This window comes from Roseicella frigidaeris (genome assembly GCF_003258945.1).
In the GTDB taxonomy this organism is placed as follows: domain Bacteria; phylum Pseudomonadota; class Alphaproteobacteria; order Acetobacterales; family Acetobacteraceae; genus Paracraurococcus; species Paracraurococcus frigidaeris.
On the sequence record NZ_QLIX01000028.1, the window covers coordinates 1 to 53489 of the forward strand.

Here is a 53489-nt window from a genome sequence, read left to right on the forward strand (position 1 = left end):
CCCTCGCAGGCCTGCACGTCATCGCCTTCGTCAGCCTCATGCTCGCCAAAGCCACAGCCGCCTTCGACTTGGTCCGTAACACCGTCTAGGCCGCCCATGCGCCGTCGCCGCCTTCCCGCCCTCGCCGCCGCCTGCCTCGCGCCCGCCCTGCGGCCCGTCGCGGCCCAGGCGGCGACAGGGACGGGGGCAGGGGCGGTGGACGAGCGCGTGCTGCGGATCGTCGCGCCCATCGAGATCGGCGGCCTCGATCCGGCGCGGTCCGGCTTCATCTTCACCCGCATGGGCGTGGTCGAGACCTTGCTGGCGGCGGATGCCGAGGGCCGGCCGGTGCCTGCCCTGGCGGAGCGCTGGTCGGTCGATGCCGCCGGCCTCGAATGGCGCTTCACGCTGCGCCCCGGCCTGCGGTTCCACGACGGGTCCGCCGTGACGCCGGGGGCGGCCGTGGCCAGCCTGCGGCGCGCCCTCGCCGATGCGACGGCCCTGGCGCGCGCGCCCGTCGCGACGCTGGACGTCGCCGGCCGCGATGTGGTGATCCGGCTCGCCCGACCCTTCTCGATCCTTCCGGCCGTCCTGGCGAATTACGGCAGCGGGATCCTGGCGCCCGCCTCCTATGACGCCGCCGGCCATGTCCAGGCGGTGATCGGCACCGGCCCTTACCGTGTCCTCTCCATCACGGCGCCGATGCGGCTCGAGGTCGAGCGCTTCGATCTCTGGTGGGGGCCGCGCCCGGAGATCAGCCGCGCCATCTATCTGGTCGCGGGACAGGGCGAGGCGCGCGCCGCCATGGCGGAGAGCGGCCAGGCCGACCTGGTCTTCGGCCTGCATCCGGCGACCATGGCGCGGTTGCGGCGAAACCCGGCGCTGGAGGTGCGGGCCGTCGCCATCCCGCGCAGCCGGATCCTGAAGCTGAACCTGGCCTCGCCCTTCTTCGACAGCCTGGCGGAGCGCCAGGCCCTCGACCTCGCCATCGACCGCCAGGGCATCGCCACGGCGCTGCTGCGCAATCCCTCCCTGGCCGCGACGCAGCTCCTGCCGCCGATGACGGGCGACTGGCACCTGGCCGACCTGCCGCCAGCGGAGCGCGACCTGCCGCGCGCCCGGGCGCTGCTGGCCTCGGCGGGCTGGACCCCGGGGCCGGACGGCATCCTGCGAGACCGGCAGGGCCGTCGTTTCCGGGTGGTGCTCACCACCTATTCGACCTGGCCCGAGCTGCCGGCCATCGCCACCGCCCTGCAGGCGCAGTTCCGCGAGATCGGCGTGGATGTCGATGTCTCGATCGGCAACACCTCCGACATCCCGCGCCTGCATCGCGACGTGACGCTCGAGCTCGGCCTGATGTCGCGGAACTACGCCCTGGTGCCGGATCCTCTGGGGACCATCCTCACCGATTTCGCGCCGCAGGGCAGCGATTGGGGGGCGATGCACTGGACGGACCCGCAATTGGCTGCGGCGCTCGCGCGGCTGGAGGGCGCCACGGCGCCGGAGGAGCGCCGGGCGCTGACGCAACGCGCGAGCGCCATCCTGCACGAGCAGCGGCCGGTGATCCCCATCGCCTGGTCCGAGCTCGCCGTCGCCATCGGCCGCCGCGTCGGGCATGTCGCCATCGACCCGTTCGAGACCAGCTACCGCCTACAGGACATGCGCTGGAGGGAGCCGTAGCGTGGGCGGGAACGCATGGCGCGTCCTGCGGCCGCTGCTGTCGCGCCTCGGTCAGGCGGGTCTCGTGGCGCTGCTGGTCGGTTGCATCGGCTTCGCGCTGATGCACGCCCTGCCGGGGGACCAGGCCTTCCGCCTCGCCGCCGAGCGCTATGGCCCCGACATAGTGGATGCCCGCGCCGCAGCCGCGATGCGGGCGGAACTCGGGCTGGACCGGCCCCTGGCCCTGCAACTGCTCGAATGGCTCGGCCGTGTCGTCCGGCTGGACCTGGGCCGCTCCCTGGTGACCGGCGAGCCGGTGATCCAGGAGTTGCGCGTCCAACTTGGCTATACGGCGCTGCTCGCCGGCATGGCCCTGCCGCTCTCGGCCCTGATCGGCCTGCCGCTCGGCATCGCCGCCGGGCTGTGGCGGGGCCGCTGGCCGGACCATGCCGTGCTCAGCCTGGCGGTGCTGCTGCGCGCGGTGCCGGCCTATGCGCTGGGCCTGGCGCTGATGGTCCTGCTGTCGGTCCGGCTGCGCTGGCTGCCGCCCGGCGGCTTCGAGGGCTGGGCCGAGCTCGTGCTGCCCTCGCTCACCCTCGCCCTCGGCCTCGCGGCGGTGTCGAGCCGCGTCGCGCGGGAGTCGGTCGCGGCCGTCGCCGCCTCGCCCGTCCTGGCCTTCGCCCGATGGAAGGGCCTGTCGGAGCGGGATGCGGTGCGGCGGCACGGCCTGCGCAACGCCGCCATTCCCGTCCTCGCCGTGCTCGGCCTGCAGCTGATCGGGCTCGTCGAGGGCATCCTCATCGTCGAGACCCTGTTCGGCTGGCCCGGCATCGGCCACGCCCTGGTGCATGCCATCTTCGCGCGCGACGTCCCCCTCGTGCAGGGCACCGCCCTGATCATGGGGCTCGGCGTCGTGCTGCTCAACGCGGCGGTCGATCTCGCCTGCCTGCTGATCGACCCGCGGCGCGGCAGGCAGGCAGCGTGAGCGGCCTTGCCTTTGGCCGACGCGTCGCGGCGCTTCCCTGCGCCCGCCTGGCCGGCGCCGGTCTCCTGCTGCTCCTGCTGGGTTTCGGCCTGGTCGGGCCGTGGCTGATCGAGGCCGATCCCGCGCGGCAGGACCTCATGGCGTCGCTCGCCCCGCCGGGGGCGCGCTTCCTGCTCGGCGCCGACCATCTCGGCCGCAGCATGCTGGCGCGCCTTGCCCATGCGGTGCGGCTGTCCTTCCTGCTGAGCGGGCTGACCGTCGCCGCTGCCGGCCTGCTCGGCACCGCGCTGGGGCTTCTCGCCGCCTGGGAGGGCGGCTGGCTGGACCGCGGGCTGAGCCTGCTCTCGGATACCGTGCTGGCCCTGCCCGGGCTGCTGCTCGTGCTGCTGGTGATCGCCTTCGCGCCGGGACAGATCCTGCCGCTCGCCGGTGGCATTGCCCTCGCCCTGTGGGTGGAGTTCTTCCGGGTGACGCGCGCCCAGGCGCGCAGCCTGCTGGCGCGGCCGCATGTGGAGGCGGCCCGGCTGCTCGGCTTCGGCCGGGCCTATATCCTGGGGCACCTCATCCTGCCGGAGCTGGCGCCCATCCTGTTCACCCTCGCGGGGTTCGGGATCGGCGGGGTGATCCTCACCGTCGCCACGCTCAGCTTCATCAGCATCGGCCTGAAGCCGCCGACGGCCGAGCTCGGCGGCATGACCAGCGAGATGCTGCCCTATCTCGCCGAGGCGCCGTTCCAGGCCCTGCTGCCCAGCCTCTTCGTCGCCCTGGCCGTCCTGGCCTGCCATCTGCTCGCCGGGGGCCGCCCGCGATGAGCGGCCATGTCCGGCTCCGCGACCTGACGGTGCAGGCCGCCGACGGTACGCCGCTCGTCGCGGGGCTGTCGCTTGCGGCGGGCCCTGGTACGCCCCTGGTGCTGCTCGGCGAGACCGGGTCGGGCAAGTCGCTGGTGCTGCAGGCCATCATGGGCGCCCTGCCGCCGCATCTGCGGCGCACGGGCGAGGTGGTGCTGGATGGGCAGCCGCTGCCGGAGGGGCGGGCGCGGCGCGGGCTCTGGGGCCGCCGGATCGCGCTGCTGCCGCAGGAGCCCTGGCTGGCGCTCGACCCGACCATGCGGGCGTTGGCGCAGGTCGCCGAGGTCTACCGCCTGGTGCGGGGGATGCCGGCGCCGCGCTCCCGCGCCGAGGCGGAGCAGCGCCTGCGGGATCTCGGGATCGAGGAGGCCGCCCGCCTCTATCCCTTCCAGCTCTCCGGCGGCATGGCCCAGCGCCTTGCCCTGGCCGTGCTGCGGGCCACGGACGCGCCGCTGCTGCTGGCGGACGAGCCGACCAAGGGGCTCGATGCGGCGCGGCGGGACGAGGCGGCGCTGCGCCTGCGCGACGAGGCCGGGCGGGGGCGGACCGTCATCGCCGTGACGCATGACATCGGCGTCGCCCGCATCCTGGGCGGCCATCTCGCCGTCATGCTGGAGGGCCGCATCCTCGAGCAGGGGCCGTCGGAGAGGCTGCTGCGCGACCCCGCGCAGGATTACACGCGCCGGCTGATCGCGGCGGAGCCGTCCCAATGGCCGACCCAGTGGCGGGCGCCCTCCATCGCCCCGCCCCGCCCGGCGGGCGAGGCCGTCGTCGAAGGGCGCCGCCTCGGCAAGCGCTTCCAGGACCGCGCCGTGCTGCGGGAGGTGGATATCGCGGTCGGGCGCGGCGAGGTGGTGGCCGTCCTCGGCCCGAGCGGCTGCGGCAAGACGACGCTTGGCGACCTGCTGCTCGGCTTGCTCCCCCCGAGCCAGGGCGAGGTGCGGCGCGCCGCCGGCCTCGCCCCCTGGCGCTTCCAGAAGCTGTACCAGGACCCGCCGAGCGCCTTCGCCCCGCATCAGAGCATGCGCGATGCCCTGCGCCATCTCGGGCGGCGGCATGGCCTGGCGCCCACCCTCTTCGAAGGGTTGCGCGACCGCCTGCGCCTGCCGCCGGCGCTGCTCGACCGGCGCCCGGCGGAGCTGTCCGGCGGCGAGCTGCAGCGCTTCGCCCTGCTGCGCGCCCTGGCGCTCGATCCGGTTTTCCTTTTCGCGGACGAGCCGACATCGCGCCTCGATCCCATCACCCAGCAGGAGGTTGCGCTGCTGTTGCGCGGGCTGGTCTCCGAACGCAATCTGGGCCTGCTCCTCGTCACGCATGACGCGATGCTGGCCCAGCGGATGGCCGATCGCGTCTTCACCATCGAGGCGGCGAGGCTTCTTCCGGCAGGCCGCGCGGGCTGAGGCGCGGCCGACCGGTCCTGGAGCAGATCCCGATCGGATGAGTCCACCAGAACGGCATCCCGGCGACGACGTCGACCTCGCCGTGCAATGCGAGACGTGGGGCTGCGCCTGGCCGCCTTGCCCGCCGACGCGAGGGCGGTGCCACGGCTACCACGCGGACCCTGACCCCGCGGGCGTCCGCCGAACAGGCCCAACACGTTCGACGAGTTGCGTCGCCCCCGGGCGGGCGTAGGGGGCAGGACCGCCGCTCAGTGATACCGGACCTATGCAGCCGGCCGAAGGGCCGCGGTCGGGTGGCCGGTGCGGGTCATGCCCAGCCGGGACTATTGCTGCCAGGCGAGTTGCGTCTCGCGCCGGTGCCGGCCTGGCCCGCCTTCGCCCAGCACCCAGGCGGCACGACGGCGCATGATCCAGGCGAAGATGATCGGCAGGGTGAGGCCGAAGACGAGATTCAGCGGCACCATCCAGATGCTGGCCCGCAAGACCGCCTCGGGGCGATGCGTCGCCGCGGCGACGAGGGTGGTGATGCCGCCGAAGACCAGCACATGCAGCGGGAAGATGACACGGCTTTCGAGCGACAGCGCGCGCAGCGAGCGGCTCGCCGGCAGGAGAACCGACACCCCGATGAGGCCGGCCGTGCCGAGCGCGGCGCCGAGCAGGTAGAGCAGCGGGTCGCCGAAGCGCATCGCGTTGATGTTGACGAAGCCGTTCACCCCGGCGATGGCGGCGGTGAGCAGCAACCCGGACAGCGACAGGAATGCCAGGACCAAGCGGCCAACGGGCGTCCGTTGGGCGGACAGCAGCGTGCGGCGCGGGCCGAACAGGAGGCCGGCGAGGAAGAACATCGAGGCGACCGCGGCGCTGTCGGCGCTCCAGGGCAGCCGGACGGGCAGGGGCCCCATGACGATCATGGCACAGGCCAGGAGCGTCGCCAGCGCCAGGGCCCAGACGCGGCCCACCAATCGCATCAGGAGCAGCGAGCTGCAGGCGGTGAGGAAGAGCGCCGGGAAGAACCAGAGCACGCTGTTGGCGGGAATCCAGTCGGCAACGCCATAGGCGATGCCGCCCGCCATGTGCAGCAGGCTCCGCCACTGCGGCAGTCCGCCATGATGCAGCAACGCCGCCGCCTGCACATAGGCGAGCGTCAACAAGCCGAAGAAGGCGAAGGGGATCAGCAGGCTGTGGGCGAAGCGATGCAGCTGTCGCGGCCAGGGTTCGCCCGAGGCGGCGAGGGCGGTCACCCCGGCCAGGAAGAAGAAGAGCGGCATGTGGAAAGCGTAGAGGACGTCACGTGCATAGCCGGGAGAGAGCGCATGTCCCAGCACCACGAGGACGATGCCCATGCCCCGCGCATTGTCGAGCCAAGCGATCCGCTCCGCTGATGCCCTGTGGCGCGAGCCCGTCCGTTCGCCCGACCAGGCCGGGTCAGCGGTGTTCGGTGCGGCACGTGAGCTGCGAAGGGTGGCGCTCTCGGACTCTGCCATTCAGTCAACTCCGGGACGATGCAGTGATCACAGGGAACGAGTGATGCTCTGATGCGGGCTCTTTCGATGCAGCAGTGCAGCGACCGCGCGATGTGAGCGAACGACACGCTCGATCAGCGCGGTTTGAATGCGCAAGAGATGCCAGACCATATCACGGAGTCAATCACAGGCAGCGAGCACGGCGAAAGGCAGCAGTGGAGTGGCACGCAGACAAGACGCGTCGTCGCTGTGCTGGCCACCAGCTTTGCGGATGCCGCGTGGCGCCAGGAACGATCGCGACACGGCACGCCGCGACATCGGACGGAGTGCAGGGCATCGTCGATGGCAATGCCGTGCTGGGATCGGCAGCGAAGTGTGCAGAATGTCCTAATGCAGTATTGCAGCCATGACAGCGGAGATGCAGCGTGGCGTTTGCCTGCACAGGCTTCGGCTTGCACGATCGGGGCAATGATGCTTTATGGGGTCGCAGGATGTTCTGACGGACATCTCGTCGATCTGGGCGTGCGTGTCCGGTTGCGCTTTTCGACTAGGATTGCGGCCTCGTTCGCGCGGCCGATCATCGTGATTCATGCGTGCTGGGGAGGTGTCTCGCGTTGAACGGTCTCAATTCGGGCGCTGCACTGCGTCGTTCTGCACGCTTCATGGCGAGCAATGCGGCAAAGTCGTGGCACGGCCGAGTCGTGACGCGCGGGATCATGCTTGGCCTGACCTCGCTGGCAGCGGCCTGTGCGCAGCAGGCTCCGATGCCGGATGCCGCCCTCATCGTGTCGAACATCGCCACCTCGCAGCCCGTGGCGGAGATGCAGCGCGAGGTTGAGCCGCAACCGGTCGTCGCACGGTCGCCGGCCATGCGTCCCGTCGGCAGGCCGCAACTCGGTAAGGCGTCCTATTACGGCCCGGAATTCACGGGCCGCACCATGGCCAATGGCAGGCGCTTCGATCCAGGCTCCACCAGTGTTGCGCATCGCACATTGCCCCTCGGCACGAAGGTGCTTGTCAGGAACCTGGACAATGGCCGGGTGACGACGGCGACGGTCGAGGATCGCGGCCCCTTCATCCAGGGGCGGATCATCGATGTCAGCCCGCGGCTCGCGGAACGCCTCGGGATGCTGCGGGTGGGGGTGGTGCCGGTCGAGGTGCTGCCCGTCGAGGTGGCAGAGGCGCCGTAGCGGCACCCTGTCCGGTCGGGCAACCAGTCGGGGCGATGACTGTCGGGCCCGGATGGGGCGGTATGCCTTCCGGCTGGAGCAGATCCCGATCGGGTGGACGCACCTGATCGGCTGAAGATGCTCTGAAAGCAGGAGCCTAGGGCGTCGAGCCGGGGATAGGGGCTTTATCGCCTGCCCATGACGGCGGGGCCCTGCTTGGCAGCGGGGGACTTCCCCGCCCATCGAGGGCCATTAATCAAATGGCCACTCTTTGAAGTGCAGAATTCCTGTAATTCGCGTTTGGTATTCCTGGCATGGCCAGAGGCCGCCAGGCCGGCCGTGCTGTGGTGGCAGCGCGCAATTATGGGTATCTCGCCGAATGGGTGGCGGCAGCCCAGGCAGGGGGAAAGCAGGGTGCGATGGGGGGAAAGGACGGCCTCGAGGTGGGCCCGGCCGGCGCGCAGCGCCAGGCCCAGGCATGACGCCGCTCCCGCCTGACCGGATGGCCGGCATGCCCCTTCAGAACGCGCTGGACCTCTCGCGGGAGCCGGCCTTGCACAGCTTCATCACCGGCATCGGTGAGCGCGCCAGCCTCGATGAGCTGGCACGGTTGCGCATCGGCACGGCCCTGCGCCTCCGCCGGGCGTCGAAGCCGATCCGCGGCTGCGCGGTCGAGATCCGGTCTCCGGCCGGCAGCCCGCTGGGATGGCTGCCCCGGGAGGATGAGGCGGCGCTCGAAGCGCTGGGGATCGACCCCGACACGGCAACGGTCCGGGTGGCCGCCATCGTTCCCGCCTTCCAGCGGCCGCGGGTGCGCATCCAGATCCTCCTGCCCGATCCGGTCGCCGAGGTCGCGCCCGCGGCCTGATCCCCGGCGGGCCGGGGGCGACCATCCCTTGGGCGATAGGGCGCCCGGCCGGTCCCGACCCGGCTGTGCCCGGCCAGGCCGCCGCGCTATCAGGGCCTCTCCATGGCGTGAGGAGAGGGATGATGGCGATCCGGCGGCTGGCCGAGGAGGAGCGGCTCTCCGGGGCGGTGGTGCAGGGCGGCCTTGTCTGGCTGGCCGGCCAGGTGGCCGAGGATCCCAGCCTCGACGCGGAAGGCCAGACCGCCGACATCCTGGCCCAGATCGATGCGCTGCTCGCCGCGGCGGGGAGCTCGAAGCGGAACCTTCTCAGCGTCACCATCGTGCTGGCCGATATCGCCGATGCTGCGGCCATGAACCGTGCCTGGGATCGCTGGCTGGACCCGGCCGCCAAGCCCGCCCGCATGACCATCGAGGCGGCGCTGGTCGATCCCCGCTGGAAGGTCGAGATCACCGGCGTCGCCGCCCTCGGCGCCGGGGCGGCCGTGGCCTGACAATGCCGCCGGGGGCGGGGAGGGGGGCCGAGAGGCCGCCCGCTCGCCGCGGCGCGGCCGCGGGCTCGCCAGCCCTGCCCCGAAGGGCTACAGCGGCAGCCCGCGTGTCTCGGCGACGACCTGGTCATTTGGCCGGCCTGCGAGGCAGGCAGGAGCCCTGCTGCCTGCGGGGCCGGCCCGCACCAGCCCCGGGATGATCGCGCCGCCCCGCCATCGCCGGCGCGCGGGCTAGCTTCCGCCGCAATTCGCGGCGATCACTGATGCAGGACTGGGCAATGGCTGCGCCCCGGCCCGCAGGAGGATGCAGGATCGATGACCGACGCGGAACGGGCCGCCTTCTGGCGCGGCAAGCGCGTCCTGGTGACGGGCGGGGCCGGCTTCCTCGGCAGCGCCCTTTGCCACGGCCTGGCGAGGCTCGGGGCCCGGGTCACCGCCATCGATGCGATGATGGAGGAGGGCGGCGCCAACATCGCCAATCTCGAGGGCGCCTCGGTTCTCCTGGTGCGCGGCGACATCCGCGACGTCGAGCTGCACTCGCTCTGCCAGGATGTCGACGTCCTGTTCAACATGGCGGCGCAGACCAGCCATATGGGCGGCCAGCGCGATCCGGTCGCGGATATCGCGATCAACGCGGTGGCACAGGTCCGCCTCATCCAGGTGCTGCGCGAGGCGGCGCCGCGCGCGACGGTGGTGCATGCCTCGACCCGGCAGTTCTACGGCCGGCCGCTCCGCCTGCCGGTGGACGAGCTGCATCCGGTGCAGCCGCCGGATGCCAACGGCGTCTCGAAATTCGCCGGCGAGCAGTATTGGCTGCTGGAGCAGCGCGTGCACGGCCGGCCGGTGGTCGCCTTGCGGCTGACCAATTGTTACGGCCCGCGGCTGCGGATCCGCGACGCCAAGCAGACCTTCCTCGGCATCTGGCTGCGCCGGGTGCTGGAGGGCGAGACCTTCGAGGTTTGGGGCGGCGAGCAGCTGCGCGACCTGACCTATGTCGACGACGTGGTCCAGGCCTTCCTGCTGGCCGCCGAGGTGGCGCCCCGGCCGGAGGCGGCCGGCCGGGTCTTCAACCTCGGCGGCTCCGCCCCCGCCTCCCTCATCGAACTCGCCGAGCGACTCATTGCGGCGAATGGCGGCGAGGGGCAGTATGTGGTGAAGAGCTTCCCGGCCGATCGTGCACCCATCGACATCGGCAGCTACCATGCCGATGACCGGGCCTTTCGCGCCGCCACGGGCTGGACGCCGAGGGTGGGCCTCGACGAGGGCCTGGCGCGGTCGCTGGAATGGTACCGCGCGCGGCTGGCCGATTACACCTGACGGCATCCGGGACTTTCGATGACCGACGCATCCGCCATGATGATTCCGCAGGCCGCGCCTGGCGCCGGCTACCTCGCGCAGCAGCCGGCGATCGACGCCGCCGTGCAGCGCGCCCTGGCCTCGGGCTGGTACATCCTCGGCCGCGAGGGCGAGGCCTTCGAGCGCGAATTCGCCGCCTGGCTGGGGGTGACGCGGGCGGTCGGCTGCGCCAACGGCACCGACGCCCTGGCCCTGATCCTGCGCGGCCTCGGCATCGGCGCGGGGTGCACCGTCGCCACCGTCTCCCACACCGCGGTCGCAACCGTCGCCGCCATCGAGATGGCGGGCGCCACGCCCCTGCTGCTCGATATCGACCCGGACACCTACACCATGGATCCGGAGGAGCTCGCTGCGGTGATCGAGGATCCGCCGCCCGGACTGCCGCCTCTCCGCGCCGCCATCGCGGTGCATCTCTACGGCCAGGCCTGCGACCTCGACCCGATGCTCGAGGCCTGCGGCGAGGCGGGGGTGGCGCTGATCGAGGATTGCGCGCAGAGCCATGGCGCGACGCTGCACGGCCGCAAGCTCGGCACCTTCGGCGCCGCTGCCGCCTTCTCGCTCTATCCGACCAAGAATCTCGGCGCCCTCGGCGATGCCGGCGTGCTGGCGACCGATGATGGGGCGCTGGCCGACCGCATCGCCGCCATCCGGCAATATGGCTGGGAGGAGCGCTACATCTCCACCATGGCCGGGGTGAACAGCCGCCTCGACGAGATCCAGGCCGCCATCCTCCGCGTCAAGCTGCCGGTGCTCGATGCCGGCAATGCGCGCCGCCGCGCCATCGCCGATGCCTATGACGCGGCGCTCGCCGGCGGACCGCTGGCGCCGCCGCAGCGCCGGGCGGATGCCGAGCATGTCTTCCACCAATACGTGCTGCGCAGCCCGCATCGCGCCGATCTCATGGCGCGGCTGCGCGCCGCCGGGATCGGCACCGGCATCCATTATCCGATGCCGGTGCATCTGCAGCCGGCCTACCGGCACCGGGTGGCGCTCGGGCCGGCCGGCTGCACCGAGACGGCGAGCGCCGCCGGCGAGGTGTTCAGCCTGCCCATCTATCCCGAGCTGACGGATGCCGAGGTGGAGCGCATCGGCGCGGCCCTGCGCGACCTGGGGCGCTGAGCCGGCCGCGCGGCGGGGCAGGGGGCGGAGGCCTGGCGCGCGATCGCCGGAGGTGGCCTCACCGAAGGCGTGAATCACGCGACCAGACAATGCGCTGGAGCATGATCCGCGAACCGGAGTGAGCGGATCATGCTCCAGCCGCCTACCCGCCGTAGCGCGCCGCCGGTTGGCCGGCATAGTCATGCGCCCCGACATGCGTGAGGCGTCCCGCGGTATCGAGCCAGATCTTGCCGCCGATCGCCCGCCAGCGACGGCAGAAGGTGAAATCCTCGCTGAGATAGACGCCCGTCTCGCGGTCGATGACGCAGTCGAACAGCGCATGCAGCTCCGGCCGGGAGGCGGCGCCGGGGGCGAAGGCGTGGATGGCGCGGTACCGCGTCTCGGGATAGGCGGCGATCATGCGCTCGATCGCGGCGCGGCGGATCAGCATGAAGCCGGTGCCGGCATACTCGGCCGTGACGAAATCGCCGTCGCGCTCCGCCGCCGCGCCGGCCGCCGGCGTCCCGACATAGAGCAGCGGCGCCGTGTCCAGCGCCTCGCCGGCCGCGACGCGGGCGCAGGCGGCCCCGTCCCAGCGGATCGCCTTGATGGGGTAGAGGCCGGCGACGACGTCCTTCTCCGCGGCCAGCATGCGGCCGAGCTGCTCCGGCTCGAAGGCGATGTCGGCATCGACGAAGAGCAGATGCGTCGCCTCCCGCGTGTCGAGAAAGCGGCCGAGCAGCGTGTTGCGGCTGCGGGTGATCAGGGAATCATGGCCGAGCATCTCGAGGCTGAGGCCGATCTCCCGCTCGGCCGCGTAGCGCATCAGCCGGATCACCGAGAGCATGTAGTCCTGGTGCACCAGCGCCCCGAAGCAGGGGGTGGCCACCACGACGCTCGCCTTCGCCTCCCGCATCCGCCCCTCCCGTCGCTGAACCGGGCCGGCTTACGCCCCGGTTCCTTTCGATATCGCTACCGGCGACGGGAGGGCGGCTCTCAGGCGGAGGTGAGGGAGATCGCGCGGGTGGTCAGGGGACCCTCGGCGGTGCGGTCCAGCGCCTCGATCCGCACCTCCGGCTTGCCGTAGCCGACCGGACCGAAGGGCGAGCAGAAGGCCACCTCGGCGGCATCGCGCCCGACGCCGATGCGGACCAGCCCATCCGGCGCCGATTTCCGGGTGGGGTCGAAGAGGAACCAGGCGCCGCCCTCCGGCCCCTCCAGCCAGGCCTCGAGCACGGCGTGGAAGTCAGGCGGCGAGAGCCGCCAGGCATAGGCGCTGACGAAGCGGGCCGGGATGCCGAGGGCGCGGCAGAAGGCGATGCCGAGATGCGCGAAGTCGCGGCAGACGCCCTGGCGCTGCAGCAGGGTGTCGCGGGCCGAGGTCTGCTCGTCGCTGCTGCCTGCCACATAGTCGATGTTGTCATGCATCCAGTTGCAGATGGCGGTGACCCGCTCATGGTCCTGCGGCAGGCCGCCGAACTCCTTCTCCGCATAGGGGCGCAGCAGGTCGGCCTCGACGTAGCGGCTGGGATAGAGATGCGTCAGCGCCTCGAGCGGCAGGCGGCCGGCCGGCGCCTCCCGCAGGCTGGCCGGATCGATGGCGGCCGGATGCAGCGTGACGGTGGCGTCGTAGCGCAGGGTGAGCGTCCCGCGCCCGGCGCAGAGGCGGAAATACCGGTTGCCGCTCTCCGGCATGTCGAAGCGCTCGAGCGGCAGGTTCGGGGCGAGGCTGAGGGTTTCCTCCTCCACCACCTGGCCGGGGCGACGCTGCGCCTCGATGTTGAAGATGAAGGGCGTGTTCTCCGCCTGCACCTCGTAGTCGAGTTTGCACCCAAGCTTGTAGCGCATCACTTTCTCCTCCGGACCGCCGCCCGGGGGCGGTGCTCGTCGTTTCGCGATGGCGCCGCTAACTGCGATCGGCGCTGCCGGTTGCCGCATGGCTGATCCCAAAATCGTGCATCCTGCCGGTGCAATGCTGGTCTATGCCGAAAAAGTAGGCTGAATGCTGCTGTACTCAGCGGCGGGTGAGCGGGGCGATCCGCCCGTCTGCCCAGATTCCGGCCGCCGGGGCGTTCTTGCCCCTGGCGCGCCCCTGCTTCGCAGATGCACCATGGCCCCATGCCGGACATCACGCCCGACCCCCTCCAGGAACTCCTCGCCCGCCTGCGGGAGGCGCGCGATGCCGCGGCCCAGGATCCCTTCGGCGATCCGGTGCTGCTGATCGCCCTGGCGATCAGCCGGCGGGTGGATGACGGGCTGCTCGATCTCGATGGCCTGGCGGCCCTGGTGCAGCGGCTCTCCGACCTCGCCGCGGCCGACCGGGCCCGGCGCCTCGCCGCCTATGTCGGGCTGTCGGGCGGCCCGCCCTCCATGCCCGCCCTGGCCGAGCGCCTGGTCCGGCCGGACCCCGAGGACAGCCCGATCCCCTTCGCGCGCTACCGGGCCCTGCTGGAGACCCCGCGCTTCGCCGCCGTCTTCACCGCGCACCCGACCTTCTCCCTGCCGCCCGAGACCAACACCGCGCTCGCCCAGGCGGCGAGCGGCGCGACCCTGCCCGAGGGGCTGGTGCACCGGCCCTCGCCGCCGACGCTCGGCGAGGAATTCCGCCAGGCGGCAGCGGCCATCGCGCGGGGGCGGGATGCGCTGGACGGCCTCGCCGCGGCGCTGCTGACCGCGGCCAAGGGCGTCTGGGGCGATCGCTGGACGACCCTGGTGCCACGCCCCGTGCTGCTCGCCTCCTGGGTGGGCTACGACACCGATGGCCGCACCGATATCGGCTGGTGGGACACGCTGCGGCTGCGGCTGACCATGAAGCGGCTGCAGCTCGAGCGGCTGCAGGGCCAGCTCGCCGGGCTCGGCGATTGCGCGGCGCCGCTCCGGGCCCGGCTCGGCGGCGCGCTGGACGCGGTCGCGACGCAGATTGCCGCGGTGCCGGAGCGGCCGGAGCCGGAGGCGGTGGAGCGCCTCGCGGCGGCGATGGTCGGGTTGCGGGAGGCGGCGCTGACCGGCACCGCGCCGCTGCTCGACCTCTTCCCCGAGGCGATCGCCGCCGCGCCGGACGACGCGACGCGGCTCGCCCTCGCCGTCGCCCGCGGCGGCCTTGCCGCGCATGGCCTGGCGCTGGCGCACACCCATATGCGGCTGAACGCGGCGCAGGTGCACAACGCCGTCCGCCAGCGCCTCGGCTTCGCCGCGGCGCCGGATGACATGGCGCAGCGCCGCGGGCTGCTCGCCGCCATCAACACCGCCCTCGCCGAGGTGGCGGCGCAGCCGGTGGATTTCGGCGCGCTGCTGGCCGAGCAGGCCTCGGCGGCGCGGCTGATGCTGATCTGCGCCCAGATCGCCAAGCATGTCGACGGCTCGGCGCCGATCCGCTTCCTCATCGCCGAGACCGAGACCGGCTACACGCTGCTCGCCGCGCTCTGGCTGGCGCGGCGCTTCGGCGTCGACCGGGCGGTGGAGCTCTCGCCGCTCTTCGAGACGGCGGAGGCGCTCGACCGCGGCGAGCGGGTGCTGGAGGAGGCGCTGCGCAGCCCGCATTTCCGCGACTACATCCGCCATCATGGCCGGCTCTGCCTGCAATTCGGCTATTCCGATTCCGGCCGCTACGTTGGCCAGCTCGCCGGCAGCTACCTCGCCGAGCGGCTGAAGCTGCGGCTGGTCGAGCTGCTGCGCCGGCACAAGCTGGACGGCATCGAGGTAGTGCTGTTCGACACGCATGGCGAGAGCGTCGGCCGCGGCGGGCATCCGGACAGCCTGGCCGACCGGCTGGCCTATCTCTCGCCGCCGCAGGCCCGCGCCGCGCTCGACCGCGCCGGGCTGAAGCTGCGCGAGGAGACCGCCTTCCAGGGCGGCGACGGCTACCTGCTCTTCGGCACGCCGCAGCTCGCCGCCGCCACCATCGCCGGCATCGCCGCGCATGCCTTCACCCCGATCGGCCCGGTGGACGACCCGGTCTATGCCGAAGCGGATTACGTGGCGGATTTCTTCGCCACCGTGCGGCGGGAGATGCAGGCCCTCGTCGCCGATCCCGGCTATGCGGCGCTGCTCGGCGCCTTCGGCCCCGGGCTGCTCGACCGCACCGGCTCACGCCCGGCGGTGCGGCAGAGCGACGGGCTGGGGGGGCCGATGCGCATCAGCCACCCCTCGCAGCTCCGCGCCATCCCGAACAACGCCATCCTGCAGCAGCTCGGCTGGATGGCGAACTCCATCCACGGCCTCGGCATCGCCGCCGCCGCCAACCCCGATGCCTTCGCCGATCTCCGGGCGCGCTCGCCGCGCTTCAAGCGGGCGCTGGCGCTCGCGGCGCGGGCCGCCGCCTGCTCGGATATCGGCGTGCTGCGGGCGGTGGTCGATACGCTCGATCCCGGCCCCTGGCTCGACCGCGCCGGCTTCACCCGGCGGGAGGGGCGGCGGGCGGCGCTGCTCGGCATCGCCGAGGCGGTGGACCGGCTGGACCTCGACGCGCCGACGCGGCGCCTCTTCCGCCGGCTGCAGGCGGATCACCTCTCGCTGCGCGCCGCCTGGCCCGACCTGCCGGTCATGCCGGACCGGCTGGTGCTGCTGCACGCGCTCCGCCTCGCCCTGCTGCACCGCATCTGGCTGCTCGCCGTCGAGCTGCCCGAGTTCAGCCCGCGGCATGGCGCGACCCGGGACGCCCTCGTGCTGCGCATCCTGCAACTCGACATCGAGCCGGTGCTGAAGCTGCTGGAGGAGATCTTCCCCGCCGCGCCCGGGGCCGTGGTCGGCCTCGATTTCCACGAACCGGCGCCGCCGCGCGAGGGGCTGAGCTATGCCCGCGAGCATGCCGAGATCTTCCGCCCCATGGCGCGGCTCTTCGCCCTGGTCCGCGGCTGCGGCGCCGCCATCACCCATGAGGTGGGCGCCTTCGGCTGACGGGCCGCGGCTTGCCGCCGCGGCCGGGATCGCCGCACTCTGCCGGCGCGGGGGAAACGGGACCGGCCGGGCGGCCGCGCCCCGGCCCCGGGGAGGATATCGGCCATGACGGCTCTGCTCTTCACGCCCACGCGGCTGCGCGACCTGACCCTCGCCAACCGCATCGTGGTCTCGCCCATGGCGCAGTATTCCGCCGATGCCGAGGGGCGGGCGACGCCGTGGCACCTGATGCATCTCGGCACCCTCGCCGTCTCCGGCGCCGGGCTCGTCATCATGGAGGCGACGGCGGTCGAGCCGCGCGGGCGCGTCTCGCCGCGCTGCCTCGGCCTCTGGACCGAGGCCCAGGCCGAAGCCCTGCGGCCGGTGCTCGCCTTCTGCCGCGAGCATGGCGACGCGGCGCTCGGCATCCAGCTCGCCCATGCCGGGCGCAAGGGCTCGGTCGGGCGGCCCTGGGAGGGCAACGAGACCGTGCCGGAGGGGGCAGGGGGCTGGCAGCCCGTCTCCTCCTGCGACCTCGCCTATCCCGGACGGCCGGTGCCGCATGCGCTGACCATCGAGGAGATGGCGGCGATCAAGGCGGATTTCGTCGCGGCGACGCGACGCGCGGCCGAGCTCGGCTTCGATCTCGTCGAGCTGCATGCGGCGCATGGCTACCTGCTGAACAGCTTCCTCTCGCCGCTCGCCAATCGCCGGACCGATGCCTATGGCGGCGACCGCGCCGGGCGGATGCGCTGGCCGCTCGAGATCCTGGCGGCGATGCGGCAGGCCTGGCCGGCCGAGCGGCCGCTCGGGGTGCGAATCTCGGCGACGGATTGGGTCGAGGGCGGCTGGACGCCGGAGGACAGCGCCGTCTTCGCGGCGGAGGCGCGGGCGCAGGGCTGCGACTACGTCACCGCCTCCTCGGGCGGCGTCAGCCCGGAGCAGCGCATCGCCCTCGGGCCTGGCTACCAGCTCCCCCTGGCGCGGCGCATCCGGGAGGCGACCGGCATCCCGACCATGGCGGTCGGGCTGCTGCACGATCCGCAGCTGGCCGAACGGGCGTTGCAGGCGGGCGATGCCGACCTCATCGCCCTCGGCCGCGGCATGCTGTGGGAGCCGCGCTGGGCCTGGCACGCGGCCGATGCGCTCGGCGCCGCCGCGCCCTTCCCGCCGCAATACGCCCGCAGCCATCCTTCGATGCGCTTCGGCGATCCCGGCCGGCCGTTCCTGGAGCGTAATCGCCTGAGGTAGAATTACCGAAGGCGCGAATCACGCGACCGAACGCCGCGCTGGACCATGGTCCGCGAACCGGCGTGAGCGGATCGTGGTCTGGAGCGGCAACCGCGCCGCTGACGGCCTGCTGCCTCAGCCCGGCAGGTCGGCGACGCCGCCGAGCCCGAGCCGCGCCCCGGCGGCGGCGCGGGCCGCCGGGTCCAGTAGATCGGCGAGGCTCAGCCCGTCCAGCACCGCCAGGAAGGCGGCCATCGCCCGGCCGAGCGCCGATTGCAGGCGGCAGGCGCCGGCGAGGACGCAGCGCTGCCCGGTCTGGTCGCCGCAGGGATCGCCTTCGGGGGAGAAGCAGGCGACGAGGGCCAGGTCCTCCTCGGTCGCCCGCAGCACCGCGCCCAGCCGGATGGCCTCGGGCGGCCGCGCCAGCACCAACCCGCCGCCGCGCCCGCGCCGCGTCTCGATGAAGCCGGCGCCGGCGAGGCGCTGCACCACCTTGTCCAGATGGTTGCCGGAGATCCGCCAGGCGCTGGCGATCGCCTCGGTCTGCACGCGCTGGCCCGGGTGCAGAGCGAGGTGGATCAGGGTGCGGAAGGCGAGGTCGGAATGCAGCGTCAGGCGCATGGCTCGCCGCAATAGATCGCATGCCGGGGCCGGACCGCAAGGTATAAGGAGTATAAAATATACCATATTAGGAGCGACCCATGCCCCTCGCACCCGCCACCATCGCCCTGGTCAAGGCCAGCATCCCGGCCCTCGAGCAGCGCGGCCTCGACATCACCCGACGCATGTACGAGCGCATGTTTCGCAACCCGGCGATCCGCGACCTCTTCAACCAGTCGCATCACGGCGAGGCCGGGTCGCAGCCGAAGGCGCTGGCCGCCGCGGTGCTCGCCTATGCCCGGAACATCGACAACCTCGGCGCGCTCGGCGGGCTGGTGGAGCGGATCGCGCAGAAGCATGCCGGGCTGGTGATCCTGCCGGAGCACTACCCCTTCGTGGCCGAGGCTCTGCTCGGGGCGATCGGCGACGTGCTGGGCGCGGCGGCGACCCCGGAGCTCCTGGCCGCCTGGGGCGAGGCCTATTGGGCGCTCGCCGACATCCTCATCAGCCGCGAGGCGCAGATCTATCGCGGCCTCGCCGAGACCCGGGGCGGCTGGACCGGCTGGCGGCGCTTCCGCATCGCCGGGCGGCAGCGGGAGAGCGAGGTGATCGCCTCCTTCTACCTGGTGCCGGAGGATGGCGGACCGGTCCTGTCGCACCGGCCGGGCCAGTATCTCACCTTCCGCCTGCACATCCCCGGGCACGGACCGCTCAAGCGCAATTACAGCATCTCCTCCGCCCCGAGCGATCGCGGCTACCGGATCAGCGTGAAGCGGGAAGGGCAGGGCATCGTCTCGAACTGGCTGCATGACGCGGCGAGCCCCGGGACGGTGCTCGAGGTCGCCGCCCCGGCCGGGGATTTCGTCCTGGCGGAGGCGCCGCAGCGGCCGGTGGTGCTGGTCTCGGGCGGGGTCGGGCTGACGCCGCTGCTCTCCATGCTGGAGACCATCGCGGAGCGGCACCCGGCGCTCGAGACGCATTGGGTGCATGGCGCGCTCGACGGCGCCGTCCAGGCCTTCGGCCCGCGGGTGCAGGCCCTCGCCGCGCGGCATGGCCGGCTGCGCGCCACCACCTTCCACGCGGCGCCGCGCCCGGAGGATCGGGGGTTGGCCGAGCCCGGCCTGATCACCCTCGACTGGCTGCGCCGCAACACGCCGGTCGCCGAGGCCGACCTCTATCTCTGCGGCCCGAGGCCCTTCCTGCGGGACCTGGTCGGCGGCTTGCTCGCGGCCGGCCTGCCGGCCGAGCGGCTGCACCATGAGGTCTTCGGCCCGGCCGACGCCCTGCTGGCGGCCTGAGCGGCCGCCCGGGCCGCCATCCTGTCGCGGGGGCGGCCGCCCTGCTACACCCGCGCGACCATGACCGACCACGACATCTTCGCCGCCCTCCGCGCCCGGACCGTCGCCCTCCTCGCCGAGCTGCTGCCCGACCTGCCCGGCGAGGCCTTCGCCCGCGTGCAGATGGAGCCGCCGCGCGACCCGAGCCATGGCGACATGGCGACGAATGCGGCCCTCGTCGTGGCCAAGCAGGCGCGGCAGGCGCCGCCGCGGCTGGCGGCGGCGCTGGCCGAGCGGCTGGCGGCGCTGCCCGAGGTGGAGAGCGCCACGCCGGCCGGCCCCGGCTTCGTCAACCTGCGGCTGCGCGACGCCTTCCTGCTCGCCCAGGTTCCGGTGATCCTGGCCGAGGGCGAGCGCTATGGCGACGGCCAGGCCGGCGCGGCGCGGCGGGTCGATGTGGAGTACGTCTCGGCCAACCCGACCGGGCCGATGCATGTCGGCCATTGCCGCGGCGCGGTGGTCGGCGACGCGCTGGCCAACCTGCTGGCCAAGGCCGGCTGGGCGGTGACGAAGGAATATTACGTCAACGATGCCGGGGCGCAGGTGCAGGCGCTCGGCTACGCCGCCTATTGGCGCTACCTGCAGGCGCTCGGCACGACCATGGGCGAGGCCGAGTACGCCGCCCTCGTCCCCGGCGGGCTGCAGTATCGCGGCGAATACCTGATCCTGGTCGGCGAGGCGCTGCGGGTGCGCTTCGGCGACAGCCTGGCGCGGCGCGACGACGCCCATGGCTTCGGCATGCGCGACCCCGGCGAATGGCTCGACACGGTGCGGGAATTCGCGGTCGGCCGGATGATGGAGATGATCCGCGAGGATCTCGCCGCGCTCGGTGTCCACCAGGATGTCTTCGTCAGCGAGGCCGCGCTGGTGCGCGCCGGCAAGCTGGAGCAGGCCGAGGCGCTGTTGGCGGGGAAGGGGCTGATCTATCGCGGCGTGCTGGAGCCGCCGAAGGGCAAGACGCCGGAGGATTGGGAGCCGCGCGAGCAGACGCTGTTCCGCGCCACGCAATTCGGCGACGAGGTGGACCGGCCGCTGCGCAAGTCCGACGGCAGCGGCACCTATTTCGCCAACGACATCGCCAACCACCTGCACAAGATCGAGCGCGGCTTCGCCGAGCTGGTGCATGTCTGGGGCGCCGACCATGGCGGCTACGTCAAGCGCATGCAGGCCGCCGTCGCGGCGCTCTCCGGCGGCACCGTGCCGCTCGATGTCGTGCTGACGCAGATCGTGCATGTGGTGAAGGACGGCCAGCCGGTGCGCATGAGCAAGCGGGCCGGCACCTATGTGACGCTGCGCGACCTGATCGACGAGGTGGGGCGCGACGCGGTGCGCTTCACCATGCTCGCGCGCAAGGCCGACGCGCAGATGGAATTCGACCTCGACAAGGTGGTGGAGCAGTCGCGCGACAATCCCGTCTTCTACGTGCAGTATGCGCATGCCCGCATCCGCAGCGTGCTGCGCCAGGCCGGCGATCCACCGGCAGGCGATCTGGCCCTGGCGACGCTCGACAGCCTGAGCGAGCCGGCGGAACTCGCGCTGCTGCGCCGCCTGACCACCTGGCCGCGCATCGTGGAAGCCGCCGCCCTGGCCCGCGAGCCGCACCGAATCGCGTTTTTTCTCCATGACTTGGCCAGCGACTTTCATGTACTGTGGAACAAGGGTCGCGAGGACGCGACCCTGCGATTCATCCGCCCGGATGAGCCGGAGGCGACACGGGCCAGGCTGGCCCTGGTCGCCGCCACGGGGACGGTCATCCGTTCGGGCCTCGCGGTGATGGGGGTCACGCCCGTCGAGGAGATGCGGTGAGCGATCTGACTGTACCCTCCTGGCGCCCGCGCCAGGAGCGACAAGGGCCGTCCTGGCGCATGCTGGCCGTCGCCGGCGGCATGCTCGGCGCGGCGGCGCTGGCGGGCGCCGTCGCCTGGGGCCTCTCGCGCATGGGGCCGCGCCAGGTGCCGGTGATCGAGCCCGATCTGCGGCCGCTCAAGGTGCGGCCGGAGAATCCGGGCGGGTTGGTCGTACCGAACCAGGACCAGCTGGTGCTCGAGCCGGCGGCGGTGCGCCGCGAGGCGGAGCGCCGCAGCGGGCAGGCGCGGCTCGATGCCGGGCCGGAAATGCCGCAGCTCGACCTGCTGCGGCGCCAGGCCGCGCCACCGGCGCCGCCGCCCGCCCTGGCGTCGGAGAGCCCCGCCCCGGCCGCCGAGATGCCGCTGGTTGCGCCACAGGTCGCGCCGCCGGCCGCCGCCCCCGCCATGCCCGCGCCGCCTGTCGTCGCGGCCCCGGCGCCGGCCGTGCCGGTGCCGATGCCCGCCCCGCCGGTGGCCGCCCCGCGCCTCGCGCCCGTCGCCGGCGGCAAGGCGCTGATCCAGCTCGGCGCCCTGCCCAGCGAGGAGGCCGCCCGTGGCGAATGGGAGCGGCTGGCGAAGCGGGTGCCGGAGCTCGCTGGCTTCCAACCGCGCATCAGCCGTGTCGAGCGCGACGGCCAGTCGCCGCTCTTCCGCCTGCGCGTCGGCGGCCTCGCCGATGCCGGCGCCGCCAAGGCGCTCTGCGAGGCGGTGAAGGCCGGCGGCGGCGCCTGCCTTGCCATCGGAGGCTAGCCAGGTGCCGCAGCGCCCACGCGCCGCCATCGTCGGCATCGCCGGGCCGCGGCTCGCGGCGGAGGAGATCGCCCTCTTCCGCGCCGCGCCGCCGCTCGGCGCCATCCTCTTCGCCCGCAACATCCGCGACCCGGAGCAGCTCCGCGGCCTGACCGCCGATCTGCGCGACCTGCTCGGCGCCGGGGCGCCGATCCTGGTCGACCAGGAGGGCGGCAGGGTCGCCCGGCTGCGGCCGCCGCACTGGCCGGAATTCGCCCCCGCCGCCGCCTTCACCGGCGGCCCGGCCGAGGCGGCGCAGGCCAATGCCGCCCTGCTCGGCCTTGCCTGCGCCGGCGTCGGCTTCGACGTGGTCTGCGCGCCGGTGCTCGACCTGCGCCTGCCGGGGGCGCATGACATCATCGGCGACCGCTCCTTCGGCGAGGATCCGGCGGAGGTGGCCCGGCTCGGCCTCGCCACGGTCGAAGGGCTGCAGCAGGCTGGCTGCATCCCGGTGATCAAGCACATCCCCGGCCATGGCCGCGCCCTGGCGGACAGCCATCTGGAGCTGCCGCGCGTCACCGCCGGCACCGAGGCGCTGGCGCTCGACTGCGCTCCCTTCGCCGCGCTGGCGGATGCCGGCGCCTGGGCGATGACCGCGCACATCCTCTACGAGGCGCTGGATGCCGAACGGCCGGCGACGCTCTCGCCGCGGGTCATCGCGGAGGTGATCCGCCGGGCCATTGGCTTCGACGGCGTGCTCGTCAGCGACGATCTCTGCATGAAGGCGCTCCGCGGCGAGGCGGGGGCGCTGGCGGCGGCCTCGATCGCCGCCGGCTGCGACCTCGTGCTGCACTGCAACGGCGTCCTCGCCGAGACCGCCGCCGCCCTGGCCGGCTGCCCGGCGCTGTCGGAGGAGGCGGAGTCGCGCCTCGCCGATGCGCGGGCCGCGACCCGGGCGCGCCGCCGGCCGCTCGATCCGGGCCGACTCGCTGCGGCGCGGGACGCCTGGCTGGTGCCGGTCGCGTGACCGGGGGCGCCGGCTGGCTGCCGGAGCTGCTCACCGCGATCATCGCCTCGGTCCTCGCCATCACGCTGCACGAGGCGGCGCATGGCTATGCGGCGCTCGGCCTCGGCGACGACACGGCCAAGCGGATGGGGCGGCTCAGCCTCAACCCGCTGCGGCATGTTGATCAGGTCGGGACCATCCTGCTGCCGGGCTTCCTGCTGCTCGTCCAGCTCCTGACCATCGGGCGGGTGGAGTTCATGTTCGGCTGGGCGAAGCCGGTGCCGGTGGATGTCACGCATATGCGCCGGCCGCTGCAGGGCATGATGCTGGTCGCCGCCGCCGGGCCGGCGATGAATTTCTTCCTTGCCTGGCTGGCCGGGCTGCTGGTGCATCCGGTGGAGAGCGGGGGCGCTTTCCTCTCGCCGGACTCGCTCGGCATCCTCTATCGCTTCCTCGGACTTTGCATCCTGGCGAATCTGGTCCTGGGGTTGTTCAACCTGCTTCCCATCCCGCCGCTCGACGGCGGACGCATCCTGGCCGGTCTGCTGCCGCGCTCCCTGGCGCTGCCCTATATGCGGCTGGAGCGCTGGGGCATCCTGATCGTGCTGTTCGGCGTCTTCCTGCTGCCGCGGCTGGTCGATGGCTTCGATCCCGTCGGCTGGGCGCTGCGCAACGTCGTCGCCTTCGCCTTCAACCTGGTGCTGCTGCTCTCGGGCAACGGGAGCGGCGGATGAGCGGGCCCGCGGCGCCGACCTTGCATCTGCGGCTGGAGGGCTTCGAGGGGCCGCTCGACCTGCTGCTCGACCTGGCGCGGGCGCAGAAGGTGGATCTGCACCGCATCTCCATCATCGATCTGGTGGACCAGTTCCTCGCCGTGCTGGAACAGGCGCGGCGGGTGCGGCTGGAGCTGGCGGCGGACTGGCTGGTGATGGCCGCCTGGCTCGCCTGGCTGAAATCGCGCCTGCTGGTGCCCGATGACCCGGAGGGCGAGGAGGATGCCGAGGCGCTGGCGCAGGCGCTCACTGACCGGCTGGCGGAGCTGGCCCGGATGCGCGCCGCCGCGGCTTGGCTCGGAGAGCGGCTGCAGCTCGGCCGCGACGTCTTCCCCCGCGGCGCGCCGGAATCGCTGCGGGTCGAGGATCGCAGCGGCCTCGCCGCCGACCTGCCGGCCCTGCTGCAGGCCTATGCCGCGGCGCGCCGGCGGGCGCTGGCGCGCCGGCCCTACACCCCGAAGCCGCGCAAGCTCTGGACGGTGCAGGAGGCGCTGGCGCAGCTCGGCCGGCTGGTCGGGGCGCTGCCGGACTGGTCGGTGCTGCAACGCTTCCTGCCCGATGGCCTGACCGATCCGGTGGAGCGCCGCGCCGCCATGGCGAGCACCCTGGTGGCGGCGCTGGAGACCGCCCGCGGCGGTGCCATCGAGCTGCGGCAGGAGCAGAGCTTCGGCCCCATCCTGATCCGCCGCCGCAGCCTGGGCGAGGAGTTGCCCGATGCCCGTGCCGCCTGAGGCGGCGGACGGGGCGCCGCCGCCCGCCGATGCCGATGTCGATGCCGCCGCGACCGGCCCGGCGGTGGCCGGCGGCGAGGCGGCCGCGGCCGATGGCCCCGCGCCGGCGGAGCCCGAGCAGCCGCCGCCCGATCCGGCGCTCTTCGCGCATGCGCTGCGGCTCGCCGAGGCGCTGGTCTTCGCCAGCGACCGGCCCGTCACCCCGCAGCGGCTGCAGCAGGCGCTGCCGCCCGGCCTCGATGCCCGCGCCGTGCTGACCGCCCTCGCCGCGCACTGCGCCGACCGGCCGGTGCAGCTCGTCGAGGTCGCCGGCGGCTTCGCCTTCCGCACGGCGCCGGAGCTGGCGCCGGCGCTCACCCGCGTGGTCGAGGTGCCGCGCCGCCTGCCGCGGGCGGCGATGGAGACGCTGGCCATCATCGCCTATCACCAGCCCGTGACGCGGGCCGAGGTGGAGGAGATCCGCGGCGCCAGCCTCTCGCAATCGACCCTGGAGGCGCTGCTGGAGATGGGGCTGATCGCGCCGCGTGGCCGCAAGGAGGTGCCGGGCCGGCCCAGCCTCTGGGGCACCACGCCGCGCTTCCTCGAGCAATTCGGCCTGCGGGCGCTCACCGACCTGCCGCGCCGGGAGGAGCTGGTGAACGAGCCGGGCGCGCCGCTGCTGGCGCCGGCCGGGGCCGACCCGCCGGCGGCGTGAGACGGGTGCCGAGGGCCGCAAAGCTGGACGCCGGGTGACGCTTCGGTCGGATGGCGGGGCTGGCTTCGCATTCCTGCCCGCCACTGCCTAGATAAGGCCTGCGGCGCGGTCCGGGCCGCGTCGGTCGGGCGGCCGGGGTCCTCGCGGCGGGCGGGCGCTGATTGTTGGAACCCGGGGTTCCTGCTAACGGAGGCGACCTTGCGGCGGCGGGGGGCTGGCCACCCGCACCGCGGTCGGAGACGTCATGTTCGACCTTGCCTGGTCCGAGATTGCGTTGATCGGCGTGGTGGCGCTCGTCGTCATCGGCCCGAAGGACCTGCCGGAGGCCATCCGCGGCCTCGCGCGCGGGGTGCAGAAGCTGCGGCGCATGGCCGGGGAGTTCCAGAGCCAGGCGGACGAGCTGGTGCGCGAGGCCAATCTCGAGGAGGTCCGCAGCTCGATCAACGAGATCCGCAACTTCAATTTCCGCGACACGGTCGAGCGGCATGTCGACAGCGACGGCACGATCCGGCGGAGCTTCACCGAGGATCCGTTGAAGACCGATTACGCGGCGCCCCCATCCGCCACCGCTGCAACACCGGCCGCGCCTGACGCCGCGCCGCCGGCCATGGAGGGGACAACGGCCTCCCCCGTCAGCGCCGAGCCGCCGCCGCCCGCCGTCCCGGCCTTCATCCCGCCCGCCTATGCGCCGCCGGCCGAGACGCCTGCCGCCGCCGGGCCGCCGGCGCCGCCCGCCTTCGTCCCGCCCGGCGAGACGCCGGCACCGACCCACAAAGCCTGAGCTGATCCGTGCCGCGCGACCCGGACGATACCATCGACGACAAGCCGATGCCGCTGCTCGACCACCTGATGGAGCTGCGCACGCGGCTCCTCTGGTCGGTCGGCGCCTTCGCCATCGCCTTCGCCGTCTGCTACTACTTCTCGGCGCAGATCTACGGCTTCCTCGCCAAGCCGCTCGCCGATATCCTGCAGCACCAGGGCGGCGGCGACCGGCGGATGATCTTCACCGCCCTCTACGAGGCCTTCTTCACCTATCTGAAGGTGGCCTTCTTCGGCGCCGTCTTCTTCAGCTTCCCGGTCTGGGCGACGCAGCTCTGGCTCTTCGTCGCGCCCGGTCTCTACCGGTCCGAGAAGCGTGCGATCTATCCCTTCCTGATCGCCTCGCCCTTCCTCTTCGTGCTCGGCGCGGCGCTCGCCTACTACTTCATCTTCCCGCTCGCCTGGCGCTTCTTCATCACCTTCGAGACGCCGCCGGGCGAGGGCACGCTGCCGATCCAGCTCGAGGCCAAGGTCAGCGAATACCTCTCGCTGGTCATGCAGATGATCCTCGCCTTCGGCGTCGCCTTCCAGTTGCCGGTGCTGCTGACGCTGCTCTGCCGCGTCGGCATCCTGGACGTGGCGACGCTGAAGAAGGGGCGGCGCTATGCCATCGTCGGCATGTTCGTCGTGGCGGCGGTGCTGACGCCGCCCGACGTGATCAGCCAGATCGGCCTCGCCGTGCCGCTGCTCGGCCTGTACGAGATCTCGATCCTGGCGGCGACCTGGATGGCGCAGCCGAAGAAGACGCCGGACGGCGGCAGCAGTAGCAGCTAGAGCAGATCCCGTTGGGGTGGACGCACCTGACCGGGTGAGGATGCTCGTAAAAACAACTACCTAGAGCATTGCAGGTGAACGGAAGTTCGCAGGACATGCTCTAGGCCGGGGCATCGCCCCCGCGCCCGCCGTTCCAGGGCCGCGCCGAGGTCCTGGCTTCCGCTCCGCCTCTCCCGGACCCGTTTGCCATGCACGATATCCGAACAGTACGCACCGATCCGGCCGGCTTCGATGCCGCCATGGCCAGGCGCGGCCTGCCGCCCGTGGCCGAGGCGGTGCTGGCGCAGGATGCCGCGCGCCGTGCGGCGCAGCAGGCGTTGCAGGAGAAGCAGGCGCGCCGCAACGCCCTCGCCAAGGCGATCGGCCAAGCCCGCCGCACCGGGGCCGACAGCGCCGCGCTGGAGGCCGAGGGGGGCGCGCTGCGCGACGAGATGGCGGCGCTGGAGGCGGCGGCGGCCGAGGCGGAGCGGGCGCAGACCGCGATCCTCGAGGCGCTGCCCAACATCCTCGATGCCGATGTCCCGGAGGGGCGCGACGAGGCGGACAATGTCGTGCTGCATCAGCATGGCGAGCCGCCGCGGCCGAATTTCGCGCCGCGCCAGCATTTCGAGCTCGGCGAGGCGCTCGGCCTGATGGATTTCGCCGCCGCCGCCAAGCTGGCTGGCGCGCGCTTCACCGTGCTGCGCGGCGCGCTGGCGCGGCTCGAGCGGGCGCTCGGCCAGTGGATGCTGACCCTGCACACCGAGCAGCACGGCTATGCCGAGACGGTGGTGCCCTACCTCGTCAATGCCGCGACCATGTACGGCACGGGGCAGCTGCCGAAATTCGAGGAAGACCTCTTCAAGACCACGGACGGCCGCTACCTGATCCCGACCGCCGAGGTGCCGCTCACCAACCTGGTGCGCGAGGAGCTTCTGCCCGAGGCGGCGCTGCCCCTGCGCTTCGCCGCCCTCTCGCCCTGCTTCCGCTCCGAGGCCGGCAGCGCCGGGCGCGATACCCGCGGCATGCTGCGGCAGCACCAGTTCCAGAAGGTGGAGATGGTTTCCATCACCCGCCCCGAGGACAGCGCCGCCGAGCATGAGCGCATGACCCGTTGCGCCGAGCGGGTGCTGACCGAGCTCGGCCTGGTCTGGCGGCGCGTGGTGCTTTGTGCCGGTGATACCGGCTTCAGCGCCGCCAAGACCTATGACCTCGAGGTCTGGCTGCCGGGGCAGGGGGCGTGGCGGGAGATCTCCTCCTGCTCCAATTGCCGCGACTTCCAGGCGCGGCGGATGAATGCCCGCATGAAGCCGGCGGAGGGGCCGGAGGGGAAGAAGCCGAATGCCTTCCTGCACACGCTGAATGGCAGCGGCGTCGCGGTCGGGCGGGCCCTGATCGCGGTGCTGGAGACGCATCAGCAGGCGGATGGCAGCCTGCTCATCCCCGAGGTGCTGGTGCCCTGGATGGGCGGCCTGGAGCGGATCGGCCCCGCCTGACGGCCCGGGGCCCGGGGCCCGGGCGCCACCGGCGCGCCCACCTGCCCTAAGAGCGCCCATCAAAACCGTCGCTGTCCGTTGCCCTGCCGTGGCTTTGCCACGGCAGGCTGTGACGTCCCCTTGGTCAGGAGGGGGCTCCATGGGGCCCCCGCAAAGCCGCGCAGCGGCTTTGTGGGGTCTTCACATCGCCACGCCCTGCCGGCCGGCGAGGTCCTGGATGAATTGCCAGGCGACGCGCCCGGAGCGGCCGCCGCGCGTCACCGACCACTCATTCGCCTCGCGCCGCAGCGCCTCCTCCGGCATCTCGATGCCGAGCGCCCGGGCATAGCCCTCGACCATCGCGAAATAGGTCGGCTGGTCGCAATTGTGGAAGCCGATCCAGAGGCCGAAGCGGTCGCTGAGCGAGACCTTCTCCTCCGTCGCCTCCGAGGGGTTGATCGCCGTGCTGCGCTCATTCTCGATCATGTCGCGCGGCATCAGGTGGCGGCGGTTGCTGGTGGCGTAGAACAGCACGTTGGGCGGCCGTCCCTCGATGCCGCCGTCGAGCACGCTCTTCAGCGCCTTGTAGTCGGCATCCTCCTTCTCGAAGGAGAGGTCGTCGCAGAAGACCAGGGCGCGACGGTCCTGGGCGCGGAGGATGTTCAGCAGCTCCGGCAGGGTGCGGATATCCTCGCGGTGGATCTCGATCAGCGCCAGGCTGCCGGGCGCCTCGGCATTCGCCGCCGCATGCGCCGCCTTCACGAGGCTCGACTTGCCCATGCCGCGGGCGCCCCAGAGCATGACGTTGTTGGCCGGGAAGCCGCGGGCGAAGCGCAGCGTGTTGGCCAGCAGCAGGTCCTTCTGCCGGTCGATCCCCTGCAGCAGGGCGATCTCGACCCGCGAGACGCGCGGCACGGGCGCAAGGCGCGGTGCCGGGCCCGGGTGCCAGACGAAGGCGTCCGCGCCCTCCAGGCGGGGCAGCGCCGGCGGTGGCGGCGCCAGCCGCTCCAGCGCCTCGACGAGGCGGATGATCAGGGCTTGGTCCATGGCGTGTTCCGGAATTCTGGCCGCACTTGACGGGAAGGGGGCGGAAGCTAGTTTGCGCCCGCCTCATACGGCAAGAGCCCGAACCAAGAGGACGACGCCCGGGATGCTCATCTCCCCCGCCTTTGCACAGGATGCCGCCGGTGGCGGGTTGGCGCTGATCACCCAATTCGCGCCCCTCATCCTCATCTTCGCGGTCTTCTACTTCCTGCTGATCCGGCCGCAGCAGAAGCGCCAGAAGGAGCACAAGGTGCTGCTCTCGGCGCTGAAGCGCGGCGACCGCGTGCTGACCGCGGGCGGCATCCTCGGCCGCGTGACCCAGGTGAAGGACGGCGCCGACGAGGTCGAGGTGGAGATCGCCCCCAATGTCCGGGTGAGCGTCCTGCGCCAGACCATCGGCGACGTGCTGAAGCCGATCAGCGCCAACGATACCGGCGCCAAGAGCTGAGGCCCCGTCCGGGGCCGGCGGACGGGTTGCCGCCGCGCGCCTTCGCCGGCGCGCCCGCGGCCTTCCCGCGCCGTCGCGCCCTGCTTGCCCTTGCCGTGCTGCCGGCTGGCCAGGCCCGGGCCGCCTCGCCCGAGGCGGCGCGCCTGCGGCAGGCGGCGGGCGGCACCCTGGCGCAGCTCGCGGCCCAGCCGGCCGTGGCGGCGCCGCTGCGTGGCGCCGCCCGGGGCCGGCAGCAGAAGGTCTATGACGGGCTGCACGCGCCCGGGCCGCCGGTCGCGCTCTGGGAGGGGCGCTGGCTGGTCGGCTGGAGCTGTGCCGATCCGGCGCCGGGGGGCGGCTGCCGGGAGCGCGGCCTCTTCCTCGCCATCGATGCCGAGACCGAGCGGCTCTTTCTCATGCTGCTGGTGGACGGCGTGCCGGATTTCCTGGCACCGGCGCGAACCGGGCGCTGGCCGGCCGCCCTGGCGGCGCCCTTCGCCGAATTCGCCGCCGACTTGGCGCATCCCCCGGTCTTCGATCAGCCCTGATCCAGGTTCAGGTCGGGGCGCCCGGGAGTGGCATGCAAGAAGGGGCGCCGGCGAACCGGCGCCCCACGGGCAGGGCGAAGCCCTGGCGGCTCAGGCGCTCTGGCCGGACTTCAGGCCGCCCTGCTGCAGCAGGGTGTTCACCACCTCCCAGTCCACCAGCTTGTTCAGGAAATTGTCGAGATAGCCCGGGCGGACGTTGCGGAAGTCCAGGTAGTAGGCGTGCTCCCAGACATCGACGCCGAAGATCGGCGTGCCCTCGCCGGTCGAGAGCGGGTTGGCGCCGTTCGGGGTCTTGGTGACCTTCAGCTTGCCATCCGGGGCGATGATCAGCCAGGCCCAGCCGGAGCCGAACTGCGTCACGCCGGCCTGCTTAAAGGCTTCCTTAAACTGCGCGAGGCCGCCGAGATCCTGGTCGATCTTCGCGGCCAGCGTGCCGGGCAGCTTGTCGCCGCCGCCCTTGGGCGACATCACCTGCCAGAACAGGATGTGGTTCCAGTGCTGGCCGGCCTGGTTGAGCACCGGCAGGCCATCGGCGCCCTGCTTGCCGGCCTCGGCAACGATCTGCTCCAGCGACTTGCCGGCCAGCCCCTTGCTCTCGATCAGGCCGTTCAGCGCCACGACATAGGCATTGTGGTGCTTGTCGTGGTGCAGCTCGAGCGTCTCCTGGCACATGCCCTGACCGGCGAGCGCGTTGTGGGAATAGGGCAGCGGCGGCAGGGTGAAGGCCATGGGCTGTCTCTCCTGTTTCTTGGCTGGAGCGCGCCCGGCGCGGCGGCGGCGCCTCAGGACCGGGTGCCGGCGAAACAGCTAGGGGGCGTGCCGTGGCGCGTCAAGCAAGGGCCGGGCATAAGGCGCCGATGCCGAGCCCGCCCGCGTTGTCGCCCGTCGCCGAATTCGCGCGCCAGCACGATCCCGACCGATTCCTCTGCGCCCTCTTCGCGCCGGCCGCGGAGCGCGAGGCGTTGTACGCGCTGATCGCCTTCAACCACGAGCTTGCCCGCGCGCGCGAGGCGGCGCGGACGCCGCTGATCGCCCTGATGCGCCTGCAATGGTGGCGCGAGGTGGTGGAACAGGCCGTGGCGGGCCAGCCGCCCCGGCGGCACGAGGTGGCGGAACCCTTGCATGCCGCCATCCGCGGCGGCCGACTCGATCCCGAGACACTGCTGGCCATGGCGGATGCGCGCGAGAGCGAGGCGGAGGAGGAGGGGCTCCCGACGCGCGAGGCCTTCGCCGCCTATCTGCGCGGCAGCGCCGGCGGCTTCGCCCTGGCCGCTGGCCGGCTGCTCGGCGCGCCCGCCGCGCGGCTGCCGGCGTTGCAGGCGGCGGGCCATGTCTATGGGCTGGCGGGCCTGCTGCGGAGCGTGCCGGCGCTGGCGGCGCAGGGGCGCTGCCTCCTGCCGCTCGATGCACTGGCGGCGGCGGGGCTGGGGGCGGAGGCGGTGATCCGCGACCCGGCCGCCGCCCGGCCCGTCATCGCCGCGCTGGCAGACGAGGGCAGGGCGGGCCTGGCGCAGGCGCGGGCCGGGCTGCGCGGCCTTGGCCGGGGCGCGATCGCCGCGGCGCTCCCGGCGGTGCTGGCGGCGCGCGACCTGCGCCGCCTGGCGCGCGGCGGGGGGGCTGGCGCCGCGCCGCGCGGCCTGGGGGATCGCCTCGCCGTGGTGCTGGCCGGCCTCGCCGGGCGGGTTTAACTCCACGAAGCCGCTTCGCAGCCTCGTGGGGCCCATGAATCCCCTCCTGCCGCGGCGAAGCCGCAACAGGAAAGGGGCGGCGGCGGTCCTGAGGGGCGCGTTCAGGCCCGCCGGCGCTTGCGGGCCGGCGGGGCCTGCGCCGCCAGCAGCGGCGCGAGGAAATGCCCGGTATGGCTGCCCTCGGTCGCCGCCACCGTCTCGGGCGTGCCGGCGGCGACGATGCGGCCGCCGCCCTCGCCGCCCTCGGGGCCGAGATCGAGGATCCAGTCCGCGGTCTTGATGACCTCGAGGTTGTGCTCGATCACCACCACCGTGTTGCCGGCCTCGACCAGGGCGTGCAGCAGCTCGAGCAGCTTGCGGACATCCTCGAAATGCAGCCCGGTGGTGGGCTCGTCCAGGATGTAGAGCGTCCGCCCCGTGGCGCGGCGGGAGAGCTCCTTCGAGAGCTTGATCCGCTGCGCCTCCCCGCCCGAGAGCGTCGTCGCCTGCTGCCCGAGATGGATGTAGCCGAGCCCCACCTCCTTCAGCACCCGCAGCTTGTCGTGGATCGCCGGCACGGCGGAGAAGAACTCGACGCCCTCCTCCACCGTCATCTCCAGCACGTCGGCGATCGACTTGCCGCGGAAGCGCACCTCCAGCGTCTCGCGGTTGTAGCGCTTGCCCTTGCAGGCGTCGCAGGTGACGTAGACATCGGGCAGGAAGTGCATCTCGATCTTGATGACGCCGTCGCCCTGGCAGGCCTCGCAGCGCCCGCCCTTGACGTTGAAGCTGAAGCGGCCGGGCTTGTAGCCGCGCGCCCGGCTCTCCGGCAGCTCGGAGAACCAGTCGCGGATCGGCGCGAAGAGGCCGGTATAGGTGGCGGGGTTGGAGCGCGGCGTGCGGCCGATCGGCGACTGGTCGATGTCGATGATCTTGTCGAGCTGGTCCAGCCCCTCGATCCGCTCATGCGGCGCGGGGACGGTGCCGGCGCCCATCAGACGCCGCGCCGCGGCCTTGTACAGCGTCTCGATCACCAGGGTCGATTTGCCGCCGCCGGAGACGCCGGTGACGCAGGTGAAGGTGCCGAGGGGGAATTCCGCCGAGACCTCCTTCAGGTTGTTGCCGCGGGCGCCGACCACCGTCAGCAGGCGCTTGCGATCGATCTTCCGCCGGGTCGCCGGCACCTCGATCCGCCGCCGCCCGGAAAGGTAGTCGCCGGTCAGGCTGGCGGGGTTGGCCGCGACCTCGGCCGGCGTGCCCTGCGCCACCACCCTGCCGCCGCCGGCGCCGGCCGCGGGGCCGATATCCACCAGATGGTCGGCGGCGCGGATGGCGTCCTCGTCATGCTCGACGACGAGCACCGTGTTGCCGATGTCGCGCAGCCGCCGCAGCGTCGCCAGCAGCCGCTCGTTGTCGCGCTGGTGCAGGCCGATCGAGGGCTCGTCCAGCACGTAGAGCACGCCGGTCAGCCCGCTGCCGATCTGCGAGGCGAGGCGGATGCGCTGGCTCTCGCCGCCCGAGAGGGTGGCGGAGGAGCGGCCGAGCGAGAGGTAGTCGAGCCCGACATCGACGAGGAATTGCAACCTCTCCTCGATCTCGCGCAGGATCCGCCGGGCGATCTCCTGGCGCTGCGGCGTCAGCGTCGCCATCACCCCGGCGAACCATTCGCGGGAGCGGCGGATGGAGAGCTCCGAGGCCTCGCCGATATGGCTGCCCGCCACCTTCACGGCGAGCGCCTCCGGCTTCAGCCGGTAGCCGCGGCAGGCTTCGCAGGGCTTCTCCGCCTGGTAGCGCGCCAGGTCCTCGCGCACCCAGGGATTGTCGGTCTCGCGGAAGCGCCGCTCGAGATTCGGCAGCACGCCCTCGAAGGGCTTTTTCACGTCATAGGCGCGCAGCCCGTCTTTGTAGCGGAGGGTGACGACCTCCTCGCCGCTGCCGTGCAGGATGGCCTTGCGCACCCGGACCGGGAGGTCGGCCCAGGGGATGCTGGTCTGCACCTTGTAGTGCCGCGCCAGGCTCTCGATCGTCTGGTCGTAATAGGGCGATTGCGAGCCGGCCCAGGGGGCCACGGCGCCCTCGGCCAGGCTGCGCAGCTCGTCCGGCACCACCAGGTCGGGATCGAAGAAGCTCTGCGTCCCGAGCCCGTCGCAGGTCGGGCAGGCGCCCTGCGGGCTGTTGAAGGAGAAGAGCCGCGGCTCGATCTCCTCGATGGTGAAGCCGCTCTCGGGGCAGGCGAATTTGGCGCTGAAGACGGTGCGTTCGCCGCTCTCGGCATCCTCGGCATAGGCGATGCCGTCGGCGAGGGCGAGCGCGGTCTCGAAGCTGTCGGCGAGGCGCGGCGCGATGCCGTCGCGCACCACGATGCGGTCGACGACGATCTCGATGTCATGCTTGAATTTCTTGTCGAGCTTCGGCGCCTCGCCGATCGGCACCAGCGTGCCGTCGATCTTCACCCGCTCGAAGCCGCGGCGCTGCCATTCGGCGAGCTCCTTGCGGTACTCGCCCTTCTTGCCGCGCACCACGGGGGCGAGCAGCAGCAGCCGGGTGCCCTCCGGCATGGCGAGCACCCGGTCGACCATCTGGCTGACCGTCTGCGCCTCGATCGGCAGGCCGGTGGCGGGCGAATAGGGCACGCCGACCCGCGCCCAGAGCAGGCGCATGTAGTCGTGGATCTCGGTGACGGTGCCGACGGTCGAGCGCGGGTTGTGGCTGGTGGTCTTCTGCTCGATCGAGATCGCCGGGCTCAGCCCCTCGATGGAATCGACATCCGGCTTCTGCATGAGCTGCAGGAATTGCCGCGCATAGGCCGAGAGGCTCTCGACATAGCGGCGCTGGCCCTCGGCATAGATCGTGTCGAAGGCGAGCGAGGATTTGCCCGAGCCCGAGAGGCCGGTGATGACCGTCAGCGTGGCGCGCGGGAGGTCGAGGTCGAGATCCTTCAGGTTGTGGGTGCGGGCCCCCCGGATGCGGATCTGGCCGGCGGAAGGGGGGGCGGCCACGGGGAGGGGCGGGCTGGCCATTCGGTCGCTCCGGAAGCCGGGACGGGCCCGGGGTTCTCATTGTGTTCTGGATGGAATGCCACCATATTGAGGTGGCGGGAAGGGTTTTCCGCAGGGTGACGCGCCGCGCCCGGCCCCCGGTCCGACACTGGCCCGGACGGCGGGTGGCCGATATGCTAGGCGCTCGATTCCAGGGGTTTTGACGGCATGGCCGGCAGCGTGAACAAGGTGATCCTGGTGGGTAATCTGGGGCGCGACCCCGAGGCCCGCAACATGCAGTCGGGCGGCAAGGTGGTCTCCTTCTCCGTCGCCACCTCCGAGACCTGGAACGACCGCGCCTCCGGGGAGCGGAAGGAGAAGACGCAGTGGCACCGCGTCGCCATCTTCAACGAGCGCCTCGGTGAGATCGCCGAGAAGTACCTGCGCAAGGGCAGCAAGGTCTATCTCGAAGGCGCGCTCGAGAGCCGTAAGTACACCGACAAGGACGGCCAGGAGCGCGAGATCACCGAGGTGGTGATCAGCCGCTTCAAGGGCGAGCTGACCCTGCTCGACAGCCGCGGCGGCGGTGGCGAGGCGGGCGAGGGCGGCGGCTATGGCGGCGGCCGGTCCTCGGGCGGCGAACGCGGTGGACGCGGCGGCGGTGGTGGCGGTGGGGGCGGTTGGGACAGCAAGCCGAAGGGCGGCGCCGATCTCGACGACGACATCCCGTTCTAACGCCGTCCCCGCAACGACGCCCACCTGACCGACGCCCGGCGCAGGGCCATTGCGGGCGCCGGTGACGGGTGGCCGGGCCATGGCCGGCGCGGGGGCTGGAAGCGGGCCCCGGCGGGCATCGGGCGCGGGGGCTCCCCGGCCCGGGCCGGCCGGCCCGCCGGTTTGGATTTCGGGCCGGAATCACGTATATTGTGCCTCTTGGAATGACCATCCGCCGCCGTCCGGCGCGCGGTCGTCCGGCCCTGTCGCCGGACCATGGAAGGCAGCAGCACCAGCGTGAGCGAGACCGAGAACGGCAGCGGCGGCATCCGGCCGGAGGACGCCGTGCCCGTCACCCTCGAGGAGGAGATGCGCCGCTCCTACCTCGACTATGCGATGAGCGTCATCGTCGCCCGTGCCCTGCCGGACGCGCGCGACGGGCTGAAGCCGGTGCATCGCCGCATCCTCTTCGCCATGCAGGAGAGCGGCTACTCGGCCGACAAGCCGCACCGGAAATCGGCCCGCGTCGTCGGCGACGTCATGGGCAAGTACCACCCGCATGGCGACGCGGCGATCTACGACGCCATGGTGCGCATGGCGCAGTCCTTCTCGATGCGCGTGCCGCTCATCGACGGCCAGGGCAATTTCGGCAGCATGGACGGCGATCCGCCGGCCCAGATGCGCTACACCGAGGTGCGCCTGGCGCGCGCTGCGGCCGGCCTGCTCGAGGGGATCGAGGAGGACACGGTCGATTTCCAGCCGAATTACGATGAGTCGGAGAGCGAGCCGCGCGTCCTGCCGGCGGCCTTCCCGAACCTGCTGGTCAATGGCGCGCAGGGCATCGCCGTCGGCATGGCGACGAACATCCCGACCCACAACCCGGCCGAGGTGATCGACGCCACCCTCGCCCTGATCGCCGAGCCGGAGACGCCGCTCGCCGAGCTGATGAAGATCATCCCCGGGCCGGATTTCCCGACCGGCGCGCTGATCCTCGGCCGCGCCGGCATCCGCGCCGCCTTCGAGACCGGCCGCGGCTCCATCCCGTTGCGCGCCCGCTGCGAGATCGAGGAGATGCGCGGCGGCCGTCAGGCGATCGTCGCCACCGAGATTCCCTACCAGGTCAACAAGGCCAACCTGATCGAGAAGATCGCCGAGCTGGTCCGCGCCAAGGCGATCGAGGGCATCTCGGACCTGCGCGACGAGAGCGACCGCGAGGGCATGCGGATCGTCATCGAGCTGAAGCGCGACGCGACGGCGGAGGTGGTGCTGAACCAGCTCTACCGCATGACGCAGCTGCAGACCTCCTTCCCGGTCAATTTCCTCGCCCTCGACAACGGTCGGCCGCGGCAGATGGGCCTGATCGACGCGCTGCGCGCCTTCATCGCCTTCCGCGAGGAGGTGATCCTGCGGCGCTCGCGTTTCCGCCTCGCCAAGGCGCGGGAACGCGGCCACCTGCTGATCGGCCTCGCCATCGCGGTCGCCAATATCGACGAGGTCATCCGCCTGATCCGCGCCAGCCGCGACGGCACCGAGGCGCGCGCCGCGCTGATGGCGCGCGACTGGCCGGCCGGCGATGTCGGCGCGCTGCTGGCGCTGATCGAGGATGCCGGCAATGTCGTGACGCCCGAGGGCACGGTGCGGCTGACCGAGGCGCAGGCGCGCGGCATCCTGGCCCTCACGCTGAACCGCCTCACCGGCCTCGAGCGCGAGAAGATCGCCGCCGAGCTGGAGGAGATCGGCGGCCGCATCCGCGAGCTGCTGGAGATCCTCGGCAGCCATCCGCGCCGCCTCGAGGTGATGGCCGAGGAGCTGCGCGCCATCCGCGCCCAGGTCGCCACGCCACGCCTCACCCAGATCGTCGACGGCATCGCCGAGGTCGATGACGAGAGCCTGATCGAGCCGGGCACCATGGTGGTGACCCTGACGCGCGACGGCTATGTGAAGCGCACCCCGCTCGACACCTTCCGTGCCCAGAACCGCGGCGGCCGCGGCCGCTCGGCGGCGTCGACGCGGCAGGACGACGTGGTGGTGCGCAGCTTCATCGCGCACACCCATCAATGGGTCCTGTTCTTCACCAGCCGCGGCATCGCCTTCCGCGAGAAGGTCTGGCAGCTCCCCGAGGGCGGCGCCCAGGGCAAGGGCCGCAGCCTGCGCCAGGTGCTGCAGCTGCAGGAGAACGAGCAGGTCACCGCCGTGCTGCCGCTGCCGCAGGACGAGAGCCTGTGGGAGGGGCTGCACCTCGTCTTCGCCACCGCCTCGGGCAATGTCCGCCGCAACCGCCTCTCCGATTTCCGCAACGTCCGCGCCGTCGGGCTGATCGCGATGAAGCTGGAGGAGGGCGACAGCCTGATCGGCGTGCAGACCTGCCGGGAGGGCGACGACGTGCTGCTCGCCACCCGCCGCGGCCGCGCCATCCGCTTCCAGGCGAGCGAGGATGTCCTGCGCGTCTTCGCCGGGCGCGACAGCAGCGGCGTGCGCGGCATCCGCCTCGGCAAGGGCGACGAGGTGATCGCCCTGTCCGTGCTTCGCCATGTCGAGGCGACGCCGGCCGAGCGCGAGGCCGCGATCCGCAACGCCGCGCAGCGCCGCCGCGCCAACGGCAACGGCCATGACGAGGCCGAGGTGGCCGCCATCGGCGCCGAGGAGGGCGAGGAGGCGCCGGCCGAGGAGATCACCCTGGCCGAGGAGCGCGCCCGGGAGCTCGAGGAGGCCGAGGAGATCATCCTCGTCATCACCGATGGCGGCTTCGGCAAGCGCAGCCTCGCCTATGACTACCGCACCACCGGGCGGGGCGGGCAGGGCTTCGAGAACATGCTGTTCAGCCGCCGCACCGGCCAGGCGGTGGTCGCGACCTTCCCGGTCCGCCCGGGCGACGACGTGATGCTGGTGACGGATACCGGCCGGCTGATCCGCCTGCCGGCCGACCAGGTGCGCTTGACGCGCCGCCGCAGCCTGGGCGTGATGCTCCTCCGATTGAACGAGGGGGAAACCGTGATCAGCTGCTTCCCGGTCGTGGATGACCAGGGCGAGGCCGGGGTGGATGCCGGCCTGGCCCAGGCCGGCGACCAGACCGATGTCCAGGCCGGGGGCCTCGCGGCCACGACGGAGGAGATGGAGCCCGACTCCGATGCGTGAGCGGATCGGCCTCTATCCGGGCACCTTCGACCCCGTCACCAACGGCCATCTCGACGTGATCGGCCGGGCGGCCCGGCTGCTCGACAGGCTGGTGGTGGGCGTTGCGATCAATATCGGCAAGGGGCCGCTCTTCCCGCTCGAGGAGCGGGCCGAGCTGGTGCGGGCCGAGACCGACATCATCGCCGCCCGCACCGGCACGGTGATCGAGGTGCGGCCCTTCGAGGGGCTGCTGGTCAGCTTCGCGCAGGAGGTCGGCGCCAGCATGATCGTCCGCGGCTTGCGGGCGGTGACGGATTTCGACTACGAGTTCCAGATGGCCGGCATGAACCGGCGGTTGGACAGCGCCATCGAGACCGTCTTCCTGATGGCCAGCGAGACGAACCAGTTCATCTCCTCGCGTTTCGTCAAGGAGATCGCGCGGCTCGGCGGCGACATCTCCACCTTCGTCCCCAAGCTGACGCTGGAGCGGACGCTGGCCCGGGTCCGCGCCCCGGCCAAGGGCTGACGTCGCGGCCGGAGGCCGGCGGGCCGAGGCCGAGAGAAAGGAAATCCCATGCTGCGACGACATCTCGCCGGCTTCGCGCTGCTCGGCGCGCCGGCCCTCATCCGCCCCGCGCGTGCCGCGGAGGAGCGCCTGGTCCTCGATCTGAAGGACGGCCCGGTCATCATCCAGCTCCTGCCCGATGTGGCGCCGCGGCATGTGGAGCGCATCAAGACCCTGGCGGGCCGCGGCTTCTACGACGGCACGCCCTTCCACCGGGTGATCGAGGGCTTCATGGCCCAGGGCGGCGATCCCACCGGCACTGGCACGGGCGGCAGCGACCTGCCCAACCTGCCGGCGGAGTTCACCGACAAGTATCGCTTCCTCCGCGGCGTCTGCGGCATGGCCCGCACCTCGGATCCGAACAGCGCCAACAGCCAGTTCTTCATCATGTTCGGCCCGGCGCCGAACCTCGACCGGCAATACACCGTTTGGGGCCGCGTGGTCTCCGGCATGGAGGCGGTCGACAAGATCAAGCGCGGCACCGGGGCCGGCGGGGTGGTGCAGAACCCCGACAAGCTGCTCCGGGCCCGCGTCGCCGCCGCCTGATCCGCCCCAGAATCAAGGACTTCCTCATGAGCGATGAAACCGGCAGCCCCGAGAAGATCCCCGGCGAGCCCCCAATCGGCGAGACGCCAGCCAGCGAGACGCCAGCCAGCGAGACATCGGCAAGCGAGACGCCAGCGAGCGAGGCTGCGGTGAGCGAGGAGGCGCCGGCGGCTGCAGCCGCCGAGCCCGATCCGAAGCTCGAGAACACGCTGATCCTTGAGCTGAAGGACGGCGCGGTGACGATCGAGCTGCTGCCCGAGCTGGCGCCGCAGCATGTCGAGCGCATCAAGACCCTGGCGCGCGCCGGCTTCTACGACAACACGCCCTTCCACCGGGTGATCGAGGGCTTCATGGCCCAGGGCGGCGACCCGACGGGCACCGGCACCGGCGGCGCCCGCGAGCAGGGCTATGCCGACCTGCCGGCCGAGTTCTCGCCGCCGAACCGGGCGCGCTTCGTGCGCGGCACCTGCGGCATGGCGCGGACCATGAACCCGCACAGCGCGAACAGCCAGTTCTTCATCATGTTCGCCTCGGCGCCGAGCCTCGACGGGCAGTACACCATCTGGGGCCGTGTGGTCGCCGGCATGGAGATCGTCGACAAGATCAAGCGCGGCACCGGCAACAACGGCATCGTCCAGGGGCCGGACCGGCTGGTGAAGGCCCGCGTCGCCGCCGACGCGCCGGCGGCCGCCTGATCCGCGCCGGCCGCGGTTGACATTCCGGCCGCCGCGCGCTTTTCCCGCGCGCGGCGGAGGCTGTGAGCCGGTAGCTCAGCTGGTAGAGCACGGGACTTTTAATCTCGTGGCCGTGGGTTCGAGCCCCACCCGGCTCACCACAGCCGAGAGAGCCGGGCTTGACCCGTGCGGCCCTTCCGATGACATGGCGCACCGATCCCGCAAGGAGCGCCCCCATGCGTCCCCGCCTTCTCTGCGCCCTGCTGCTCGTCGCCGCTCCCGCCCTGGCGCAGCCGGCCGGCCCACCGCCCGTGCCGATGCGCGATGTCGCGGTGCTCTATCGCGCGAGTGGCGGGACGATCCAGGAATTCCGCATGGCCTGGCTCGCGGCCGAGGGGAAGCTGCGCATGGAGACGCCGGGCGGCGCCCTGCTGCACGACACCCGCAGCAAGCGCACCACCCTCCTGATGACCGAGCGGCGGATGTTCGTGGAGGATGTGGAGGACGACCGGGCGCCCGGCATCGGCCTGGTGCCGCCCGGCAGCCGCGTCGCGCGCCTCGGGGCGGACCGGATCGCCGGCCTCGACTGCACGCTCTGGCGGATCGAGCCGCCCAGGGAGGATGCCGAGGAGGAGCCGTCCGTCACCCAGGCCTGCATCACCGCGGATGGGGTGCCGCTGCGCATCCGCCAGGCCGAGGGCTCCGATCAGGCGAGCGACGCGGTGGCGCTCAAGGTCGATTATGCCCGCCAGGACCCGGCGCAGTTCCAGGTGCCCCTGGGCTATCGTCCCTTCGATCCGAAGGCCGCCACGCCAAAGCGCTGACGCGCTCCAGGACGGCCGGCCTCGGCAGGCGCGGGAACGGGGGGAGGGGGCGAGCATCGGTCCCGGAGGCGCGCTTCGAGCCCCGGCTTCCCCAACGCCCTCAGAGGCATGCGGAGGGGAGGCCCCTTTCGGCTCCCGCCAGCATGATACCGCTCATTCCGTGTCATGAAATTTGCGATTGGGTTAACGCGGCTTGAGCCATGACCGCGCCGGTCCTCCAGGCCGGGCGATTCGGGGCGGCGCGACGCCCACCGCGGACGGCGCCGATCGTTCCGCCGCACGGTGGCGCCGGATTGACCGGCCGCGCCTGGCATGCGCCACTGCCGCCCCGCGGCCCGGTCGGGCGATACGAGGCGGGAGGAGGAACCCATGTTCATCGAGCAGCGCATCTACACCGCGCATCCCGGCAAGCTGCCGGCCTGGCTGAAATGCTACGGGGAGATCGGCGGCCCGGCCTCCTCCCGCACCCTCACGCCGCTGATGGGCATGTTCACCGTCGAGTTCGGCCAGATCAACCGCGTGCTCTTCCTGCGCGGCTTCGACGACATCGACCAGCGCGAGCGCGGCCTCGCGGCGCGCGACGCCGATCCGGAGTGGAAGCGCTTCCTCGAGGAGAGCCGCGGCATCGGCGCGCTCGTGGCGCAGGAGGCGAAGCTGCTGAAGACGGTGCCCTTCTCGCCGATCCAGACGGTGGGCCAGCCCTTCAAGCGGACAATCGAGGGCGAGCAGATGTTCGTCGACCACCGCACCTATGATTTCGAGCCGGGCCGCATCAATGCCTGGATCGAGGCCTATCGCGACATCGGCAAGCCGGTGCAGGACCGGTTGCTCGGGCAGCTGCTCTTCTTCGCCGTCACCGAATGCGGGCCGATCAACCAGGCGGTCTTCGCCTGGGCCTATTCCTCGATGGCGGACCGCGACCGCCGCCGCACGGCGATGGCGGCAGATCCGGGCTGGGCGGAGTTCCAGAAGGCGACGGGCGGGCTCGGCGCGCTGAAGGCGCAGACGACGATGATCCTGAAGCCGGTCCCCTGGTCGCCCATACGCTGACACCTGCCGGGGCGCCGCCCAGTGGCGGCGCCCGCCCTATGACGCGCCGGCCGCCGGAGGGCCGGGCCGCGCGGTCGTTCCGGCATGGCATTTTCAGGCTATCCTCCCCGGCCAGGTCTGTGCACCTGATCAGAAACGGCTCGAAGGAGATTTGCATGCGTCCCCTCCGCTGGCTCGCCGCCGGCCTCCTCGGACTCGGCCTCGCTGCCGGGCCGGCCCTCGCCGGCCAGACCTTCGACACCATCCGGTCCCGCGGCACGCTGAACTGCGGCGTGAATGTCGGCGTCGCCGGCTTCTCGCTGCCGGACAGCCAGGGCGTCTGGCGCGGCATGGATGCCGATCTCTGCCGTGGGCTGGCGGCGGCGATGCTGGGCGACCCGGCCAAGGTGCGCTTCGTGCCGCTGACCGCGGTGCAGCGCTTCACCGCGCTGCAATCCGGCGAGATCGACGTGCTGATCCGCCAGACCACCCTGTCCATGACGCGCGACACCTCGATCGGCCTGCGGCTCGTCATCGCCAACCTCTATGATGGCCACGGCTTCATGATGCGGCGCGACGCCAATATCCGGGAGCCGAAGGAGATGGATGGCATGACCATCTGTCTCTCCCCCGGCACCACCAACGAGCTGGTGACGACCGACTGGTTCCGCAGCAACAAGCTCCGCTTCACCCCGGTGCTGCAGGAGCGGATGCAGGACAACGCCCAGGCGCTGCAGGCCGGGCGCTGCGACGCGATCGGCACCGATGCGACGCAGCTCGCCGCGCTGCGCAGCCAGTTCACCACCCCGAACGACTACGTGATCCTGCCGCAGCGCTTCTCGAAGGAGCCCTATGGGCCGGTGGTGCGGCGCGACGACCAGGAATGGTTCGACGTGGTGCGCTGGACGGTCTCCGCGCTGATCAATGCCGAGGAGCTCGGCGTGACCAGCCAGAATGCCGAGGAGATGCGCCGCAGCAGCGCCAACCCCGAGATCCGCCGCCTGCTGGGGGCCGACCCGGTGCTCGGCAACACGCTGAAGCTCGACCCGGCCTGGGCCTACAACGCCATCCGGGCGATCGGCAATTACGGCGAGCTGTTCGAGCGGACCCTCGGGCCGAAGACGCCGATCGGGCTGGATCGGGGGCTGAACCGGCTCTGGACCGATGGCGGGCTGATGTATTCCTGGCCGATGCGATGAGCGGCAGGCGGGCGCCGGGAAGCGGTACCGGCGCCGTGCCTCGCGCAGCAGCCTCGTGCGTTGGGTGGCGCCCTGGTCAGGGGCGCGCCTCGATCACCATGTTGAAGGGCGTCTCGGCGGCGAGCCGCACATGGCCGAACCCCGCCTCGCCGAGCACCGCCCGCAGCCGGGCCGGGCCGGCCTGGGCGCCGAGCGCGGCGCCCACCTCCTGCGCCATGGAGGCCGGGGTGCAGATCAGCGCCGAGGCGGCATAGTAGACGCGCCCGACCGGGTTGAGGTTGTCCTCCACCCGGTCGCCCGCCCTCGGTTCCACCACCATCAGCATGCCATCCGGCCGCAGCAGGCCGCGGAGATGGGCCGCCGCGCCGACCGGGTCGCCCATGTCGTGCAGGCAGTCGAACAGGCAGACCAGGTCGTAGAGGCCCTGGCCCGGCACCTCCTTCGCCCTGGCCACCGTGAAATGGGCCCGATCCGCGAGCCCTGCGCGCGCCGCAGCCTCGGTGGCCGCCGCGACCGAGGCCGCGTGGTAGTCGAACCCCTCGAAGCGGGATTGCGGGAAGGCCCGCGCCATGATCAGCGTCGAGGCGCCATGGCCGCAGCCGATATCGGCGATCCGCGCCCCGCGCTCCAGCCTGGGGAGGATGCCATCGAGCGCGGGCAGCCATTGTTGCGCCAGCAGATGGCGGTAGCTGGTGGCGAAGAAGCGCTCGGTGCCGCAGAACAGGCAGCCATCGCGCTCGTGCCAGCCGAGGCCGCGGCCATGCCGGTAGCTCTCGGTGATGCGCGGCTCGTCGCGCCAGGCGCTGGCCGCGATCTCGAAGAAGCCGCCGAGATAGACCGGGCTGGCATCGTCGGCGAGCACCGCGGCCTGCTCGGGCGGCAGGCTGTAGCGGCCGTCGCGGGGGTCGTAGTCGAGATAGCCGGCGGCGGCCTGGGCGGCGAGCCATTCCCGCGCCGCCCGCTCGGCGGTGCCGGTGCGGCGGGCGAGGCCGGCGGAGTCGATCGGCCCGCTTTCGGCGAGGCAGCGCCAGTAGCCGAGGCGGTCGCCGAGCAGGACCGCCGGACCGTTCATCATGGCGCCGAGATCACCGAGGAAGCGACCGAGGAAGAGATCGAGCTTCTCCTGATCGAGGCTGGGGGCGACCTGCGGGCTGGCCATCGACGGCGCTCCTGGCGGAAGGGGAGCGGAGGCTGACGTGGTGGCCGATCCCGCCGCATCGCCCGGCCGGGCCCCCTCGGGGCTGGCCCGATCGGGCCATGGCCGCTCTCAAGGGAGGCCGGCGCGGGCCGCCAGGGCCGCCGCGGCGGCCCGGCTCGGCAGGTTCAGCTTCACCAGGATGTTGGCCATGTGGCGCTTCACCGTGTGCTCCGAAAGGGTGAGCGCCGCGGCGATGGCGGGGTTGGACAGGCCGCGCGCCACGAGTTGCAGGACCTGCCGCTCCCGCGCCGAGAGGCTCCGCGGCAGGCAGGCCGCGCCGGTCCCTGCCATGGGCGCCGGTGGCCGATCGTCGCCGGCCAGCGTGAGGAGGCCGAGCCGTCCCCGATCCGCCTCGGCAGGCAGGGCAAGCCTCGGATCGCGCTCGCGGAAGCGCAGGCCGGCGCCGACGACGAGATCGCGCAGCGTCGTGCTCGCCAGGATTTCGCCGGGCCGCGCCAGGCCGGCGATCCGCTGCGCCAGATGCAGGGCCAGGCAGGCCGGGTCCGCCGCCGGATCAGCGGGCACCTCGCCGGCATGCAGGCCGCAGCGGAGCGTCGCGCCGCCGAGCAGGCCGGGCGCTGCCTCGCGCAGCGCGGCGGCGCAGCGGAGGGCGCGGGCGGGCCCATCGAAGGCGGCGAGGAGGCTGCCATCGGGCGGGGGACCGCCGATCGCCTGGCCCCGGAAGCGCGCCAGCACCGTCGTGACGGTGCCGCGCCAGGTTGCGAGCCGGTCCCGCCAGGCGGCGTCGCCCATGGCCCCGGCGGCGCGGTCCGCGCCATCGAGGCTGGCGGCGAGCAGCGTCGCCAGGACGCGATCCGGCCAGGCCGGCGCCTTCGCCCGCGCGCCGGTGAGGAAGGACTCGATCTCGTCGAGGACGGCATCGACATCGCCCGACCAGAGGACGTGGTCACCGCCCGGCAGCTCGACATAGCGGGCGCCGCGGATCGCGGCGGCAAGCGCGCGGCCGGCCTCCACCTTGACCCGCGGATCGTCGCGGCGATGCAGGACGAGCACCGGTATCCGGATCGCCGGAAGAATGTCGCGGACATCGATCAGCGCATTCATGCGGGCGAGGGCGATCGCGGCGCGCGGGCTCGCCCCGAGCCGCTCGAACCGTCCCCACCAAGCGCTGAAGGCGGGATCGCCGAGGCGCCCCGGCGCGAAGGCCCCGAGGCTCGCGCCGGTGCCCCAGCGCGCCTCGATGCCGGCGACGAAGCCCTCGAACTGCTCAGGCGGCAGGACGGCCGAATGGAAATGCGCATAGCCGCCATAGAGGATCAGGGCGCTCACCCGCTCGGGATGGGCGGCGGCGAAGAGCATGGCCAGCGGCACGCCCTCGGACGCGCCGAGCAGCACCGCGCGTGCGACGCCGGCCGCGTCCATCACCGCGCGCACGTCGTCCATGCGCGTCTCGAGGATCGGAAGGGCTTCCACGGGATCCGAGAGGCCGGTGCCCCGCTTGTCGAACTGGACCACGCGGGCGAAGCCGCCGAGGCGCGTCAGCAGATGCGCCAGGCCGGGCTCCTCCCAGTGGAGTTCGAGGTTAGAGATGAAGCCGTGCACCAGGACCAGGTCGCGCCTGCCGGCGCCGTGGACCTGATAGGCCACATGCACCGTCCCGCTGCGTGCGTAGCGCGTCTCCGGCCCGGCCATGGCGCCAGACGCCCCTGCCGTGACCGGGAATGATGGGGTGCCGACCTCGCTGCCGCAAGCATTTGCCGCCTGAGGCCGCGTCAGGAGCCCTGGCGCGGCGGCAGCATGAGCCGCCCGGCCAGCGGGATCGGCATGGCGCGATAGGCGTCGAGGCCACGCCCGGCGCCGGCGGTGACGGGTAGCGGCACGATCCGTGCCGGGCCGTTGCCCAGCATGGCGCCGCCGGCGGGCAGGGGCGGTCGCGGCAGGCCCGGCATCGCGCCCGGCATGGCGGGCGGGGCGGCAAGCGCGGCGAAGGCGGCGGGCGATGGCGGCGCCCCCGGCTGCTGCTCCGCCAGCATGGCGGCCGCGACCCGGGCGCGGTAGGGCTCGGCATGGGCCGGCGTCTGCGAATGGTAATGCGAGGCGGTCAGCATCCAGTCGTTGCGGGTGGCCTGCATCTCGGCCAGGAATCGGGCGGCGTAGCGGGCGTTGGCCAGGGGGTCGAAGGCCTCCTCGAGGCTGGCGAAGGCCTCCGGATGGTGGCGCAGGTTGATCTGCATGCAGCCGACATCGATGGAGCGCACGCCCTGGGCCTGCAGCGCCCGCACGGCGGCAATTGCTGCCGCCTTGTCGGGGAAGAAGCTGCCGCGCCCCTCGGCATTGATCGCCCAGGGCCAGGGGGAGAAGGCGCCGGTCTGCGGATCGCGGCGCCCGCTCTCGACCCGGCCGATGGCAGCCAGCAGCCGCGGCGGCAGGCTCCGCTCCTGCTCCGCCCGGGCGATGGCGGCGCGGCAGAGCTGGCCGGGATCCGGCGCCTGGGCCCACGCGGCGGCGACCGGTAGCAGGAGAGACAGGCAGAGAAGGAAGGTGCGCATCCGGACCGGCTCCCGCCGCCCGCGGGATGCGGGCCTGGCGCGGTGCAGCGCAACCGGCGTGCCAGGATGGGCGGCCAGGGCGCTTCCCGTGAACGCCGGTTCACGGGAAGCGCCCCAGGCTCCTGTTTTCAGAACATCTTCGCCCGATCAGGTGAGGCCACCTGATCGGGATCTGCTCCAGGCGGCCACGCCGCCGGTCTCCTACGCACGGCCGTCGATGGGTCGCCGGCAACCGCCGTTCGTATCAGTGAAGATCAGGCCGTGGCGGCGAGAAATCGAGGCGCACGGCGGACCCAGCCGCGCGGCGCGGGTTCCGCCTCGGTCTGCCGGGTCTTCCGCGCCGCTTCGATCGCCGCCGGGGTCGGCTCGAACACCACGTAGCCGCGGCCCCAGACGGTGCGGATGATCTCGGCGGCGCCGGCGGCGGTGAGCTTGCGCCGCAGCTTGCAGACGAAGACGTCGACGATCTTCGAATCCGGTGCCTCGCTGTCGGCGTAGAGGCGCGTCATGAAGCGCTCCTTCGTCAGCAGCACGCCCTTGTGCAGCATCAGCGTCTCGAGGAAGTCGAACTCGCGGGCCGTCAGGTTCACCCGGATGCCGTCCACCATGACCGCATGCTGCTCCTGGTCCAGCGTGACATTGCCGCAGACCAGCTCGGCGCAGGTATAGCCGCGGGCGCGGCGGGCCAGCGCTTGCATCCGCGCATGCAGGACGGAGAGGCGGAAGGGGTGGAAGATCACGTCGTCGGCGCCGGCATGCAGCACCGCTTCCTCTTCCTCGGCGTCGGCGGAGGTGGCGCTGTAGACCATGATCGGCAGGGTCATGCCGCGGCGGCGCAGATCGCGGATCACCGGCAGGGCGTTGCGCAGCGCCTGCCCGACCCGCAGCAGGACGAGGTCGTAGGGACCGCTCAGGGCGACGATGGAGGGCAGCTCGGCCATGCTCTCCGCCGGATCGCAGAGCACGCCGAGCGCAGCGAGGGCGGCTTCGAGCTCGGCGGTGGGAGCAGCGTCGGAAGCGACTGCAATGCGCATGCGATCTCCAATTGTCACAAGCAGGTGTGTTAGATCACATGATAGTGCGCCGCGTTTAGGATACAATCATAAAGTGCACAGAAGCCGGGGATGATTGCCACAGGTAACCCGCCGGCCCCTCTCGGCGAAGCAGCCTGGACGCCCGCCCCCATGCCGGACCCGCCCCGATCCGGCCCCGGTCGGGCGCCACGGAGGCCTGCGATGCTGATTCGAATCCCGCGCGGCTGGGAGCTGCCCGAGCGCGCCGCCACGCCCGAACCGCTCGTGTTCGGCCGTCGGGCGGCGCTGCAGGCCGCGGCAGGCCTCGCCGTTGCCGGCCTGGCCGGGCCGGCGGCGGCGCAGGAGATCGGCGGCGCCGCGCGCAATCCCCGCTATCTTCCGGGACGTGACATCACGGCCGAGAAGGACGCGACGACCTACAACAACTACTACGAGTTCGGCACCGACAAGGGCGTCTACCGCTCGGCCCAGAAGCTGCCGCTGCGCCCCTGGGTGGTGAAGATCGACGGCCTCGTCAGCCAGCCGCGCGACTACGGCCTCGACGACCTGCTGCGCGCCATGCCGATCGAGGAGCGAGTCTACCGACTCCGCTGCGTCGAGGCCTGGTCGATGGTGGTGCCCTGGACCGGCTTCCCGCTGGCGGCGCTGCTCAAGGCGGCGGGACCGAAGCCTGAGGCGCGCTATGTCCGCTTCGAGAGCGCGGCGCTGCCGGCCGTCATGCCCGGGCTGCGCCAGTCCTGGTATCCCTGGCCCTATGTCGAGGGCTGCACCCTGGAGGAGGCGGCGAACGACCTCTCCTTCCTCGTCGTCGGTGCCTATGGCAAGCCGCTGCCGCCGCAGAATGGCGGCCCGCTCCGCATCCACCAGCCCTGGAAATACGGCTTCAAGGGCGGCAAGTCGCTGGTGCGGATCAGCCTGGTCGCCGAGCGGCCGACATCCTTCTGGGAGGCGATCCAGCCCTCCGAATACGGCTTCTGGGCCAATGTGAACCCCGAGGTGCCGCATCCGCGCTGGAGCCAGGCGAGCGAGCGGGTGCTCGGCACCGGCGAGCGGATCCCGACCCAGCTCTTCAACGGCTATGGCGAGTTCGTCGCTGGCCTCTATGCCGGGTTGCAGAAGGAACGCCTCTGGACCTGAGCCCGCCCTCCCCGGCCGGGGAGGGCGCGCGCCGCTCAGCCCTCGGCCGCGGCCAGGATGCGGTCCATCGCCTCGGTGCGGCCGAGCGCCCAGAGCACGGCGTCGATCGGCGGGCTCTGCGTGCTGCCGGTGAGCGCCACCCGCAGCGGCTGCGCCACCTGGCCGAGCTTCAGCCCCTTCACCTCGGCATAGTCGCGCAGCCAGCTCTCGAGATCGGCCCGCTCCCACGGGGCATCGGTCAGGAACTGCGCGAGATCGGCGAGGCGGGCCTTGGCCTCCGGCGTCAGCAGCGCCGCCGCCTTCGCCTCCAGCGGCGGCGGGCCCTCGATCACCGCGAAGGCGGCCGAGGCGGCCAGCTCCTCCAGCGTCTTCGCCCGCTCCTTCAACACCGGCATCAGCGCCCGCACCCGGTCGGCGCCCAGGGTCCCGAAGGAGACCACGTGCCGGCCCAGCCGCTCCAGGACGTCGCGGGTCAGGCGGTCGTCGTCGCTGCCCCGGAGATAGACGCCGTTCAGGTGCAGCAGCTTGGCGTAATCCATGCGCGAGGCGGCCCGGCCGACGCCATCGAGGTCGAACAGGGCGATGGCGCGCTCGCGCGGGATCACCTCCTCGTCGCCATGCCCCCAGCCGAGCCGCATCAGGTAATTGCAGACCGCCTCGGGCAGGAAGCCCTGCTCGCGGAACTCGAGCGCCCCGACCGCGCCGTGCCGCTTCGACAGCTTCGCCCCGTCCGCGCCATGGATCAGCGGAATATGGGCGAAGCGCGGGCGGCTCCAGCCCATGGCGTCGTAGACCATGCATTGCCGGAAGGTGTTGGTCAGGTGGTCGTCGCCGCGGATGACATGGGTGATCGCCATGTCGTGGTCGTCGACCACCACCGCGTGCAGGTAGGTCGGCGTGCCGTCCGAACGCAGGATGATCATGTCGTCCAGCTCGCCATTGGCGACGCGGACCGTGCCCTGCACCAGGTCCTCGACCACGGTCTCGCCCTCGCGCGGCGCCTTGATGCGGATGGCGGGCGCGACCGAGGGGGCGTCCTTCGGATCGAGCCCCTGCCAGCGGCTGCCGTCGTATTTGAAGGGGCGCTTCGCCGCCTCGGCCGCCTCCCGCTGCGCCGCCAGCTCTTCCGGCGTGTCGTAGGCGAGATAGGCGCTGCCGCGCGCGAGCAGCGCGCGGGCCACCTCGGCATGCCGCGTCTCGCGCGAGGCCTGGAAGACCGGCGGCTCGTCGGGCGAGAGGCCGAGCCAGGCGAGGCTGTCGAGGATCTGCTGCACCGCCTCGGGCGTGCTGCGCTGCCGGTCGGTGTCCTCGATGCGCAGCAGGTAGGTGCCGCCATGGTGGCGCGCGAAGAGATAGTTGAAGAGCGCGGTGCGCGCCCCGCCGATATGCAGAAAGCCGGTGGGCGAGGGGGCGAAGCGAGTGCGGACGGACATGGCGTGATTCCCAGGCTGCCTGGCGTCGGCGTGCCAGGTTGGGGGGTGGATCACGGCCCGGCCTCCGGTTCAAGGCCGAAGGCCGCGATGCCGCCCGCGACCCGGCGCGGGTCTTGGCTGCGCGGCGCCCGGCGAGTCGGGCGGAGCTGCCACGCTTCGTCAATGGAAGGATGGACTTGATTTTCGGAAATCCCTTTTAAGTTGAAATTCCCGAGTCGCCGGCGCTAAGCGACCGGGGTGTCCCTGTCCCTGACCCGATCCGGTGCCGCGCCCGGTGGCCCCCCGGCCATGGTCGTGGCCTTGCTCGGGCGGCTCCTCGCCGCCGAACGGGGACGGCTGCCGCCCTGGCTCGCCGTGGCGATGGGTGGCGGGGTGCTGCTCTATTTCAGCCTGCCGGCGGAGCCGCCGCTGGCCCTCGCCGGTCTCGCCCCGCCGTTGCTCGCCCTCGCCGTCTGGACCGCGGCGCGCGGGCCGGTGCTCGGCTGGCTGCTCGGCCTGCCGGCGGCGGCGGCGCTCGGCTTCGCCGCCGCCGCCTGGAGCGCCGCCGGGCAGCCGCCGATGCCCGACCTGCCGCACGGGGCGGTCGAGGTCGTGGGGCGCATCGCCGCCGTGGAACTGCTGCCGGAGGGACGGCGGCTGACGCTGGAGGCGGCGCGCCTCGGCGGCGAGGCGCCGCTGCACCGCCAGCTCCGTCTCCGTCTGCGGGCCGAGGACCCGGCACGCCCGGTCCCGGGCGACGGCATCCGGGTGCGCGCCCTGTTGCGGCCGCCAGCGCCGCCCGCCTATCCCGGCGCCTGGGATTTCCAGCGCGCCGCCTGGTTCTCCGGCCTCGCCGGCAGCGGCTTCGCCATCGGCCCGGCCGAGATCGAGCCGGCTGCGAGCGGCACGCCGGGGCTCGCCGGGCTGCGGTCCGGGATGGAGGCCCGCGTCACCGCGGCCTTGCCGGGCGCCGCCGGCGCGGTCGCCGCCGCGCTGCTGACGGGGGGGCAGAGCGCCATCCCAGCCGCGGACCTGGCGGCGATGCGCGACAGCGGGCTGGCGCATCTGCTGAGCGTCTCGGGCCTGCACATCGCGATCGTGATGGGGCTTGCCTTCGGCGTGCTGCGGTTCCTCCTCGCCCTCATCCCCGCCCTGGCGCTGCGTCTGCCGGGCAAGGCGATGGCGGCGGTCGGCGCGCTGGCGGTGGGTGGCCTCTACCTGCTGCTGACCGGAGCGGCGGTGCCGATGCAGCGCAGCTTCGCCATGGCGGCGCTGGCGACGCTGGCGATCCTCACCGGCCGCCGGGCCCTTAGCCTGCGCGCCTGGGCCCTGGCCGCCGCCGCGGTGCTGCTGGCGCAGCCGGCGGCGCTGCTCGGGGCGAGCTTCCAGATGAGCTTCGCCGCGGTGCTGGCCCTGATCGCCGGCTGGGAATGGCTGCGGCCCCGGCTGCCGAAGCCGGGCGCCGGCCGCGCCGCCTGGGGGCGGCGGCTGGCCCTGGCTGGCTTCGGGGTCGTCGCCACCTCGCTGCTGGCCGGGGCGGCGACCACGCCCTTCGGCCTGCACCATTTCGGGCGGCTGCAGCTCTATGGCGTCGTCGCCAATGCGGTCGCGGTGCCCCTGACCTCGGTTCTGGTGATGCCGGCCGGCATGGTGGCCGCGGCGCTCATGCCCTTCGGCCTCGATGGCCCGGCGCTGCGGGTGATGGGCTGGGGGGTGGAGGCGATCCTCGCCGTCGCCCATGCCGTCGCCGCCTGGCCGGGGGCCGCCCTGCCGGCGGTGCCGATCCCGGCCTGGGGGCTCGGCGCCTGCGCCTTCGGCCTGCTCTGGCTCTGCCTCTGGCAGGCCTCCTGGCGGCTGCTCGGCCTGCCGCTGCTGATCCTCGGCTTGGCCAGCGCGGCCTGGCAGCGGCCGCCGGATATCCTGGTCTCGGCCGATGCCCGGCTGATCGCCTTCCGCATGCCGGAGGGGCTGGCCCTGCAGCGCCTCTCCGGCGCCTCGGCGCTGACGCGCGAGAGCTGGCTCCGGCTGTTCGGCTTGGCGGCCGCGCTGCCGCTGCCGAAGCAGGGCGCGCTGGGCGAGGGGATGCTGGAATGCCAGCCGGAGCATTGTCGCTACCGGGGCCTCTACCGGGGGGCCGGCCCCGCGCCGGCCGCCATCCTGCTGCGCGGCGGTGCCGCAGCGGAGGCCTGCGCCGGCGCCGCGCTGGTGGTCTCGGCCGAGCCGGTGCGCGGCCGCTGCGCGGCGCAGCGGATCGATCGCTTCGCGGTGTGGCGGAACGGCGCCCATGCGATCTGGCTGGGCCTGGACGGGGTGAGGGTGGTGAGCGACCGGGCCGCCCGGGGCGACCGGCCCTGGGTGCCGCCGCCGCCGGTGCCGCGCGGCGTCCCGTCCCAGGATCCGCCGGCGCCGGCGGATTAGAGCCTGATCGCTCGAGGTGGGCTCATCGAAAAGCGTGACTCACGCGATCAGACAACGGCCTGGAGCAGATCCTGTCCGGATGAACTCATCCGGACAGGTGAAGATGCTCCTAAAAATAAATACCTAGAGCATTGCAGGCGAACGGAAGTTCGCAGGAAATGCTCTAGCAGGCTGCTGAAAAACTGTCGCGTTGGCGGCTCTGGCGTGATTCCTTCTGGTCAGGCGGGAGGCGGGCGATGCGCGGCACGGACGATCGGACGGAGAGC

The 53489-nt window shown here is 72.5% G+C and carries 46 protein-coding genes and 1 tRNA gene; 35 read left to right on the forward strand and 12 right to left on the reverse strand.

Annotated elements, in window-relative coordinates; genetic code table 11:
* Positions 1–96: 96 nt before the first annotated feature.
* From DOO78_RS22960 to DOO78_RS22975, 4 genes are read left to right on the forward strand one after another with little or no spacing between them, the layout of a single operon-like run.
* Positions 97–1659 (forward strand): ABC transporter substrate-binding protein, encoded by a 1563-nt coding sequence (locus DOO78_RS22960; protein WP_111472227.1) that lies wholly within the window; start codon positions 97–99, stop codon positions 1657–1659.
* 1 nt (position 1660) lies between these two features.
* The gene (locus DOO78_RS22965; RefSeq protein WP_243634754.1) at positions 1661–2623 is read left to right on the forward strand and encodes an ABC transporter permease; all 963 of its coding nucleotides are present in this window, start codon (positions 1661–1663) and stop codon (positions 2621–2623) included.
* Complete coding sequence (locus tag DOO78_RS22970) at positions 2620–3435, forward strand: ABC transporter permease (protein WP_111472229.1); 816 nt, start codon at positions 2620–2622, stop codon at positions 3433–3435. The genes DOO78_RS22965 and DOO78_RS22970 overlap by 4 nt, the downstream gene beginning before the upstream one ends.
* Positions 3432–4874 (forward strand): ABC transporter ATP-binding protein, encoded by a 1443-nt coding sequence (locus DOO78_RS22975; protein WP_111472230.1) that lies wholly within the window; start codon positions 3432–3434, stop codon positions 4872–4874. The genes DOO78_RS22970 and DOO78_RS22975 overlap by 4 nt, the downstream gene beginning before the upstream one ends.
* 323 nt (positions 4875–5197) lie before the next feature.
* Here DOO78_RS22975 and DOO78_RS22980 read toward each other — a convergent pair whose 3' ends face one another.
* Positions 5198–6358 (reverse strand): acyltransferase family protein, encoded by a 1161-nt coding sequence (locus DOO78_RS22980; protein ID WP_111472231.1) that lies wholly within the window; start codon positions 6356–6358, stop codon positions 5198–5200.
* A 593-nt stretch (positions 6359–6951) separates the two neighbouring features.
* Here DOO78_RS22980 and DOO78_RS28275 point away from each other — a divergent pair.
* From DOO78_RS28275 to DOO78_RS23005, 5 genes are all read left to right on the forward strand, one after another.
* Positions 6952–7527, forward strand: a complete 576-nt coding sequence (locus DOO78_RS28275; RefSeq protein WP_243634755.1) for a septal ring lytic transglycosylase RlpA family protein — start codon at positions 6952–6954, stop codon at positions 7525–7527.
* Between the two features lie 481 nt (positions 7528–8008).
* Positions 8009–8374 carry a hypothetical protein gene (locus tag DOO78_RS22990; protein WP_111472232.1) on the forward strand — a complete coding sequence of 122 codons (366 nt, stop codon included), beginning with the start codon at positions 8009–8011 and terminating at the stop codon, positions 8372–8374.
* A gap of 122 nt (positions 8375–8496) precedes the next feature.
* On the forward strand, positions 8497–8865 hold the full coding sequence (locus DOO78_RS22995; RefSeq protein ID WP_111472268.1) for a RidA family protein: 369 nt from the start codon (positions 8497–8499) through the stop codon (positions 8863–8865).
* 312 nt (positions 8866–9177) lie between these two features.
* Positions 9178–10179 (forward strand): NAD-dependent epimerase/dehydratase family protein, encoded by a 1002-nt coding sequence (locus DOO78_RS23000; RefSeq protein ID WP_111472233.1) that lies wholly within the window; start codon positions 9178–9180, stop codon positions 10177–10179.
* Between the two features lie 36 nt (positions 10180–10215).
* Complete coding sequence (locus DOO78_RS23005; protein ID WP_456309916.1) at positions 10216–11337, forward strand: DegT/DnrJ/EryC1/StrS family aminotransferase; 1122 nt, start codon at positions 10216–10218, stop codon at positions 11335–11337.
* A 142-nt stretch (positions 11338–11479) separates the two neighbouring features.
* Here DOO78_RS23005 and DOO78_RS23010 read toward each other — a convergent pair whose 3' ends face one another.
* Together DOO78_RS23010 and DOO78_RS23015 are read right to left on the reverse strand one after the other, a co-directional pair.
* Positions 11480–12232 carry a hypothetical protein gene (locus DOO78_RS23010; RefSeq protein WP_111472234.1) on the reverse strand — a complete coding sequence of 251 codons (753 nt, stop codon included), beginning with the start codon at positions 12230–12232 and terminating at the stop codon, positions 11480–11482.
* An 80-nt stretch (positions 12233–12312) separates the two neighbouring features.
* Positions 12313–13164 carry a transglutaminase-like domain-containing protein gene (locus DOO78_RS23015; RefSeq protein ID WP_111472235.1) on the reverse strand — a complete coding sequence of 284 codons (852 nt, stop codon included), beginning with the start codon at positions 13162–13164 and terminating at the stop codon, positions 12313–12315.
* Between the two features lie 270 nt (positions 13165–13434).
* On the opposite strand from DOO78_RS23015, the gene DOO78_RS23020 reads away from it, so the two are divergent.
* Together DOO78_RS23020 and DOO78_RS23025 are read left to right on the forward strand one after the other, a co-directional pair.
* Entirely contained in the window at positions 13435–16212 is a 2778-nt protein-coding gene (locus DOO78_RS23020) for a phosphoenolpyruvate carboxylase (protein WP_207803027.1), read from the forward strand.
* 105 nt (positions 16213–16317) lie between these two features.
* Positions 16318–17442, forward strand: coding sequence for an NADH:flavin oxidoreductase/NADH oxidase (locus DOO78_RS23025; protein WP_111472237.1), 1125 nt, complete (start codon positions 16318–16320; stop codon positions 17440–17442).
* 114 nt (positions 17443–17556) lie between these two features.
* On the opposite strand, the gene DOO78_RS23030 is transcribed toward DOO78_RS23025, so the two are convergent.
* Positions 17557–18042 carry an RrF2 family transcriptional regulator gene (locus DOO78_RS23030; protein ID WP_111472238.1) on the reverse strand — a complete coding sequence of 162 codons (486 nt, stop codon included), beginning with the start codon at positions 18040–18042 and terminating at the stop codon, positions 17557–17559.
* An 80-nt stretch (positions 18043–18122) separates the two neighbouring features.
* On the opposite strand from DOO78_RS23030, the gene hmpA reads away from it, so the two are divergent.
* From hmpA to serS, 10 genes are all read left to right on the forward strand, one after another.
* Positions 18123–19319 carry an NO-inducible flavohemoprotein gene (hmpA, locus tag DOO78_RS23035; RefSeq protein WP_111472239.1) on the forward strand — a complete coding sequence of 399 codons (1197 nt, stop codon included), beginning with the start codon at positions 18123–18125 and terminating at the stop codon, positions 19317–19319.
* A 60-nt stretch (positions 19320–19379) separates the two neighbouring features.
* Positions 19380–21164 carry an arginine--tRNA ligase gene (gene argS / locus DOO78_RS23040; RefSeq protein ID WP_111472240.1) on the forward strand — a complete coding sequence of 595 codons (1785 nt, stop codon included), beginning with the start codon at positions 19380–19382 and terminating at the stop codon, positions 21162–21164.
* Positions 21161–21955 carry an SPOR domain-containing protein gene (locus DOO78_RS23045; RefSeq protein ID WP_128080129.1) on the forward strand — a complete coding sequence of 265 codons (795 nt, stop codon included), beginning with the start codon at positions 21161–21163 and terminating at the stop codon, positions 21953–21955. Before argS ends, DOO78_RS23045 begins: the two co-directional genes overlap by 4 nt.
* 4 nt (positions 21956–21959) lie before the next feature.
* The gene (gene nagZ, locus DOO78_RS23050; protein WP_111472242.1) at positions 21960–22961 is read left to right on the forward strand and encodes a beta-N-acetylhexosaminidase; all 1002 of its coding nucleotides are present in this window, start codon (positions 21960–21962) and stop codon (positions 22959–22961) included.
* Complete coding sequence (locus tag DOO78_RS23055) at positions 22958–23674, forward strand: site-2 protease family protein (protein ID WP_111472243.1); 717 nt, start codon at positions 22958–22960, stop codon at positions 23672–23674. The genes nagZ and DOO78_RS23055 overlap by 4 nt, the downstream gene beginning before the upstream one ends.
* Positions 23671–24444, forward strand: a complete 774-nt coding sequence (locus DOO78_RS23060) for a segregation and condensation protein A (protein WP_111472244.1) — start codon at positions 23671–23673, stop codon at positions 24442–24444. Before DOO78_RS23055 ends, DOO78_RS23060 begins: the two co-directional genes overlap by 4 nt.
* On the forward strand, positions 24428–25138 hold the full coding sequence (scpB, locus tag DOO78_RS23065) for an SMC-Scp complex subunit ScpB (protein WP_111472245.1): 711 nt from the start codon (positions 24428–24430) through the stop codon (positions 25136–25138). The genes DOO78_RS23060 and scpB overlap by 17 nt, the downstream gene beginning before the upstream one ends.
* 244 nt (positions 25139–25382) lie before the next feature.
* Positions 25383–25919 (forward strand): Sec-independent protein translocase protein TatB, encoded by a 537-nt coding sequence (tatB, locus tag DOO78_RS27725; RefSeq protein ID WP_165839051.1) that lies wholly within the window; start codon positions 25383–25385, stop codon positions 25917–25919.
* Between the two features lie 8 nt (positions 25920–25927).
* Positions 25928–26731 carry a twin-arginine translocase subunit TatC gene (gene tatC, locus DOO78_RS23075; protein ID WP_207803028.1) on the forward strand — a complete coding sequence of 268 codons (804 nt, stop codon included), beginning with the start codon at positions 25928–25930 and terminating at the stop codon, positions 26729–26731.
* Positions 26732–26919: 188 nt separating this feature from the next.
* The gene (gene serS, locus DOO78_RS23080) at positions 26920–28206 is read left to right on the forward strand and encodes a serine--tRNA ligase (protein WP_111472246.1); all 1287 of its coding nucleotides are present in this window, start codon (positions 26920–26922) and stop codon (positions 28204–28206) included.
* 180 nt (positions 28207–28386) lie between these two features.
* On the opposite strand, the gene DOO78_RS23085 is transcribed toward serS, so the two are convergent.
* The gene (locus DOO78_RS23085) at positions 28387–29232 is read right to left on the reverse strand and encodes an ATP-binding protein (protein WP_111472247.1); all 846 of its coding nucleotides are present in this window, start codon (positions 29230–29232) and stop codon (positions 28387–28389) included.
* A gap of 103 nt (positions 29233–29335) precedes the next feature.
* Between DOO78_RS23085 and yajC the strand changes: the two genes are divergently transcribed.
* Both yajC and DOO78_RS23095 read left to right on the forward strand, forming a co-directional pair.
* Positions 29336–29677 (forward strand): preprotein translocase subunit YajC, encoded by a 342-nt coding sequence (gene yajC, locus DOO78_RS23090; protein ID WP_111472248.1) that lies wholly within the window; start codon positions 29336–29338, stop codon positions 29675–29677.
* Positions 29678–29772: 95 nt separating this feature from the next.
* A complete protein-coding gene (locus DOO78_RS23095; RefSeq protein ID WP_128080130.1) occupies positions 29773–30204 on the forward strand; it encodes a hypothetical protein in 432 nt (143 codons plus the stop codon).
* Between the two features lie 90 nt (positions 30205–30294).
* Here the strand turns inward: DOO78_RS23095 and DOO78_RS23100 are convergent, their stop codons facing one another.
* Positions 30295–30933, reverse strand: coding sequence for a superoxide dismutase (locus tag DOO78_RS23100; RefSeq protein WP_111472250.1), 639 nt, complete (start codon positions 30931–30933; stop codon positions 30295–30297).
* A 128-nt stretch (positions 30934–31061) separates the two neighbouring features.
* Here DOO78_RS23100 and DOO78_RS23105 point away from each other — a divergent pair, with 128 nt between their 5' ends.
* A complete protein-coding gene (locus DOO78_RS23105) occupies positions 31062–31892 on the forward strand; it encodes a phytoene/squalene synthase family protein (RefSeq protein WP_111472251.1) in 831 nt (276 codons plus the stop codon).
* Between the two features lie 101 nt (positions 31893–31993).
* Here DOO78_RS23105 and uvrA read toward each other — a convergent pair whose 3' ends face one another.
* A complete protein-coding gene (gene uvrA / locus DOO78_RS23110) occupies positions 31994–34891 on the reverse strand; it encodes an excinuclease ABC subunit UvrA (RefSeq protein WP_111472252.1) in 2898 nt (965 codons plus the stop codon).
* A gap of 186 nt (positions 34892–35077) precedes the next feature.
* On the opposite strand from uvrA, the gene ssb reads away from it, so the two are divergent.
* The 9 genes from ssb to DOO78_RS23155 all read left to right on the forward strand — a co-directional run bounded on the left by ssb (position 35078) and on the right by DOO78_RS23155 (position 43514).
* Positions 35078–35584 (forward strand): single-stranded DNA-binding protein, encoded by a 507-nt coding sequence (gene ssb, locus DOO78_RS23115; RefSeq protein ID WP_111472253.1) that lies wholly within the window; start codon positions 35078–35080, stop codon positions 35582–35584.
* A gap of 276 nt (positions 35585–35860) precedes the next feature.
* Positions 35861–38698, forward strand: coding sequence for a DNA gyrase subunit A (gyrA, locus tag DOO78_RS23120; protein ID WP_279387824.1), 2838 nt, complete (start codon positions 35861–35863; stop codon positions 38696–38698).
* The gene (gene coaD / locus DOO78_RS23125; protein WP_111472255.1) at positions 38691–39203 is read left to right on the forward strand and encodes a pantetheine-phosphate adenylyltransferase; all 513 of its coding nucleotides are present in this window, start codon (positions 38691–38693) and stop codon (positions 39201–39203) included. Before gyrA ends, coaD begins: the two co-directional genes overlap by 8 nt.
* Before the next feature lie 48 nt (positions 39204–39251).
* Positions 39252–39788, forward strand: coding sequence for a peptidylprolyl isomerase (locus DOO78_RS23130; RefSeq protein ID WP_111472256.1), 537 nt, complete (start codon positions 39252–39254; stop codon positions 39786–39788).
* 149 nt (positions 39789–39937) lie between these two features.
* A complete protein-coding gene (locus tag DOO78_RS23135) occupies positions 39938–40483 on the forward strand; it encodes a peptidylprolyl isomerase (protein ID WP_243634759.1) in 546 nt (181 codons plus the stop codon).
* A 64-nt stretch (positions 40484–40547) separates the two neighbouring features.
* Positions 40548–40623 (forward strand) — tRNA-Lys (locus DOO78_RS23140).
* Positions 40624–40698: 75 nt separating this feature from the next.
* Positions 40699–41286: a hypothetical protein gene (locus DOO78_RS23145; protein ID WP_111472258.1), complete on the forward strand. Its 588-nt coding sequence runs from the start codon at positions 40699–40701 to the stop codon at positions 41284–41286.
* A 369-nt stretch (positions 41287–41655) separates the two neighbouring features.
* Entirely contained in the window at positions 41656–42336 is a 681-nt protein-coding gene (locus DOO78_RS23150; protein ID WP_165839052.1) for an NIPSNAP family protein, read from the forward strand.
* Between the two features lie 155 nt (positions 42337–42491).
* Positions 42492–43514, forward strand: coding sequence for an amino acid ABC transporter substrate-binding protein (locus DOO78_RS23155; RefSeq protein ID WP_111472260.1), 1023 nt, complete (start codon positions 42492–42494; stop codon positions 43512–43514).
* Positions 43515–43590: 76 nt separating this feature from the next.
* On the opposite strand, the gene DOO78_RS23160 is transcribed toward DOO78_RS23155, so the two are convergent.
* The 4 genes from DOO78_RS23160 to DOO78_RS23175 form a co-directional block, all read right to left on the reverse strand.
* Positions 43591–44673: a class I SAM-dependent methyltransferase gene (locus DOO78_RS23160; protein WP_111472261.1), complete on the reverse strand. Its 1083-nt coding sequence runs from the start codon at positions 44671–44673 to the stop codon at positions 43591–43593.
* A gap of 108 nt (positions 44674–44781) precedes the next feature.
* Positions 44782–46365, reverse strand: a complete 1584-nt coding sequence (locus DOO78_RS23165) for an alpha/beta fold hydrolase (RefSeq protein WP_111472262.1) — start codon at positions 46363–46365, stop codon at positions 44782–44784.
* An 80-nt stretch (positions 46366–46445) separates the two neighbouring features.
* Entirely contained in the window at positions 46446–47222 is a 777-nt protein-coding gene (locus tag DOO78_RS28280) for a lytic transglycosylase domain-containing protein (RefSeq protein WP_243634756.1), read from the reverse strand.
* A 254-nt stretch (positions 47223–47476) separates the two neighbouring features.
* On the reverse strand, positions 47477–48256 hold the full coding sequence (locus DOO78_RS23175) for a response regulator transcription factor (RefSeq protein WP_111472263.1): 780 nt from the start codon (positions 48254–48256) through the stop codon (positions 47477–47479).
* A 201-nt stretch (positions 48257–48457) separates the two neighbouring features.
* On the opposite strand from DOO78_RS23175, the gene msrP reads away from it, so the two are divergent.
* Entirely contained in the window at positions 48458–49393 is a 936-nt protein-coding gene (msrP, locus tag DOO78_RS23180; protein ID WP_111472264.1) for a protein-methionine-sulfoxide reductase catalytic subunit MsrP, read from the forward strand.
* Between the two features lie 35 nt (positions 49394–49428).
* On the opposite strand, the gene gltX is transcribed toward msrP, so the two are convergent.
* The gene (gene gltX, locus DOO78_RS23185) at positions 49429–50826 is read right to left on the reverse strand and encodes a glutamate--tRNA ligase (protein WP_111472265.1); all 1398 of its coding nucleotides are present in this window, start codon (positions 50824–50826) and stop codon (positions 49429–49431) included.
* A gap of 300 nt (positions 50827–51126) precedes the next feature.
* On the opposite strand from gltX, the gene DOO78_RS23190 reads away from it, so the two are divergent.
* The gene (locus tag DOO78_RS23190; protein WP_243634757.1) at positions 51127–53223 is read left to right on the forward strand and encodes a ComEC/Rec2 family competence protein; all 2097 of its coding nucleotides are present in this window, start codon (positions 51127–51129) and stop codon (positions 53221–53223) included.
* Positions 53224–53489 lie beyond the last annotated feature (266 nt).

What these genes read in the sequence shown, in the direction of transcription:
- DOO78_RS22960 (WP_111472227.1), top strand. Translation starts at nt 97, where the DNA reads ATGCGCCGTCGCCGCCTTCCCGCCCTCGCCGCCGCCTGCCTCGCGCCC.
- DOO78_RS22975 (WP_111472230.1), top strand. Translation starts at nt 3,432, where the DNA reads ATGAGCGGCCATGTCCGGCTCCGCGACCTGACGGTGCAGGCCGCCGAC.
- DOO78_RS22980 (WP_111472231.1), bottom strand. Translation starts at nt 6,358, where the DNA reads ATGGCAGAGTCCGAGAGCGCCACCCTTCGCAGCTCACGTGCCGCACCG.
- DOO78_RS22990 (WP_111472232.1), top strand. Translation starts at nt 8,009, where the DNA reads ATGGCCGGCATGCCCCTTCAGAACGCGCTGGACCTCTCGCGGGAGCCG.
- DOO78_RS22995 (WP_111472268.1), top strand. Translation starts at nt 8,497, where the DNA reads ATGGCGATCCGGCGGCTGGCCGAGGAGGAGCGGCTCTCCGGGGCGGTG.
- DOO78_RS23000 (WP_111472233.1), top strand. Translation starts at nt 9,178, where the DNA reads ATGACCGACGCGGAACGGGCCGCCTTCTGGCGCGGCAAGCGCGTCCTG.
- DOO78_RS23005 (WP_456309916.1), top strand. Translation starts at nt 10,216, where the DNA reads ATGATGATTCCGCAGGCCGCGCCTGGCGCCGGCTACCTCGCGCAGCAG.
- DOO78_RS23010 (WP_111472234.1), bottom strand. Translation starts at nt 12,232, where the DNA reads ATGCGGGAGGCGAAGGCGAGCGTCGTGGTGGCCACCCCCTGCTTCGGG.
- DOO78_RS23015 (WP_111472235.1), bottom strand. Translation starts at nt 13,164, where the DNA reads ATGCGCTACAAGCTTGGGTGCAAACTCGACTACGAGGTGCAGGCGGAG.
- DOO78_RS23020 (WP_207803027.1), top strand. Translation starts at nt 13,435, where the DNA reads ATGCCGGACATCACGCCCGACCCCCTCCAGGAACTCCTCGCCCGCCTG.
- DOO78_RS23025 (WP_111472237.1), top strand. Translation starts at nt 16,318, where the DNA reads ATGACGGCTCTGCTCTTCACGCCCACGCGGCTGCGCGACCTGACCCTC.
- DOO78_RS23030 (WP_111472238.1), bottom strand. Translation starts at nt 18,042, where the DNA reads ATGCGCCTGACGCTGCATTCCGACCTCGCCTTCCGCACCCTGATCCAC.
- hmpA (WP_111472239.1), top strand. Translation starts at nt 18,123, where the DNA reads ATGCCCCTCGCACCCGCCACCATCGCCCTGGTCAAGGCCAGCATCCCG.
- argS (WP_111472240.1), top strand. Translation starts at nt 19,380, where the DNA reads ATGACCGACCACGACATCTTCGCCGCCCTCCGCGCCCGGACCGTCGCC.
- DOO78_RS23060 (WP_111472244.1), top strand. Translation starts at nt 23,671, where the DNA reads ATGAGCGGGCCCGCGGCGCCGACCTTGCATCTGCGGCTGGAGGGCTTC.
- scpB (WP_111472245.1), top strand. Translation starts at nt 24,428, where the DNA reads ATGCCCGTGCCGCCTGAGGCGGCGGACGGGGCGCCGCCGCCCGCCGAT.
- tatB (WP_165839051.1), top strand. Translation starts at nt 25,383, where the DNA reads ATGTTCGACCTTGCCTGGTCCGAGATTGCGTTGATCGGCGTGGTGGCG.
- serS (WP_111472246.1), top strand. Translation starts at nt 26,920, where the DNA reads ATGCACGATATCCGAACAGTACGCACCGATCCGGCCGGCTTCGATGCC.
- DOO78_RS23085 (WP_111472247.1), bottom strand. Translation starts at nt 29,232, where the DNA reads ATGGACCAAGCCCTGATCATCCGCCTCGTCGAGGCGCTGGAGCGGCTG.
- yajC (WP_111472248.1), top strand. Translation starts at nt 29,336, where the DNA reads ATGCTCATCTCCCCCGCCTTTGCACAGGATGCCGCCGGTGGCGGGTTG.
- DOO78_RS23100 (WP_111472250.1), bottom strand. Translation starts at nt 30,933, where the DNA reads ATGGCCTTCACCCTGCCGCCGCTGCCCTATTCCCACAACGCGCTCGCC.
- DOO78_RS23105 (WP_111472251.1), top strand. Translation starts at nt 31,062, where the DNA reads ATGCCGAGCCCGCCCGCGTTGTCGCCCGTCGCCGAATTCGCGCGCCAG.
- uvrA (WP_111472252.1), bottom strand. Translation starts at nt 34,891, where the DNA reads ATGGCCAGCCCGCCCCTCCCCGTGGCCGCCCCCCCTTCCGCCGGCCAG.
- ssb (WP_111472253.1), top strand. Translation starts at nt 35,078, where the DNA reads ATGGCCGGCAGCGTGAACAAGGTGATCCTGGTGGGTAATCTGGGGCGC.
- coaD (WP_111472255.1), top strand. Translation starts at nt 38,691, where the DNA reads ATGCGTGAGCGGATCGGCCTCTATCCGGGCACCTTCGACCCCGTCACC.
- DOO78_RS23130 (WP_111472256.1), top strand. Translation starts at nt 39,252, where the DNA reads ATGCTGCGACGACATCTCGCCGGCTTCGCGCTGCTCGGCGCGCCGGCC.
- DOO78_RS23145 (WP_111472258.1), top strand. Translation starts at nt 40,699, where the DNA reads ATGCGTCCCCGCCTTCTCTGCGCCCTGCTGCTCGTCGCCGCTCCCGCC.
- DOO78_RS23150 (WP_165839052.1), top strand. Translation starts at nt 41,656, where the DNA reads ATGTTCATCGAGCAGCGCATCTACACCGCGCATCCCGGCAAGCTGCCG.
- DOO78_RS23155 (WP_111472260.1), top strand. Translation starts at nt 42,492, where the DNA reads ATGCGTCCCCTCCGCTGGCTCGCCGCCGGCCTCCTCGGACTCGGCCTC.
- DOO78_RS23160 (WP_111472261.1), bottom strand. Translation starts at nt 44,673, where the DNA reads ATGGCCAGCCCGCAGGTCGCCCCCAGCCTCGATCAGGAGAAGCTCGAT.
- DOO78_RS23165 (WP_111472262.1), bottom strand. Translation starts at nt 46,365, where the DNA reads ATGGCCGGGCCGGAGACGCGCTACGCACGCAGCGGGACGGTGCATGTG.
- DOO78_RS28280 (WP_243634756.1), bottom strand. Translation starts at nt 47,222, where the DNA reads ATGCGCACCTTCCTTCTCTGCCTGTCTCTCCTGCTACCGGTCGCCGCC.
- DOO78_RS23175 (WP_111472263.1), bottom strand. Translation starts at nt 48,256, where the DNA reads ATGCGCATTGCAGTCGCTTCCGACGCTGCTCCCACCGCCGAGCTCGAA.
- msrP (WP_111472264.1), top strand. Translation starts at nt 48,458, where the DNA reads ATGCTGATTCGAATCCCGCGCGGCTGGGAGCTGCCCGAGCGCGCCGCC.
- gltX (WP_111472265.1), bottom strand. Translation starts at nt 50,826, where the DNA reads ATGTCCGTCCGCACTCGCTTCGCCCCCTCGCCCACCGGCTTTCTGCAT.